This is a genomic window from Rhizobium laguerreae (assembly GCF_019778565.1).
Classification (GTDB): Bacteria; Pseudomonadota; Alphaproteobacteria; order Rhizobiales; family Rhizobiaceae; genus Rhizobium; species Rhizobium laguerreae.
In genome coordinates this window covers 173,015-230,368 of record NZ_JAAXQT010000007.1, presented here as the reverse complement: position 1 = coordinate 230,368, position 57,354 = coordinate 173,015, and the positions used below count along the sequence as shown (strand labels likewise).

Annotated in this window: 52 protein-coding genes (1 of these 52 running past the window's edge); 24 read left to right on the top strand and 28 right to left on the bottom strand. The window is 61.2% G+C overall.

Translation table 11 applies throughout. The features are described from left to right. The first annotated feature begins 86 nt into the window (after positions 1 to 86). Both HFO71_RS22040 and HFO71_RS22035 read left to right on the top strand, forming a co-directional pair. Positions 87 to 992, top strand: coding sequence for an MBL fold metallo-hydrolase (locus HFO71_RS22040; RefSeq protein ID WP_168285882.1), 906 nt, complete (start codon positions 87 to 89; stop codon positions 990 to 992). Beyond that, on the top strand, positions 989 to 1,759 hold the full coding sequence (locus HFO71_RS22035) for a phosphotransferase (RefSeq protein WP_077976893.1): 771 nt from the start codon (positions 989 to 991) through the stop codon (positions 1,757 to 1,759). The genes HFO71_RS22040 and HFO71_RS22035 overlap by 4 nt, the downstream gene beginning before the upstream one ends. Positions 1,760 to 1,816: 57 nt before the next feature. On the opposite strand, the gene corA is transcribed toward HFO71_RS22035, so the two are convergent. The 6 genes from corA to HFO71_RS22005 all read right to left on the bottom strand — a co-directional run bounded on the left by corA (position 1,817) and on the right by HFO71_RS22005 (position 11,314). Further along, positions 1,817 to 2,860, bottom strand: coding sequence for a magnesium/cobalt transporter CorA (gene corA / locus HFO71_RS22030; RefSeq protein ID WP_077976892.1), 1,044 nt, complete (start codon positions 2,858 to 2,860; stop codon positions 1,817 to 1,819). A 280-nt stretch (positions 2,861 to 3,140) separates the two neighbouring features. Beyond that, the gene (locus tag HFO71_RS22025; protein ID WP_131641288.1) at positions 3,141 to 4,592 is read right to left on the bottom strand and encodes an NCS1 family nucleobase:cation symporter-1; all 1,452 of its coding nucleotides are present in this window, start codon (positions 4,590 to 4,592) and stop codon (positions 3,141 to 3,143) included. A 146-nt stretch (positions 4,593 to 4,738) separates the two neighbouring features. Further along, positions 4,739 to 5,824 (bottom strand): alpha/beta hydrolase, encoded by a 1,086-nt coding sequence (locus HFO71_RS22020; RefSeq protein WP_231285738.1) that lies wholly within the window; start codon positions 5,822 to 5,824, stop codon positions 4,739 to 4,741. Between the two features lie 263 nt (positions 5,825 to 6,087). Then, positions 6,088 to 9,162: an efflux RND transporter permease subunit gene (locus tag HFO71_RS22015; protein WP_221988417.1), complete on the bottom strand. Its 3,075-nt coding sequence runs from the start codon at positions 9,160 to 9,162 to the stop codon at positions 6,088 to 6,090. Beyond that, positions 9,159 to 10,244, bottom strand: coding sequence for an efflux RND transporter periplasmic adaptor subunit (locus HFO71_RS22010; RefSeq protein ID WP_168285883.1), 1,086 nt, complete (start codon positions 10,242 to 10,244; stop codon positions 9,159 to 9,161). Before HFO71_RS22010 ends, HFO71_RS22015 begins: the two co-directional genes overlap by 4 nt. Further along, positions 10,241 to 11,314 carry an efflux RND transporter periplasmic adaptor subunit gene (locus HFO71_RS22005; RefSeq protein WP_077976887.1) on the bottom strand — a complete coding sequence of 358 codons (1,074 nt, stop codon included), beginning with the start codon at positions 11,312 to 11,314 and terminating at the stop codon, positions 10,241 to 10,243. Before HFO71_RS22005 ends, HFO71_RS22010 begins: the two co-directional genes overlap by 4 nt. A 109-nt stretch (positions 11,315 to 11,423) precedes the next feature. Between HFO71_RS22005 and HFO71_RS22000 the strand changes: the two genes are divergently transcribed. Both HFO71_RS22000 and HFO71_RS21995 read left to right on the top strand, forming a co-directional pair. After that, complete coding sequence (locus HFO71_RS22000; protein ID WP_077976886.1) at positions 11,424 to 12,056, top strand: TetR/AcrR family transcriptional regulator; 633 nt, start codon at positions 11,424 to 11,426, stop codon at positions 12,054 to 12,056. Between the two features lie 75 nt (positions 12,057 to 12,131). Next, positions 12,132 to 13,208 carry a LacI family DNA-binding transcriptional regulator gene (locus HFO71_RS21995; protein WP_170269047.1) on the top strand — a complete coding sequence of 359 codons (1,077 nt, stop codon included), beginning with the start codon at positions 12,132 to 12,134 and terminating at the stop codon, positions 13,206 to 13,208. A 248-nt stretch (positions 13,209 to 13,456) separates the two neighbouring features. Here HFO71_RS21995 and HFO71_RS21990 read toward each other — a convergent pair whose 3' ends face one another. The 6 genes from HFO71_RS21990 to HFO71_RS21965 are packed head-to-tail and all read right to left on the bottom strand — an operon-like array spanning position 13,457 to position 21,592. Then, on the bottom strand, positions 13,457 to 14,503 hold the full coding sequence (locus tag HFO71_RS21990) for a carbohydrate ABC transporter permease (RefSeq protein WP_077976885.1): 1,047 nt from the start codon (positions 14,501 to 14,503) through the stop codon (positions 13,457 to 13,459). 1 nt (position 14,504) lies between these two features. Further along, complete coding sequence (locus HFO71_RS21985) at positions 14,505 to 15,500, bottom strand: carbohydrate ABC transporter permease (RefSeq protein WP_077976884.1); 996 nt, start codon at positions 15,498 to 15,500, stop codon at positions 14,505 to 14,507. A gap of 2 nt (positions 15,501 to 15,502) precedes the next feature. Further along, the gene (locus tag HFO71_RS21980; protein ID WP_077976883.1) at positions 15,503 to 16,609 is read right to left on the bottom strand and encodes an ABC transporter ATP-binding protein; all 1,107 of its coding nucleotides are present in this window, start codon (positions 16,607 to 16,609) and stop codon (positions 15,503 to 15,505) included. Continuing rightward, positions 16,597 to 17,961, bottom strand: a complete 1,365-nt coding sequence (gene pglB / locus HFO71_RS21975; protein WP_077976882.1) for a polygalacturonase PglB — start codon at positions 17,959 to 17,961, stop codon at positions 16,597 to 16,599. The genes HFO71_RS21980 and pglB overlap by 13 nt, the downstream gene beginning before the upstream one ends. After that, positions 17,958 to 19,052 carry a beta-galactosidase BglB gene (gene bglB / locus HFO71_RS21970; protein WP_077976881.1) on the bottom strand — a complete coding sequence of 365 codons (1,095 nt, stop codon included), beginning with the start codon at positions 19,050 to 19,052 and terminating at the stop codon, positions 17,958 to 17,960. The genes pglB and bglB overlap by 4 nt, the downstream gene beginning before the upstream one ends. 17 nt (positions 19,053 to 19,069) lie before the next feature. Then, complete coding sequence (locus HFO71_RS21965) at positions 19,070 to 21,592, bottom strand: hypothetical protein (protein ID WP_221988415.1); 2,523 nt, start codon at positions 21,590 to 21,592, stop codon at positions 19,070 to 19,072. A gap of 191 nt (positions 21,593 to 21,783) precedes the next feature. Between HFO71_RS21965 and HFO71_RS21960 the strand changes: the two genes are divergently transcribed. Together HFO71_RS21960 and HFO71_RS21955 are read left to right on the top strand one after the other, a co-directional pair. After that, entirely contained in the window at positions 21,784 to 23,070 is a 1,287-nt protein-coding gene (locus HFO71_RS21960; protein ID WP_221988413.1) for an ABC transporter substrate-binding protein, read from the top strand. A gap of 358 nt (positions 23,071 to 23,428) precedes the next feature. Then, on the top strand, positions 23,429 to 24,691 hold the full coding sequence (locus tag HFO71_RS21955; RefSeq protein ID WP_131661115.1) for a DUF3422 domain-containing protein: 1,263 nt from the start codon (positions 23,429 to 23,431) through the stop codon (positions 24,689 to 24,691). A 75-nt stretch (positions 24,692 to 24,766) separates the two neighbouring features. Here the strand turns inward: HFO71_RS21955 and HFO71_RS21950 are convergent, their stop codons facing one another. The 6 genes from HFO71_RS21950 to HFO71_RS21925 form a co-directional block, all read right to left on the bottom strand. Continuing rightward, on the bottom strand, positions 24,767 to 26,911 hold the full coding sequence (locus HFO71_RS21950) for a methyl-accepting chemotaxis protein (protein ID WP_132612051.1): 2,145 nt from the start codon (positions 26,909 to 26,911) through the stop codon (positions 24,767 to 24,769). A gap of 16 nt (positions 26,912 to 26,927) precedes the next feature. After that, entirely contained in the window at positions 26,928 to 27,857 is a 930-nt protein-coding gene (locus HFO71_RS21945) for a substrate-binding domain-containing protein (protein WP_077976877.1), read from the bottom strand. A gap of 198 nt (positions 27,858 to 28,055) precedes the next feature. Beyond that, positions 28,056 to 28,940, bottom strand: coding sequence for a carbohydrate ABC transporter permease (locus HFO71_RS21940; RefSeq protein ID WP_221988412.1), 885 nt, complete (start codon positions 28,938 to 28,940; stop codon positions 28,056 to 28,058). After that, positions 28,930 to 29,904: a carbohydrate ABC transporter permease gene (locus tag HFO71_RS21935; protein ID WP_183594545.1), complete on the bottom strand. Its 975-nt coding sequence runs from the start codon at positions 29,902 to 29,904 to the stop codon at positions 28,930 to 28,932. Before HFO71_RS21935 ends, HFO71_RS21940 begins: the two co-directional genes overlap by 11 nt. Before the next feature lie 81 nt (positions 29,905 to 29,985). Continuing rightward, positions 29,986 to 31,209 carry an ABC transporter substrate-binding protein gene (locus tag HFO71_RS21930; protein ID WP_077976875.1) on the bottom strand — a complete coding sequence of 408 codons (1,224 nt, stop codon included), beginning with the start codon at positions 31,207 to 31,209 and terminating at the stop codon, positions 29,986 to 29,988. A 49-nt stretch (positions 31,210 to 31,258) separates the two neighbouring features. Next, positions 31,259 to 32,581 carry an alpha-L-fucosidase gene (locus HFO71_RS21925; RefSeq protein WP_025397160.1) on the bottom strand — a complete coding sequence of 441 codons (1,323 nt, stop codon included), beginning with the start codon at positions 32,579 to 32,581 and terminating at the stop codon, positions 31,259 to 31,261. 206 nt (positions 32,582 to 32,787) lie between these two features. On the opposite strand from HFO71_RS21925, the gene HFO71_RS21920 reads away from it, so the two are divergent. From HFO71_RS21920 to HFO71_RS21905, 4 genes are all read left to right on the top strand, one after another. Continuing rightward, positions 32,788 to 33,795 (top strand): LacI family DNA-binding transcriptional regulator, encoded by a 1,008-nt coding sequence (locus tag HFO71_RS21920; protein ID WP_077976874.1) that lies wholly within the window; start codon positions 32,788 to 32,790, stop codon positions 33,793 to 33,795. A gap of 196 nt (positions 33,796 to 33,991) precedes the next feature. Further along, positions 33,992 to 34,720, top strand: coding sequence for a FadR/GntR family transcriptional regulator (locus tag HFO71_RS21915; protein WP_077976873.1), 729 nt, complete (start codon positions 33,992 to 33,994; stop codon positions 34,718 to 34,720). Between the two features lie 185 nt (positions 34,721 to 34,905). Then, a complete protein-coding gene (locus HFO71_RS21910; RefSeq protein WP_183594543.1) occupies positions 34,906 to 35,484 on the top strand; it encodes an isochorismatase family protein in 579 nt (192 codons plus the stop codon). Then, positions 35,481 to 36,491, top strand: coding sequence for a GlxA family transcriptional regulator (locus HFO71_RS21905; RefSeq protein WP_077976871.1), 1,011 nt, complete (start codon positions 35,481 to 35,483; stop codon positions 36,489 to 36,491). The genes HFO71_RS21910 and HFO71_RS21905 overlap by 4 nt, the downstream gene beginning before the upstream one ends. Here HFO71_RS21905 and HFO71_RS21900 read toward each other — a convergent pair. Further along, positions 36,486 to 37,313: a carbohydrate-binding protein gene (locus HFO71_RS21900; RefSeq protein ID WP_027664707.1), complete on the bottom strand. Its 828-nt coding sequence runs from the start codon at positions 37,311 to 37,313 to the stop codon at positions 36,486 to 36,488. The two genes, HFO71_RS21905 and HFO71_RS21900, sit on opposite strands and share 6 nt — an antisense overlap. Before the next feature lie 124 nt (positions 37,314 to 37,437). Beyond that, positions 37,438 to 39,231, bottom strand: coding sequence for a heparinase II/III domain-containing protein (locus HFO71_RS21895; protein WP_077976869.1), 1,794 nt, complete (start codon positions 39,229 to 39,231; stop codon positions 37,438 to 37,440). Positions 39,232 to 39,362: 131 nt separating this feature from the next. On the opposite strand from HFO71_RS21895, the gene HFO71_RS21890 reads away from it, so the two are divergent. From HFO71_RS21890 to HFO71_RS21860, 7 genes are all read left to right on the top strand, one after another. Beyond that, positions 39,363 to 40,349, top strand: a complete 987-nt coding sequence (locus HFO71_RS21890; RefSeq protein WP_205930124.1) for a carbohydrate ABC transporter permease — start codon at positions 39,363 to 39,365, stop codon at positions 40,347 to 40,349. Continuing rightward, positions 40,346 to 41,182, top strand: coding sequence for a carbohydrate ABC transporter permease (locus HFO71_RS21885; protein ID WP_077976868.1), 837 nt, complete (start codon positions 40,346 to 40,348; stop codon positions 41,180 to 41,182). Before HFO71_RS21890 ends, HFO71_RS21885 begins: the two co-directional genes overlap by 4 nt. Positions 41,183 to 41,186: 4 nt before the next feature. After that, positions 41,187 to 42,359: a glycoside hydrolase family 88 protein gene (locus tag HFO71_RS21880; protein WP_221980014.1), complete on the top strand. Its 1,173-nt coding sequence runs from the start codon at positions 41,187 to 41,189 to the stop codon at positions 42,357 to 42,359. A gap of 15 nt (positions 42,360 to 42,374) precedes the next feature. Beyond that, positions 42,375 to 43,484: an ABC transporter ATP-binding protein gene (locus HFO71_RS21875; protein ID WP_168285901.1), complete on the top strand. Its 1,110-nt coding sequence runs from the start codon at positions 42,375 to 42,377 to the stop codon at positions 43,482 to 43,484. 20 nt (positions 43,485 to 43,504) lie between these two features. Continuing rightward, positions 43,505 to 44,230 carry a DUF624 domain-containing protein gene (locus HFO71_RS21870; protein WP_131641309.1) on the top strand — a complete coding sequence of 242 codons (726 nt, stop codon included), beginning with the start codon at positions 43,505 to 43,507 and terminating at the stop codon, positions 44,228 to 44,230. 40 nt (positions 44,231 to 44,270) lie between these two features. Further along, positions 44,271 to 45,545, top strand: coding sequence for an ABC transporter substrate-binding protein (locus HFO71_RS21865; protein WP_221988411.1), 1,275 nt, complete (start codon positions 44,271 to 44,273; stop codon positions 45,543 to 45,545). Between the two features lie 77 nt (positions 45,546 to 45,622). Continuing rightward, a complete protein-coding gene (locus tag HFO71_RS21860) occupies positions 45,623 to 47,473 on the top strand; it encodes a DUF2264 domain-containing protein (RefSeq protein WP_221988410.1) in 1,851 nt (616 codons plus the stop codon). A gap of 47 nt (positions 47,474 to 47,520) precedes the next feature. Here the strand turns inward: HFO71_RS21860 and HFO71_RS21855 are convergent, their stop codons facing one another. Further along, positions 47,521 to 48,027, bottom strand: a complete 507-nt coding sequence (locus tag HFO71_RS21855; protein ID WP_168258541.1) for an HIT family protein — start codon at positions 48,025 to 48,027, stop codon at positions 47,521 to 47,523. Between the two features lie 206 nt (positions 48,028 to 48,233). On the opposite strand from HFO71_RS21855, the gene HFO71_RS21850 reads away from it, so the two are divergent. The 4 genes from HFO71_RS21850 to HFO71_RS21835 all read left to right on the top strand — a co-directional run bounded on the left by HFO71_RS21850 (position 48,234) and on the right by HFO71_RS21835 (position 50,511). Continuing rightward, the gene (locus tag HFO71_RS21850) at positions 48,234 to 49,061 is read left to right on the top strand and encodes a hypothetical protein (RefSeq protein ID WP_221980020.1); all 828 of its coding nucleotides are present in this window, start codon (positions 48,234 to 48,236) and stop codon (positions 49,059 to 49,061) included. Beyond that, positions 49,058 to 49,702 carry an RES family NAD+ phosphorylase gene (locus HFO71_RS21845; protein ID WP_221980022.1) on the top strand — a complete coding sequence of 215 codons (645 nt, stop codon included), beginning with the start codon at positions 49,058 to 49,060 and terminating at the stop codon, positions 49,700 to 49,702. Before HFO71_RS21850 ends, HFO71_RS21845 begins: the two co-directional genes overlap by 4 nt. A 231-nt stretch (positions 49,703 to 49,933) precedes the next feature. Continuing rightward, positions 49,934 to 50,197, top strand: coding sequence for a hypothetical protein (locus HFO71_RS21840; protein WP_077976860.1), 264 nt, complete (start codon positions 49,934 to 49,936; stop codon positions 50,195 to 50,197). Positions 50,198 to 50,241: 44 nt separating this feature from the next. Next, positions 50,242 to 50,511 carry a cyclase gene (locus HFO71_RS21835; RefSeq protein WP_077976859.1) on the top strand — a complete coding sequence of 90 codons (270 nt, stop codon included), beginning with the start codon at positions 50,242 to 50,244 and terminating at the stop codon, positions 50,509 to 50,511. A gap of 150 nt (positions 50,512 to 50,661) precedes the next feature. Here HFO71_RS21835 and HFO71_RS21830 read toward each other — a convergent pair whose 3' ends face one another. From HFO71_RS21830 to HFO71_RS21815, 4 genes are all read right to left on the bottom strand, one after another. Beyond that, positions 50,662 to 51,081 carry an HD domain-containing protein gene (locus HFO71_RS21830; protein WP_077977048.1) on the bottom strand — a complete coding sequence of 140 codons (420 nt, stop codon included), beginning with the start codon at positions 51,079 to 51,081 and terminating at the stop codon, positions 50,662 to 50,664. 5 nt (positions 51,082 to 51,086) lie between these two features. Next, entirely contained in the window at positions 51,087 to 51,413 is a 327-nt protein-coding gene (locus HFO71_RS21825) for a DUF2934 domain-containing protein (protein WP_221980026.1), read from the bottom strand. Positions 51,414 to 51,469: 56 nt separating this feature from the next. Next, positions 51,470 to 51,826 (bottom strand): hypothetical protein, encoded by a 357-nt coding sequence (locus HFO71_RS21820; protein WP_077976858.1) that lies wholly within the window; start codon positions 51,824 to 51,826, stop codon positions 51,470 to 51,472. Between the two features lie 109 nt (positions 51,827 to 51,935). Beyond that, positions 51,936 to 52,226, bottom strand: coding sequence for a hypothetical protein (locus HFO71_RS21815; RefSeq protein WP_020047251.1), 291 nt, complete (start codon positions 52,224 to 52,226; stop codon positions 51,936 to 51,938). 322 nt (positions 52,227 to 52,548) lie between these two features. Here HFO71_RS21815 and HFO71_RS21810 point away from each other — a divergent pair, with 322 nt between their 5' ends. From HFO71_RS21810 to HFO71_RS21800, 3 genes are all read left to right on the top strand, one after another. Then, entirely contained in the window at positions 52,549 to 52,863 is a 315-nt protein-coding gene (locus HFO71_RS21810) for a co-chaperone GroES (protein WP_027664694.1), read from the top strand. Between the two features lie 155 nt (positions 52,864 to 53,018). Further along, on the top strand, positions 53,019 to 54,647 hold the full coding sequence (gene groL, locus HFO71_RS21805) for a chaperonin GroEL (RefSeq protein ID WP_131641317.1): 1,629 nt from the start codon (positions 53,019 to 53,021) through the stop codon (positions 54,645 to 54,647). Positions 54,648 to 54,700: 53 nt separating this feature from the next. Beyond that, a complete protein-coding gene (locus HFO71_RS21800; protein WP_077976856.1) occupies positions 54,701 to 54,937 on the top strand; it encodes a hypothetical protein in 237 nt (78 codons plus the stop codon). A gap of 56 nt (positions 54,938 to 54,993) precedes the next feature. On the opposite strand, the gene HFO71_RS21795 is transcribed toward HFO71_RS21800, so the two are convergent. The 3 genes in view from HFO71_RS21795 to HFO71_RS21785 are tightly spaced (at most 53 nt apart) and all read right to left on the bottom strand, a layout consistent with a single transcriptional unit that may run on beyond the window. Continuing rightward, positions 54,994 to 55,272, bottom strand: a complete 279-nt coding sequence (locus HFO71_RS21795; RefSeq protein WP_077976855.1) for a DUF6522 family protein — start codon at positions 55,270 to 55,272, stop codon at positions 54,994 to 54,996. 35 nt (positions 55,273 to 55,307) lie between these two features. After that, positions 55,308 to 56,438: an HPP family protein gene (locus HFO71_RS21790; protein WP_077976854.1), complete on the bottom strand. Its 1,131-nt coding sequence runs from the start codon at positions 56,436 to 56,438 to the stop codon at positions 55,308 to 55,310. A 53-nt stretch (positions 56,439 to 56,491) separates the two neighbouring features. Then, on the bottom strand, positions 56,492 to 57,354 hold the 3' portion of the coding sequence (locus HFO71_RS21785; protein ID WP_131641319.1) for a LysR substrate-binding domain-containing protein. Its footprint extends 43 nt past the window's final position; the window shows 863 of its 906 coding nt (coding positions 44–906); its start codon lies off the right edge, out of view — the gene reads right to left on this strand; it ends in the stop codon at positions 56,492 to 56,494.

Below are 57,354 nucleotides of genomic sequence, written 5' to 3'. Positions count from 1 at the left end.
CCGCACCGTTCTGAAAGATCAGGCGCCCGAACGAGACTTGATGTATCCGAATGAAATCACTGCGATTGCAATAGAGGCGGCCAGACATGAATCCATCGGTGGAATTGTGTTCATATCCCGAACTCGATGATCGAATCGTGATCGTCAGGGCGGGGGACGAGGTTGATGCCGTGTTTGTCCGGACCGAAAGGTTCAATGTGCTGATCGATACGCTCGGCACGCCCGAACTCTGCACGGCGGCGCTGGACCTGCTCGGGGAACAGACGAACACTCGTCCGCTGATCGTCATCAATTCGCACATGGATTGGGATCATTTCTGGGGAAATGCCGCCATTGCTGCGCGCGCTCCGATTATCGCGCATGCCGCCGCGCTCGACCGTTTACGCTACCCTTCCGCACAGGAGGTCCTGAGGGACAAGGCGAGCCGGGAGTCGAGGTTTCGAAACGTCGACCTCATCGGTCCCGATATTACCTTCTCCGGCTCGATGACCCTCAATGGCGGTGATCTGACGCTGGAACTCATTCATACGCCGGGACACACGCCCGACCATATCGCCGTATGGATTCCCGAACTTCGCATCTGCCTGGCCGTCGACGCGGTGGAATATCCCATCCCCGAAGTCTGGAGCAAAAATGCAGGCGACCTGCGCTTGATCCGCTCCTCGCTCGAGCGGATACGTGACCTCAATGCAAGACTGGTCATCCCTGCGCATGGCCGGACGCACTCTCCTTCGGCGGTGGATGGCAACCTCGCCTATTTCCGAGCCCTGGCCGATCGTGTCGGCAGTTTGAGTGAGAGCCAGCTGGCCGATCCGCAACTCGGCAGTTCAAGCGGCCTGCGGCTTGAAGACTTCGTCCCCATCCCCGACGGAATGGCCTCCGACGTCGTGGCGTTCTACCGGAACTGCCATGAGACAAACCTTGGCGCCACGGTTCAGGCCCATATCGAAAAACTGAATTCGCATAAGGAACGTCAGGGGGCCGGAACGTGAAACTGTTGGAGGGCGGACGAACCGGGCAGATCTGGCAGGACGGCGATACCGTCGTACGGCCTTCCGGCGCATGGACGCCGACGGTGCACCGGTTTTTGCGCCATCTCAGGAGCAGAGGCTTTCTAGGAGCGCCGGATCCGATTGAAATAACCGGAAACCAGGAAGTCGTCGGTTATGTCGCCGGGCGCGTCTGCGAAGACCTGAGCGACCAGTTTGTCGGGTCGGAGCGCATGCTGCTTTCCGCAGCCAGGCTCCTGCGCGAATTTCATTCGGCATCTCAAGGGTTTCTCGAATCGGATCGCGAGGTCCAGACATGGATGCTGCCGCCACAGGAGCCGCGCGAGATCATATGCCACGGCGACTATGCGCCCTACAATGTCGCGACGGTAGACCATGAGGCTGTTGGGATCATCGATTTCGATACCGCCCATCCCGCACCGCGCCTATGGGATCTGGCCTATTCGGTCTACCGCTGGGCGCCGCTTTCCGATCCCGCCAATCCGGACGTAGCCTTCGGCCTCGACGAACAGCTGCATCGCGCGGAAATCTTTTGCACGGCATATGGGGCGACGATGGAAGACCGGCTCCAGCTCCCTGAGATGATCTGCAGGCGGCTGCAGGCGCTCGTAGATTTCATGCTGGCAGGTGCGGCCGCCGGAGATGAGACGTTCATGGAGGACGTGGTTGCCGGAGACGCCCGGTTGTATCTCAGCGATATGGACTACGTTCGCAGCAATCGGGACCGGCTGCTGAAGGCCTTGTGCTGACGTACCTTCGCCAAGCCGCGTGTCCGTCTACCGCATACCCGCCCCTGCATCACATATTTAGAGCCACTTCTTCCGACGGAAGAAAGTGAAGAGGCCCAGGCACAAGGTGACGATGACGCCGAGCACGACGAAATAGCCGTACTGGAATTTCAGCTCCGGCATATCGTTGAAATTCATTCCGTAGATACCGGCGATCGCGGTGGGAACCGCGAGGATCGCCGCCCAGGCAGCGAGCTTGCGGGCGATCGCCGTCTGCTCCGTCTGGCCGATCATCACGCTGGCCTCGAAGGCGAAGGCGAGGACCTCGCGCAGTGCATCGATATCTTCCTGAACCCGGCGCACGTGATCGGTCACATCGCGAAACAGCGACTGGAGCGTCGGATCCATCCCGGGAAGATCGATGTGCTCGTATCGCCGGCAGACGTCTACCAGCGGCACCACAGCGTTGCGCAGCCGCAGCAGCTTGCGCCGTAACAGGTAAAGCCGCTCGATGTCGGACTTTTCCAGCTGTTCACGCAGCACCAGATCCTCGAGCTTCTCGACCTCCTCCTGCACGACCTCGATGACAGGCATGTAGTTGTCGACGATGAAATCGAGGATGGAATAGAGAATATAATTCTCGCCATGGGCAAGTGCTGCCGGCGTGGCCTCGCATCGCTGACGCACCGCCAGATAGGAGGACGAGTCGCCGTGGCGGACGGAAACGACATAACCGCGACCGACGAACAGATGCGTTTCGCCGAAGACGATTTCGTCATCCTTCATATGGGCGGTCCGGGCGACGATGAACATCGCGTCGCCGTAAATTTCCAGTTTCGGGCGCTGGTGAGGCTGTGCTGCATCCTCGATCGCCAAGGCATGGAGATTGAACTCGGCCTGGACCTGATGCAGCAGCACTTCATCCGGCTCGTGCAGGCCGATCCAGACGACGGCATTCTCCCGGCTTCGCCATTCGCCGGCCTCCTCTACCCTGATGTCGCGAATGCGTTGCCCCTGCTGATAAACGGCGGCGGCCACGACGCCGGGCCGTTCATACGGCGGTGATGTGGAACCCCCGTCTGCCAGCGCGGAAATACCGTTCAGATCCTTCAGCCGTTCCAAATCCAGCTATCCTCTCCATGGCCGCACGGGATCATATATCCGCGGGGTCAATCCCTTCGCCGGTCAGGCGCTCAGCCGATCATAATGCTATTTCGTAAAACATGCATCACTGCGTCGGTGCCGGGTTTGACCAGCCGCCTTCATCCGGCCAGGCGCCGGGCAGACTCATGTGTCCGTGGAAATATCGTCCATGCGGTTGCCGCTCGCCGCTGAAACGGGCGGAGACAGGAATCCCCGACATAAAAAGGCGCCCGGCGATTGCCGGGCGCTTTTCATTCGGTCAGGACGCGAAGGCCGGATTGCGCCGCGCGCCCATTCTCAACACGAAATAGATCGCTCCGCCGATGGCGACGCCGAAGAACCAGCCGTAAGTGCCCCACCAGTCCGGCAGGATGGTGGTGAAAGTCGGCAGGATCGAGGAAAACAACGCCCCCACCGCAAATGCGATGAAGGCATTGCCGTGCCATCCGTTCTGGAAGCGGAACTCGCCATTCTCATGGTAGAGCGCTTCGACGTTCAGCTGGCTCTTCCTTATGAGATAGTAGTCCACCATCATGATTCCGAAGATCGGCCCCATCGTCGACCCGATGAAATTGACGAAATGCGCGGCACCCGTCTCCCACGGAGCAAACGGGTAAAGCACGAGAGCGATCAGGGCGGCGATATATCCGCCGCGCTTGAAGTTGATCTGCCGCGGGAAGACGTTGGCGAAGTCGAAGGCCGGAGACACGAAGTTCGCCACGACGTTGATGCCGAGCGTTGCGATCGCGAATGTCAGCGCCGCAAGCAGCGCCAGGAACCAGCTGTCGAATTTCGCCGATATCTGTTCCGGATGCAGCAGCACCTCTCCGTAGACGGTGAAGGCGGCGGTGGTCGTCACACCTGCGACGAGGCAGAACGCCAGGAGATTGATCGGCAGTCCCCAGAGGTTGCCTTTCCTCAGCGCCTTTTCATTCGTTGCGTAGCGCGAGAAATCGCAGAAATTCAGGTAGAGCGCTGCGAAATAGGTGATCCAGGTGGCGGCTACGGCAGCAAGGGCTGCGATCGAACCGGGCTCGCCCGGCACGCCGGCATCCTTGGTCTTTTCGATCAGCACGTCGCGCGGGATTTCAGACCCGAAGGAGAAGGTGCCTGACTTGACGACCAGATAGACCGCGAGCACCAGCATCATGATCCAGACGGCGGGTCCGGCCCAATCCTGGAATTTGCGAACCGTTTCCATCCCGCGCTGAATGATCAGCAGCTGCAGCGCCCAGACGACAACGTAGCAGATAAGCTCGAGGGTCGAGTGGCCGAGCATGTGACTGTTTTGATGAAAGGCAAGCAGGCTGTCGTTGCGGATCAGCAAAGCAACGATCGCGCCGGATGCGGCAGCGGTCTGCGCCCCGTACCAGAAGCAGGCAACCACCGCCCGGACCAGTGCTGGAACATTCGCCCCGAACGTGCCGAAGGAGGCGCGCGCCAGAACCGGAAAGGGGACGCCGGTGCGCACGCCCGCATTGCCGACCAGGCTCATCAGGCAGAAGATGACCAGAGATCCGATGCCGATGGCGATGACGAAATTGACGAAGCTGCCGCATAGCAGGAACAGGCTCGCCGCCAGATAATAGCCCCACAGGCTGTGGACGTCTGATGTCCAGACGTTAAAGATGCTGAATGCACCCCATTTGCGCTCCTCGGCAGGTGCGAGATCCTCGTTGTACAACGAGGGAGACGGATTTTTTACGCTCATGAATGCCCTCCCATATCCTCGAGGTCAATTTGACCACGGGGGGAAGTCTGCTCTCCATTTATGCATGTGACAATTTAATAGTCACATTATGCACATGTCTTGGTGATGCCTGAGGATTAGCCATCGCCGCCCTGACCTCCGTCTGGTCATTGCGAGCCGACGACACGCCCGGCTAGACGAAACGGACTTGCGACCGCAGCGCCGGCGGCATCGAAGACATAGGCGCCAACGTCGCCGGCGGTCGAACGCCTGCCGCTTTCGAAGGAGGCAAGCTGCGCTCCGAACTTGGCGAGCGATGCGTAGCGGTCGTGCCCCAGCCCGTCGGATGCCTGGATCGACGTGATGTCGATGACCCGAAGCCTTTCCTTCAAGGCAGCCTCCCTGATGACGGGATCGTCGATATCGAGGCGTCCGACGCGCGCCCGCTCCCCCGCTATGAAGCTCGAGGCCACCAGCGCCCGGTCATCCTTCGAAACGAGAAGACATATGGGAATAGGCATCCGACCGATATCCTTCAGCTGGGATCGGAAAACATCGACGTCGATGTCAGGGGCTGCGAGGATCACCGCCAGTTTGCCGATGACGTCGTCGCGATGCTGTAGTTTGAGCTGGCGCACCGTTTCCATCACCAGGAATCCGCCCATGCTATGTCCGAAAAGGATAATGCGTTTCACCTTTCCGGAAGCCGAGAGCGCGGCGACAAGCGAGTCGAGGTCGCTGCGCGAGGAGAGAGCCGCATCGCGGTCGGCGACATAGCCGGCGACGGCAGCGGCCGAAGGCCACGAAAACAGAACTGGAGAACCCGGAATTTTGGCGTCCGCGGCAATCTGCGCGGTGCGAAACAGCGCCTCCTGATAGCTATAGTTATAGCCATGCACGAAGATGCCGACAGTGCCGTCGGACTGCGTCGAGCGGAGCGCCTCCTCTACGAAGGCGTCCTTTGCAAGCTGCTTGCGCCTGATGACAGCAAATTGGCGTTCGGGATCCGGTCTCGAGGTCGGATATGTGATCGCGGTGTCCTTCCGGCCGGGAGGGACCGAAAACGCATATTGCTCGTAGGTAAGATTGTCAGCCCAGGTGCTGCCGAACCCGCCCCGTATGCTATCGGGGGTTCTGTTGGTCGCTACGAGCACCTTCACGCTGACCGGGGTCTTTTCGGCATGAGTCGGTTGACTCAGATGAACTGGCTTCAATACGTCCGGCGATGGTCTCGTCGCACAGCCTGCGAGCATCGCCAGGCCGATCGCGGCAATGATGGCCGGCCCGGTCTTCAGGAGCTCTCGGTGATCTGCCTTCGAGGGCTCCGGAGAATATCGTTCCGTCATCGATAAATTTCCCCTGGGATCAAGGCTCTCGGGCGCCAATCTCGTCATACGGCATGTCGTTCTCGTTCCCGCGTGGGATGGCATCGCCTGCGCCACCCCACACATTTTATCGCGGCCCGTGTTGCAGCGGCCGCCGCGGCGGCCGTGGGCGATGGCCGTCGAAGACTGCGTCACACCTCTGCCGCCGCGGCTTCGGCCCGAACGCCTTCGTCCCTCGGAATCCTGAACCACGCGACGTAGAGCGCAGGCAGGAACAGCAGGGTGAGTGCGGTTCCGACGACGATGCCGCCCATCATGGCGTAGGCCATCGGCCCCCAGAAGATCTCGCGCGAGATCGGGATCAGCGCCAGCGTGGCTGCCGCGGCCGTCAGCATGATCGGCCGCATGCGGTGTTCGGTGGCCTCGATGACCGCTTGCCAGGCCGCCATTCCTTCGCTGCGCAAATGCTCGATCTGGACAACCAGGATGACAGAGTTGCGGATCAGAATGCCGATGAGCGCGAGCACGCCCAGGATCGCGACGAAGCCCATGGGGGCGTTGCTGAGGAGCAGGGCCGCGACGACGCCGATCAGGGCCGTCGGCGCGACGGCGAACACCAGGAACAGGCGGCTGAAGCTTTGCAGCTGGATCATCAGGATCGTCGCCATCGCAAACAGCATCAGCGGAGCCACAGCCACGATCGGCCCCTGTGAGTCGGCGCTGGATTCGACCGCGCCACCCACTTCCACCTTGTATCCCACTGGAAGGCCTTTCTGGAATTCTTCGACCTTCGGCTTGAGCTGTTCGACGACCGTGGCCGGTTGCGTCGGACCGACGACGGCCGCCTTGATCGTTATGGTGGGTTGCCTGTCGCGACGCCAGATGGTCGGCTGCTCGAGCTCGTAGCGGAAATTCGCCACGGCGGAGAGCGGCACGACCTTGCCATTGGAGGTGGAGAGCTGCAGGTTCTGCAGCGTCTGGATGGAGTCGCGCTCGGAAGCCCTGGCGCGGCCGATGACATTGACCAGGTAGATATCGTCTCGAACCTGGGTGGCCGTCGAGCCTTCGACGATGCCGTTGAGGGCGGTGGCGATGTCTTCGGAGGATACGCCGAGCTGGCGCGCCTTGTCCTGCAGGACATCGACCTTCACCACGCGGGACGGCTCGTTCCAGTCCAGGACCATGTTCGCCAGAAGCGGATGCGATCCGATGACGCCGGCAAATTTCTGGGAGAGATCGCGGACCTTTTGAATATCAGGGCCGCTGACCCGGTACTGGACCGGCTTGCCGACCGGCGGACCGATGTCGAGAAGCTTCACGAAGGCGTCGGTGCCCGGGAAGGTTTTCGTCAGATAGTCCTGCAGCTCTGTTCGCACCTTGTCGCGCACGTCGAGCCCCTTGGTGACGATGATCGTCTGTCCAAACGACACGTTGGGCGTCTGCACGTCGAAGGATAGGATGAAGCGCGGGGCGCCCTGGCCGACATAGGTCGTCCAATGATCGATATCCTTGTTGTCGGCCAGCATCTCCTTTTCGAACCTGGCCATCTGCCTATTGGTTTCGGCGATCGAACTGTTGTGGGGGAGGTTCCAGTCGATAATGAGCTCAGTCCTGTCCGAGCTGGGAAAGAACTGCTGCTGCACCAGCCCCATGCCGCCAATCGAAAGCCCGAAAACGCCGACCGTCAGAATGATGGTGACCCAGCGCCAGCGCATCGCCAGGCCCAGGAGCCAGGAGAAGACCGAGGCGAAGCGGCCCTTCTTCTCGTGATGCGATTTCATCGTCTTCGGCAGGATCGTGACGCCGAGAAGCGGCGTGAACAGCACCGCCACCACCCAGGAGACGATCAGCGAAACCGCGATGACGACGAAAAGCGTGAAGGTGAATTCACCGGCAGCGCTGTTGTTGAGACCAACCGGAATGAAGCCCGCTACGGTCACGAGCGTTCCCGTCAGCATCGGAAAGGCGGTCGACGTATAAACGTGGGTGGCGGCCTTCCTGAGATCGTCGCCCGCCTCCAGGCGGGCCACCATCATCTCGACAGCGATCATGGCGTCGTCGACAAGCAGCCCGAGTGCGATGATCAAAGCTCCGAGCGAGATGCGCTGAAGCGAAATGCCGGAATACTCCATCACCACGAAGGTGATGGCGAGCACGAGCGGTATGGAGATCGCCACCACCATGCCGGCGCGAAGACCAAGGCTGATGAAGCTGATGATCAGCACGATGACGATCGCTTCGAAGAGCGCGCGGGTAAATCCGGACACCGCTTCGTCGACAACGGCCGGCTGATCGGAAACGCGGTGGACATCCACGCCGATCGGGAGGTCGGCGACGACACGCTTCATCTGCGCGTCGAGCCCCTCGCCGAACTCCAGAAGATTGGCGCCCTGCTTCATGCCGATTGCAAGCCCGATGGCAGGCTGGCCGTTGAATCGGAACAGCGCCGACGGCGGATCCACGTAGCCGCGTTTGATCGTGGCGACGTCGGTCAGCGGAAAAAAGCGGTCGTTGATCCGAAGATTGATCGATCTCAGACTTTCCTCGGAGGTGAATTGTCCACTCACCCGCAAGGCGAATCGCTCTGGCCCGGCATCGACGAAGCCGGATTGCGTGACGGCATTCTGCGCCTGCAGGGTCTGGATGACCGACTGCTGGTCGATCCCGAGTGCTGCGATCTGGCGCGTGGAGAATTCCAGATAGATCGCCTCGTCCTGGGCGCCGACCACATCGACCTTGCCGACATTGGGCACGGTCAGGACCTCGGAGCGGGCGTTTTCCACAAGATCGCGAAGCTGCCGCTGAGTAAGGCCGTCGCTGGTGAAGGCGTAGATGTTTCCGAAAACGTCGCCGAAGCGATCGTTGAAGAAAGGACCGACGACGCCGGTCGGGAAATCACCCTTGATGTCGGCGATCATGTTGCGGATGCGCAGCCAGGTCGGCGCCACGTCCCTTGCCTTGGTCGTCGGCAGCAGCTCGACGAAGACGGTCGTCTGGCCGGCAACGGTCTCGCTCTTGGTATAGTCCAGCGATTCCAGTTCCTGGAGCTTCTTCTCGATCCTGTCGGTCACCTGCCGCGTCACTTCTTCGGCGGAGGCGCCGGGCCACTGGGCGGTGATTACCATCGTCTTGATCGTGAAGTTCGGGTCTTCCTCGCGGCCGAGCTTCACGTAGGAGAAGGCGCCTGCGAGAATGAAGACGATCATGAAGTACCAGACGAGCGAACGGTGTTCGAGCGCCCAGTCGGAAAGATTGAAGGACTTCACTGGCTGATCTCCTGGTCGATCCTGATGGCCTGGCCATCTTCAAGTTTATGCACGCCTGCCACGACGACCCTTTCTCCGGGGGCGAGCCCCTCGGTGACGCGGACGCTGCCGCCGTCTTCGACGTCGCCGTCGATCTTCACGCGGCGAAGCGATACCTTTCCGGCAGGTGCATCGACGATCCAGACACTCGGGCCGTCGCTGCTCGCAAGGATTGCCGAGGAAGGCAGGACGATCTGCGGATCGGCGGCAATGGTTGCCGCGGCTGTGATGACCGAGCCGAGCCTGAAGGCTTCGGGCGGATTGGTGAGCGCGATCTTGGTCCTGCTCGTGCGGGTAGAGGTCTCCGCCTCCGGTGCTATTTCGCGCACGATCCCGGACGTGCGGATGGTCGGATCGAGCTGCAACGTCACTTCGAAGGGCGCGCCGATCTTCAGTTTCTGGGCGGCCGCCTGCGGGACATCGACAACGGCGTCGCGTTTGTCCGGCCGGGCAATGGTCACGACTGTCTGGCCGGCCGACACCACCTGCCCGACCTCGGCCGAGGTCGCCGTCACCACCCCGTCGAACTCCGCCCGAAGCTGCGCATAACCGAGCTGCTCCTTGGCCTTGTCGAGATTGGCCTGCGCCTTGGCGACGGCGGCTGCGGCGGTTCGCCTTGCCTGCTCGGCCTCTTCGAGCGAGGCTTCGGTGCCGGAGCGCGACGTCAGCAGCGCGCGCTGGCGCTGCTCCGTGGTCACCGCGTTTCTGAGCTGGGCGTCGCTGTTCTCGACGTCCGACTGAGCGTTGCGTACGGCAAGCTCCAGCGCCAGCGGATCGATGGCGGCAACGACGTCATCCTTCTTGACGAGATCGCCGACATTGACGTTGCGGGCGATCATCCGCCCGAGAATCCGGAACCCGAGTTCGGTCTTGATCGTAGGTTCGATCGTGCCGGTGAGGCTCAAGCTCGAGGCCGATGTCGGCTTGACTGTCATCGACAGCACGGGACGGGGCGTTTCCCCCTTCTCCTCATCCTGCGGCGCGCAGGAGGAGATCAGGGTCGTACCCATCATCAGAGCGACTATGTTGAGACGAATTCTCACTTGGAAACTTCCTTGACATAAGACACGATTTCACCCGGCCTGAGGAACTTGGTTCCGTCTGCCACCACGACCTCACCTTGCGATACGCCCGACTTGACGATGAAGCTGCCGGTCTCATAGCCGGAGATATCCACCGCCCGAACCGAAACCGCAGACGATGCGGGATCGACGATCCAGACGGCCGGCTTGCCGTCCTTGGATGTCATGGCGGACCAGGGAAGCTGGATGACGTCCTGCGAGACGTAATTGAATCTTCCGACGACGGGAGCGCCGAGAGGCATCGGAGCGTCGCTCGATATCGCGACCTTGACCTTGATGGTTCCGGTGGAGGAATCGATCGTCGGCGAAATCTCGCGAACCTTCGCCGCGATCTTCTGCGTCGGGTCAGATAGCAGGGCCACTGTGCCATCGCCGTCGATCGGGCGCAGGAACGCACTTTCGACCACTTCGAAGACGGCATCGCGGTCACCGTCATGGGCAAGAGTGAAGACGACCTGGGCGGCCTGCGCCACCTGCCCGACCTCGGCATTGCGGGCAGTGATCATCCCGTCGGCGTCCGCCTTCAGCTCTGTGTAAGACAAGGTATCCTGAGCGGTTTCCAACAGCGCCTGCGCCGACTTCGTCGATGCCTGCGCGGTCAGAAGCGCTTCCTGCGCCTGGTCGAGTGCCGCACGCGTCGTCACCTGCGTTCGAAACAGGCTCTGCTGGCGGTCGTATGCGAGCTGTGCCTGGGTCTGCTGCGCCTCAGCCGACTGAAGATTGGCTGCCGCCACCTCCAGCTCGGCCTTCTGCTCTTCCGGATCGATCCGCGCGAGGAGCTGCCCCGCCTTCACGGACTGTCCGACTTCCACCAGCCGCTCGATGATCTTGCCGCTGACGCGGAAGGACAGATCGGTCTGAACACGCGCCCGCACTTCTCCTGTGACCGCGCCGCCCTGAGCCAGCGGCTCAGGCTTGGCGACGACGACGGAGATCTGCCGCGGGGTGGGCTCGGTCGGCCCGCTTGCATCGCTGCATGATCCGAGACCGATGGCGCATACGATCGCTGTGGCGACCAGAATGGTTCTCATAGTTGACCTCTTGCTCTCAACGGCAGCTCCTATATAATTGACTGACGGATTAGTCAATGAAACTTTGTGCCGCGGGATCAGGGCGAGCGCAACAAGGGAGGCGAGGCAAATGGCAGCTCAGAAGAAGATCACACGCGCGGAACAGAAAGCGCTGCGGCCAATCCAGATCCTGGATGCCGCCTTCGAGGAATTCGTGAGAAGCGGTTTCACCGGCACGCGCGTCGAAGACATCGCCGACAGGGTCGGCGTCACCAAGGGTACGGTGTATGTCTACTTCGAGACGAAGGAGAAACTTTTCGAAGCTATGATCAACCATTTCTCGGTGCCGTTTCAAGAACTGCTGGGGATCACCGAGAACCTCAGCGGCAGCGCCACCGACCGGCTGATTTCCATTCTCGGCCTGCTCTATGAACAAATCGCCGAGGATCGTACGACCCGCGAACTGACACGGCTGGTCATCGCCGAAGGACACCGGTTCCCCGACCTGATCGACCGCCACCACGATCAGTTCATTGAGCCAATCATCACCAAGGTCGACGCTCTCATTCTGGAGGGTGTGACGTCGGGGGAGTTTCGCGAAGTTCCGGTGGAATTCTCCGACATCGTGGTCGCGCCCATCCTGACGACGACAGTTCTGCGGCTGATATTCGACGACCGCCGCGTGCCCACACCCAACAAGGAGGCCTTCCTGCGGACTTATTTCGACCTGCTGCTCAATGGCCTGCTTGCCAAACCTCACTGATCGCCAAATGACAAAAAATACCGCACCAGGCACGTAGCTTTTCTCAAGTTTTTATGTGAAAACATCGAGTTAGCTATGCCTTCGAAGGCACGACCTCAATTCGTGACGGAAAAAGTGGAACGCAAAGTCAATCTCAAGGATGTCGCGCGCGATGCGGACGTGTCGCTGAGCACGGCCTCGCACGCGCTCAACGGAACCGCACCGCTAACGATCGAGGTACGCGAAAGGGTTCTGGATTCGGCCAAACGCTTAGGCTACCTCGACCGCCGGAGGAAGAAGGCAACGATCGCGACCTTGCGCGTCCTGCTTCTCGCCATTCCCGACGATGCCGCGCCCGAGAGCGACCTCAATCTGGTGAGCTGGACGATCCTCAACGGTCTCCGTAGGGAGTGCGAACGCCGCGGCATCAGGATCGTACCCTTCGTCAGCACCGGCCGGCGTATCGACGGCGCTCAAGTCAGGCAGATCGCGCTCTCGGAACGCGCCGACGGCATCGTGGTCCTGAACGACGATCAGCCGGAACTGATCCGAAGCCTCGCCTCCCCTGATATGCCTGTCGTCATCGTCAACGGCGAAGACCCCGCCATGCTGGTCGATACGGTCACCCCCGAAAACCGCTTCGGAGCGCGGCTCGGCATCGAGCACCTGCTGGCGCTCGGGCATCGCCGTATCCTGCACCTGACCTGGAAGGGACGCACGACGATCCAGCGCCGATATGACGGCTTTTCCGATGCCTATTTCGCCGCCCAGCTTCCGGTGCCGGACGATATGATCGTCGAGGCCGAGGGGTATGAGCCCAAGCACGGCGAGGCTGCGATCAACGCGCTGCTCGACCGCGATGCCACGATGAAAGGCGCGACCGCCGTCTTTTGCGCCGCCGACAATCTGGCGCTCGGCTGTCTGAAGGCATTGGCCGATCGGGACATCCGCGTGCCGGAAGCGATATCAGTGCTGGGGTTCGACGACATCGTTCCCGGCGAGTTCAGCCGCCCGCCGTTGTCGACGGTCAGCGTTCCCACAGACAGGCTCGGCGCCGCCGCCTTGGCGCTGATCGAACAGCGCCTGATCGCCAACGATCCGCAGCGGCCGGCCCATCGCCTGGAACTTGGATGCCACCTCGTCCTGCGCGGCAGCATCGGGCCGCCGCGTTAGATGTCGCGGCCTGATGCTTTATTCCGGCATTGGAGATGAATTGGAGAGATCCAGGCGATCAATTGGGGTACCTCGGTGCCAGTCAAGGATGCATGTCACAACGTGGCCGACGAATGAGGGCTTTGGGCAAAGACAAAAACCGAAACGCGCCGCATGAACCAGGTTCAATGCGACGCGCCTCAGCCGGGAGGAAGACGTGGTATGGTCGTTCGGCGATTGCGGGGAGGTCTATCTCCACGCCTCGCCGTTCACTTCATGCCTGTTCCGGCGATGCCAGTGGTGATGTACTTCTGCAGGAACAGGAAGACGACGGTGACAGGCAGCAGGCTGAGGAACGTCATCGCCAGGATATAGTGCCACTGCACCGAGAACTCTCCCTGGAATGCATTCAGGCCGACCTGCAGGGTGAAATTCTCGCGGCTGTTGAGGACGATGAGCGGCCAGAGGAAATCGTTCCATCGCCAGAGCACGGAAAAGATCGCCAGCACCGCGAGCGCCGGCGCCGTCAGCGGCAGGATGATGCGCCAGAAGATGCAGAATTCGCTCGCCGCATCGACGCGCGCCGCCTCTATCAGCTCGTCGGGTATGGTGAGCATATATTGCCGCAGCAGGAAGACGGCGGTCGGAGAGGCAACCGTCGGCAGGATGACGCCCCAGAGGTTGTCGGCAAGCCCTACCCCGACAATGACGAGATAGGCTGGCACCATGACGACGGCGAGCGGGATCATCAGCGTCGAAATGATGATGACGAAGACAGTCGTATCACCTGCAAATTTGTATTTCGACAGGGCGAAGGCCGCCATGGCGTTGACGATGAGCGTCAGAAGCGTTGCGACGAAGGTGACGAACACTGAATTCTTGAGGAATGTCAGGAAGTTGAAACGCGTCAGCGGATCGGTGTAATTCTGCGTGGCAACCGTCAGCTTCTGCACCGGCGTCATCCCCTTGACGTCGACGCTGACGGGTGGTCCCGGATTTGCGGGATCGATCATCTGGGCCTTGAGGCCGATGCGGCGGACCATGGCCATTTCACGCATCTGGCCATCGACATTGACCTGCCAGAGGCTAAGCGGCTTGTCGAAGCCGGGCACGGTCTGTTCGACGGCGGCCCGGGGAAGCAGTGTCGGCGGAAACCGGGTGATTTCAGCCGCCGGCTTCAGCGAGGAGAGGCCTGCCCAGAGGACCGGAAGCAACACCACGAAGGTTCCGCCGATCAGCCAGACCCATGACAATATGTCGGTTATATCGATGCGTCCGGCCCGGCGTGTGCGCGTGAAAAAGCTGATCGGGTTCATCTCAGGACTCCATTCGCTTGCCGATGCGCAGCTGTATGAGGGTGAGAACCAGAAGCACCAGCCCCATGAGAACCGAGGCAGCGGAGGCCAGTCCGAAGAGGCGAAGATCGCTGCCGAATGCCATCTGGTAGATATATTGGACGATGAAGCTGTTGGCCGTGCCGGGGCCGCCGCCATTGGTCAGAACCCAGGCCTCGTCGAAGATCTGGACGGACTTGATCATCAAAAGAATGAACACGACTAAGAGGTTCGGGGCCAGCAGGGGAAGCGTGATCCTGAACAGCGTGCGGCGCGGCGAGGCGGCATCGATGGAGGCAGCCTCGTAGAGCTCCTTCGGGATGGCTTGGAGGCCAGCGAGGAGGATCAGGGTATAAAACCCCATGTGAAACCAGACCGACACCGCGACGACGAAGAAGCGCGACCAGCCGACGTCGAGCAGGAAGATTTCAGGGGGAACGCCGATCATCTGGAAGAAGGCGTTCAACAGCCCGTTGCGATCGAGGAACCATTTCCAGATGAGACCGATGACGACGGGTGACAGCAGGACGGGATAGAAGAACATCGCCCTGAAGAAGCCGCGCGCGACGATCGCCCGATTGAGGATCAGCGCCGTGATCAGCGCCACGAGCAATGTGGCGACGACATTGAAGGCCACGAACCAGAGCGTGTTCCACACAGCCGTCCAGAACAGCGATTCCTGGCAGGTTCCCGGCTGCAGATAATTGCCGCAGGAAAGCAGCGTGCGGAAATTGTCCAGGCCGACGAAGGGGCGCTCCGACACGAAAAGATTGGTTCCGCCGGTAAAGGCGTAACCGATCGCGATCGCGATCGGAAGGAACGTGAAGATAGCGAACAGAACGAGGTTCGGCGCCAGGAACAGCCATGGCATACGCTTGCGGCCGAACACGCGCTCGATCAGATTTATCGGGGTTTCGACCACTCTCATCGCCGTTTCCCCTGCCTGGGACAGCAATGCACCTGCCTTGAGCGCCGCCATGTTCAGCGCCTCCCCTGTCCGGGCCGCCGGGCAAAAGCCAGGCCGCTTTCGGGATCGAACAGATGAACCCGCCCCGGGGCGGCATCGATCACGATGTGATCACCAGGCGCCGGCGCGAAATGGCCGGCCTCATGAATGATGATCTGCTCATCCCGACCTGCAAGGTTGCCATAGACATAGGTCTCGGTGCCGAGGCCCTCGTGATACTGGACGATGAACGGCAGGCCCTGCTCGCTGGAGCGTGAAAAATGCGCGGGCCGGATACCGGCGAGAACGGCCTGGCCGACCGCAATGCCGGCGAGATCGACATCGCTGACGATGCTGCCGCCGTTGCCGACATCGATGGTGACGCCGCTTTCGCTGACGCCTGATACCTTGCCCTTGATGATGTTCATGCGCGGCGAGCCGAGGAAGCCCGCGACGAAGAGATTGCGCGGGCTGTCGAACAGGTCCAGCGGTGCTCCGACCTGCTCGACCCGCCCGGCGCGCAGCACGACGATCTTGTCGGCCATCGTCATCGCCTCGACCTGGTCATGCGTGACATAGATCATCGTCGTCTTGATGTCGCGGTGGAGCTTGGTGATCTCGGCCCGGGTCTGGACGCGTAGCGCAGCGTCGAGATTGGACAGCGGCTCGTCGAAAAGGAAAATATCAGGTTCGCGCACGATGGCCCGGCCGATCGCCACGCGCTGGCGCTGGCCGCCCGAAAGCTGCTTCGGACGCCGATCCAGATAGGGTTCGATCGCCAGCATCCTGGCAGCTTCGGCAATCCGCGCCTCGATCTCGGCACGCTTGAACTTCAGGTTCTCCAGCCCGAAAGCAAGGTTCTTGCGAACGCTCATATGCGGATAGAGCGCATAGGACTGGAAGACCATCGCGATCTTGCGCTCGGCCGGCGAGAGTGCGCTGACGTCGCGCGCCCCGATCGCGATTGCGCCTGACGTCACCTCTTCGAGGCCGGCGATGACGCGCAGCAGGGTCGACTTGCCGCATCCCGACGGACCGACGAAGACGACGAACTCGCCGTCCTTGATATCGAGTTCGACGTCATGCAGGACTTTGACCGAGCCATACGACTTGTTGACGTTGGAAAGTTTCAGTTCTGCCATGTCCCACTCCCATCAGGTGCCGCCGTTTCGAAGACGGCGTCGTTTTTGTTCCAGCCTTGCGGCAGCGGTGTCGGCCTCGTGATCCGCACCTCGTTCATCAGGATCCCGGTGACATCAGCCACGTAGACGGCCGGCATTCCTCCCGGATAGTGCTCAAGACCAATCACCCGGCCGTCCGACCCGAGGGTCCAGGCATTCGCACGGCCGCCGCCATCGGCTTTTGGGGAAAGGTCCGCGTTCGTCGGACGCAGGTCGTAGGATCGCGCCGTGCCGAGCTGCCCAGGCTGCTGATCGATGGCGATACGCGCCAGCGATGCGTTCCGGATGCCGGCCGACGACGTCGAAATAACGGTGATCGCCCCCTCCATCCGGCCGGTGATGTCCTCGACGATGAGATTTTCGATGGCGCCTGCCGTGCGTTCCGTAACACGGTCGACGACATTGACGGTCAGCGCCTCCCCCGAGCCCCAGAAGCCATCGGGGGTCTCGCGGCACTCTACCGCAATTCTCGAAAACCTTACGTTCGATATCCGGCCGCCGTCGCGCGAAAAGACGCCCAGCGCCCTGTTGGAGGATGAGGCGGTGCAGTCCTCGAACACGACATTGGTGACGTCGCCATGCGTTTCCGTGCCGATCTTCAGCGCGCAGCTGAGGCTCTGAACGGCGCAGCGGCGGACGAGAATGTTTTCGCATCGCCCGATGGCGACGCGATCAGGACCGATGCTCGTCTTCAGGCATATGCCGTCGTCGGCCGTCGATATCCGGCAGTCCTCGATGACGGCGCCGCGGCAGGCATCCAGCACGATGCCGTCGGTATTGGGAAGACGGCGGTCGTTATCGATGGTCACGTTCCTGACCGCGACATCGGTGCAGTTGACGAAGTGCAGCGTCCACATCGGCGAGCGGCTGATATGGATGGAGCTGATCTCGACCTCGGCGCAGCCCTCGAAGACGACGACGCGGGGCCGAAATTCGGCCGGAATGAAGGTTCCCACAATCTCGTCGTCTCCCACGATAAAGCTGTCGCAGCCGGCTTCGATGCGGCCGGCCCCCGTCAGGCTGATCCGCCGCGCATCCTTGGCGACGATCATGGCGCGGTCCGATTTTTCGGCGATCACCGAAACACTCGTATGCGCATAGGCGGCATAGTCCGGAACGGGACGCAGGATCGCGCCGGCGGCCAGATGCAGTTCGACGCCGGATCTGAGCTGGAGCCCCCGGCAGACATGGATGCCGGCCATGAGCTCCATGCGTCCGCCGCCCGAAGCCGACAGGCCGTCGATGGCCGCCTGCAGGCGGACCGTATCGTCGCCCTCCGCCGGTTCGATCGCGACAATAGACACGGGGCTCATTGGCGATGGCCGTTCTCGAGGAGGACTTCCGTCAGGAGCAGCATGGTCAGCGCCTGGCCGTAAGGCGTCGGCACATTGGGGATGCGCCGGTAGAAATCGAGGTCATGACCCATCGGCGTGCCGTCGGAGACGCCGTGGACGACACCTTCCTCGTCGATCTGCGCCAGCACCGCCGCAAGCGCGCGCTCCGCATAGGCCCTGTCGTCCTTGTCGAGAATGCCGGCATCGACGGCGCGCAATATGCCATAGGCGATGCCTGCCGTGGCCGAGGTTTCCAGCGGCGAGGACGGATCGTCCAGAAGCGTCGTGAACATCCCGTCCGGCCGCTGGTATGCCTTGAGCGAACGCACCTGGCTGACGAGGACATTCGAAAGGAACCGCCGGTCCTTCTCGCCGAGCGTCGGAACAAGATCGAAGAGTTCGGGGATGGCGACCGTGATCCAGGCATTGCCGCGCGCCCAGAAGGCATTGGCAAAATTGTGCCGTCCGTTGAAGGTCCAGCCGTGATACCAGAGCCCGCTGACCGGATCGGAGAGGTAGCGGGTGTGGATCACGAATTGATAGACGGCTTCGTCGATCCATTCGCTGCGTTCGCAGAGCACGCCGGCCCGGGCGAGAAACAGGCAGGCCATGAACAGCGTATCGTCCCACAATTCGCCGTCATTGAGACGCTCCTTGACGACGTGCTGAAAGCCGCCGTCTTCGGTCTTCGGCAGTTCCTTGACGAGCCATTCGGCCCAGTCCTCGACGAGAGCACGAAAATCGGGACGGTCGACATGCTGGACGAGGATCGCCAGCGGCAGCATCGGCGCCGTGCTGTTGATCTGGCGCGGCGGTAGGCCGCGTTCGATCTGGCCGGCATACCAGGCGACGAGCTCCTGCAGCGCTTTCTGATCATTGGTGGAAATGGCGCGCCGCAGGAAGCCGTAAAGGCCGACGCCGACTTCCCAGTCCCATTCGTCAAACTGGATTCCGGAGGCGGAATTTCCCGTCACGAGACCTTCCTTGATGCCTCTGAGCCGGCTGAAAGCCGTTGCCACGCGATCGATCGTCGTCAGGAGGGCGGCGTTATCGACAGATGTTGTGTTCATGCTGGAGACCTATGTTTTTAGGAGTAGAACGGCCCGTCAGTGCCGGTGCCGGAGGCTGCACTGTCGTAGGTGAGGATCGGGTGCGGCTGATCATGCGTGAAGGGCCTCGCCTCGCCGCCGATCGTAAGACCGTCGGCATAGGAGAGGTCGATCGCCGGGCCGCCCGGCGGCGTCAGGGAGAGACGCCGAAGCTCGGGATCGAAGGAAACCGTCGTCTGGCCCAGGCGTTCGACGAACGTCTTGAAGGCATCGTCGTTGCCGCATCCGACGATACCAGCCCAGCCGCAAAGCGGCCCGTAGGAGCGCGCCTCGCGGCCGGCGGTCGGGCCATCGGTGATCAGCTCCAGGCCGTTCGACGCCCAGAGGGCGGAAAATCCCCCACCCGATCGCGCGATGAGCCACTTTTCTTCGATGATGAGTTCGTCCAGCCCGTCGCGGCCGATATAGGCGTGCGTCCATGCGTGGCGTGCGTCGCTTGTATCCTCGATCAGCAGAGCGACGTCGCGATGCTGGGCAACGCGCGGCAGGATGCCGTTGCCGGCCCAATAGGACGGCCTTTGATTGCCCCAGGGGTCGTCCTCGCCGGGATGGTTGACCCACAGCCTCGCCATCGGATGGCCGGCCAGCCGGATGTCGAGGACATGCTGCTGGTGGCCCTTCTGGCCGGTCTTGTGATCGACGACCGTCGAAAGCTGCGCCGCCTCGTTCTTGAACAGCGCGAGTTTTGCGCTCTCAAGCCCCTGGCTGTAACGCGCCTCGACGCTTCTTGCCCGGGTGAGCGCCGCAAGCTCAGCCAGATCGGCGGGCGGCTCGTAGCCGCCGGCGCAGAACATGGTCAATGCCGCGACACCATTGTTCAGCCAGCCGGTTCCGAATGCGACCTGGGCAAAAGGCGCAAGCTCGGTCAGCGGGCCGGCACGCAGTTCCTTGTCGTATGCACGGCCCTGCGATCCGGCCGGAACGCCTGCGAGCGTATGAAGGGCGATCATCCGGAAGATGAGATCGATCTGGGCGCGGGCGCGCGCCGATATCTTTGTCTCGGCCCAGCGCTCCAGCGCCAGCAGGCCGATAAAGTCGATCGGGTAATAGGCCGCCGAGTTCCACTCCGCCAAGCCATGGGCTTCGACGCTGTCGAACCAGCGCCCGAGCCGCTCGCGGCCAAGTTCCGCCTGCTGACGCCCCGTCCTGCCCGAGGCCGAAAACACCTCGTCGGGCAGGAGAAGTCCCGCCAGCAGCTGGCTCGCATGGAAGCAGAGCACGTGGTTCTCGCTCCAGAACCACATCGCGTCGTTGCCCGGCTCGTCGACCCAGTAACGATAGGAGCGGACGGAATGCCGGATGCGAGCGACCACGGCATCGGGCATCCGGTCGGCATAGGCGCCGAGCAGCCACAACAGCGGCACCATGATGAAATCCGAGCAATCCTCCCGCGCATCGATGGAGGCGAGCGTCGCGTCGATGATGCGGTCGAAGCTTTCCTGGTCGTGATGGCCGGTTTCCATCATGGCGATCAGGCGCCCGACGCGGTTGGCGCCGAAGCGGGCGCTGTATTCCAGCGCCTGCCGCTTGCGGGCGGCAAGCGACGCCTCTGATGGCAACGGAGAAATGCTGCTCATGAAGGCGGCATCGATGACCCGCGTAACCGAACCCGTGCCGCTGCCGATCGTCATATGCACGCCGTGATAACCGTCCGGAATGCCGCAGACATCGTCGGCCGTGAGACTGCTCTGATGGGCCTTGAGCGTCAATCGGGAGTGCGCGAGAACGGGCCGCTCGTGGCCATGGCCGACGACCTTGATCTCGACAGGCAAGTCGCGTTCGGGCGCGGTGCCGAAGATGATCTCCAGCGGCTGATTGACGAAGACGTCGCGGGCCGGACGCACGCCGGGCGCAAGGGCTTCCAGCTCGCGGACCTCATCCTGATCAAGCGATACAGGCAGCAGCACGCTAAGCGGCTCGCCGTCCAGCATCTCGAGCTCGAAGAACCACGTCGTGTCGCGCTCGGCCAGGTCTTCGGTGTGGACGAGAATCTGGTTGTCGCCGGCGTCCAGCGCCAGCTTTATGTCGGTTGTGCTCTCGGTGTTGCGCTTGAAGGGTTCGAAGCGCACCGCCTCCTGTCCGTTGACCCATATGCGGACGCCGCCGCAGGTCTTCAGTCTGAGATTGAGCGTTCGCGCAGTCTCCGTCCTGAACGTGCCCTTCAGCCATCGCCTGAGATGCGTCGGCACGTGCCAGAAGCCGGTGAACTCGACACGGCGGTTCGAGCCGGGAAGATTGAGGCTTTCGGTCGGCCAAGCTGTGTCGGGTAGTAGCGGCCGCCCCACCATGCTCGACCAGAAGGCCTTGCGGCAGGGCAGGTCGCCGACATCGACGCAGCCGTTGATGAAACGATAGTTCACGCGGTCTTCGGCCGGCGCCGGCTCGCCGGGAAAATAGCTGGCGATGAGGCCGGAAACGGCCCATGCCGTGATCGTCTGCCCCTCGGCCACGCTGTATGCTGGCGCCATCCCATCCGGCTGCTTGATGTATTCCGTTTTCACAGACCGCCTCCTCCGCAATCTTATGAAAATATTTTCATTAGATTATTTGTGCGCGCTAATTTTGCAAATTGCTCAAAAACATCGCTATTGCCGCAGAAAATAGCTTGACGGAACGAATGTCAAGTATATGAAATTGATTTATCGATGGCTGATGCCGCGATTGATGAAAATGTTTTCATGGGAGGATGAAAATGAAAACCTATCTCTCAGGGGCCGTCGCACTGGCGTTGGCAACCGTTTCTTTCGCATGGGCCGGCGCGGCCATGGCAGAAACCAAGACAATCACCTTTCTGTTCACCGACGACGACCAGGCTTACGTCGAGCGGATGGAAGCGCTCAGCAAGGAATTCGAGGCGGCGCATCCCGACGTCAAGGTCAACTTCGTCTCTTCGGGCTATGATGCGGTCGCCAAACAGCTGCCGGTACAGCTTGCCGTCGGCGAAGGCCCTGACATCGCCAAGATCACCGACTGGCAGCTTGCGCCCTATTACCTCGACATGCGTCCCTACATGAAGGACCCGGACGGTTTCGCCAAGCTGCACGGCGACAGCCTGAACACGCTTCGCTTCCCCGGCGTCAACGATCCGCAGTCGATCAACGGCTATATCGCGTCGCAAACCTTCAACCTGCCCTTCGTCAACAAGACGCTGTTCGAACAGGCCGGCGAACCGCTTCCGAAGCCCACCGCCACGCTGAAGGATATCGTCGAAGCCTCGGCGCGCGTCGCCAAGGCGACCGGCGCTCAGATCCCCTTCACGATGGATCGCTCGGGCCATCGCTTCTCCGGCGCGGCATTCTCCTACGGTTCGAACTACGTCAAGGACGGCAAGTTCTTCTTCCCCGACGATGCCGCCAAGCGCTATGTCACGGATCTCTACGGCTGGACGAAGGACGGCTCCTTCACCAAGGAAATGTGGGGTGCTGCCGGCGGAACCCAGTATAAGAACATGGGCGATGAATTCGTCAACGGCAACGTCGTGACCTATCTCGCGGGCAACTGGATGGTCAATCCGTTCCAGAAGAAGATCGGCGACGCCTTCGACTGGACGGCGATCAGCGCCCCCTGCGGCGATGCCGGTTGCTACGCGATGCCGGGTGGCACCGCGATCGTCGGCTTCAAGCGCACCAAGTCTCCGGAGGCCGTGGCCGCCTTCATCGAGTTCCTCGGCTCTGAAAAGGTCCAGCGTGAAATCGCTGAGAACTACGTCGTCCTGACGGGCGCCGACATCAAGGACCCGCAATACAAGCTCGAGAGCAAGAATGCCAAGGAGGCGATGGCCGTCTTCCTTGCAAGCCGCAATAGCGTGCCGCAGGCAGCTCGAGACCTGGAACGCCTCAAGGGATCCTCGGCCATCTATCAGCTCATCGTCCAGAGGATGAGCCAGCTGATCGTCGGCGAGCTTTCCCTCGACGAGACCTTCAAGGTGATGAGCGCGGACGTCGACAAGGTCAACGTGGCGCTCGCCGCCAACAAGTAACCGGCCGCGCCTGTCTCCCACAGATTGCGCGCTGCATCAGCCACGGCCTCGCAACGGGCCGTGGCTGATCGTTTTTTGCTTCTGCCTGGCGTCCTCTCCGAAACTTTGATCGGTTTCCAATTGTCGACGATCTGAACCACGCTACAACTGCCGCAAGGAAAGGTAGCGTCGCCAGTTCCGCGACGCGATGCTGGGAACGGCGGCGACTGGCGAAGGTATGGTGACACGCGGTTCGAGAGAGGTTATAGGCGTTGTCAGCCTTCGCCGGCTCGCAGGCACCATGGTCAACTCACACATGCCGGCAACCCGGTTACATCCGGCGACCCAGCGACTGTCTACCTTATAGAGGTGCATTTCCATGCCGATGGGCTCCGAGCATCCGCTGCGAAGGGAACTTCACAACGAGCTCCACGCGCGGCCGTCGCTTTACTTCGACGGCGACACGGATGTGTGGCACGTCGCCATCGTCGGCGAGAATGCCCCTCCTCAGATACCCAATTCCCTGCCGGGACTGGAGGATGTCTCCACGACTCGCGAGGGCAACCACGGTATCGGCCGCATCGGCGACGGTCGGCTGAAGTGGGAGGCGCATACCGAGTTCCTGACCCTTACTTTCGTCGTTCCCGCATCGGCCGAACCTGGCAGCAATCCCCCCGAAGCGTTTCAGGCCTGCTGCCGTCAGATCGACGGCAAGGTCATCGCGGCGGTCCGGGTACTGGTGCGGGACGAAAAGGACGGGCAGCGCCCGGAAAAACCGAAGCTCGACTATGTCGCCTCGCAGGTCGGCGGCGGCGATGCGGAAGTGCATTCGAACTTCCGGCTGACCGACAGCGGCTTCGTCGAATTCCTGTTCTTCAACCGCAACCTCAACGCCTATCGCACCGGCCGCATGGTCAGGCGTTTCCTGGAGATCGAGACGTACCGGATGATGGCGCTGCTGGCCTTGCCGATGGCACGCGAGACGGTGTCGAAGCTTTCCGTCTTCGACCGGCGCCTCGACCTGCTGATCTCGCATATGCAGAGTGCGGTCAAGGTCGACAAAGCCCTGCTTTCCGAGGTCACCAAGCTCTCGTCGGATGTGCTCAATTTCTCCGCTCTCGCCCGTCACCGCTTCGGTGCGACGAAAGCCTATGCCGAGATTGTCGCAAGCAGATCGTCGGAGCTGCGCGAGGAGCGCGTCGAGCAGCGCCAGCGGATCGGCACCTTCATCGACCGGCGCTTTCAGCCGGCCGTCCGCGCGGTTCACGCCGCCGAACGTCGCCTTGATGAACTGGCCGAACGTGTGAGCCTAGCCGGAGACCTGCTCAGAACCACCGTGCAGGTTCAACTCGAAGATCAGAACGCGTCGCTGCTGACATCAATGGAAGAGCGGGCGCGCATCCAGGTGCATATCCAGCAGGCGGTCGAAGGCTTCTCCGTCATCGCCATCACCTATTACACCGTTGGCCTCGCAAAGATCTGCCTGGAAAGCATCTCCGAATTGGGGGTCGATCCGCACGTGACGAAGCTCGCCGTTCTCGGCGCCATCCCGCTCGTGCTCTTCGCCGTTTGGGCGGCAGTTCGTCACGTTCGCAAGAGCATTGCCGGCCACTCTCACGCTCCCGCATCGGAGAGCCACTAAGGTGACGCCGGCCGATGATCGCTCACCGCCGCCCTTTCGAGGCGGCGGCGTTTTCCTGGCTGCATCGACAGGACGTCAGGATGCCATTGCGTAGTGGCGATGTTCCGATGCCCGGCCGCTGCCCGTTCTGAACCGCCGCAGCAATTCGGCAAGGCTTTCGGTTTCATGTGTCAGGCTCTGGGCGGCCGCCGTGGTCTCTTCGACCATCGCGGCGTTCTGCTGCGTCACCTTGTCCATCTGGTCGCCGGCAGCCGAGACCTCGCGCAGGCTTGTCGCCTGCTCGCGGGCGGCAACGGCGATCTCGGCCACGGTCGCATTCATGGCGGTGACCTGCTCGACGATCTGTTCGAGCGAAAGGCCGGATTCGCCCACCAGCTGGACACCGGTCTTGACCTGCGCCGAGGAGGTGGAGATCAGCTGCTTGATCTCCCTTGCCGCGTTGGCGGAGCGCTGGGCGAGCTCGCGGACTTCCTGGGCGACGACGGCAAAACCCTTGCCCGCCTCGCCGGCGCGGGCCGCTTCCACGCCGGCATTCAGCGCCAGCAGGTTGGTCTGGAAGGCGATCTCGTCGATGACGCTGATGATGTTGCCGATCTTGGACGACGAATTTTGAATTTCCGTCATCGCATCGATGGCGCGGGCAACGATCTCGCCGCCCTTTTCCGCATTGGTACGCGCGGTTGCCACGACACCCTGGGCACGGCTTGCGCCCTCCGCCGTTCCATTGACGCCGCGGGTCACTTCACCCAGCGCCGCGACGGTCTCCTCCAGCGAGGCTGCCTGCTGCTCGGTGCGGCGGGCGAGATCGTTGGAGGCGGTGGAGATCTCCGCAAGGCCGGAGCGGATGGTGGCGACCGCGCGAATGACGGAGTCGACCGCCTCTTCGAGGCTCGCGACAGAATTGTTGAAATGATCCCGGATCCTAACATAGCGGTGGTCGACTTCGCCGACGCGAACGGTGAGATCGCCCTTCGAGAGTGCGTCCAGCCCGACTGAGATCTGGCGGAACGCGTGCTCCATCACCTGCGCATCGCTGAGCCGCTCGGCTTCCTGCCGGAGCCGCTCTTCTTCGGCCGCCAGGCGGGCGCGTTCGGCATTGGCTTCGGCGATCAACTTGGCGCGCCCCGTTTCCTGGAAAACCTTCAGCGAACGCGCCATGGCCCCCAGTTCGTGGCGGTGCTCGACGCCGGTTATCGCTATCCCTTCCTCACCACGGGCAAGCTGCTCCATGGACTGGGCCATGTTGCGCACCGCCGAGGAAATCAATCGGCCGACGAAATAGGAAAGGACGAGGCCGATGACGATCAGCAGGCCGCTGATGACGAGCGTCGCGCTGGTCGCGGAGGCAACCGTTGCATCCACCGAACCGTCCAGGGTCTTCTGCGCACCGGTAACAGTTGCCTGCAGATCCTTGAAGCCGCCTGAGATTTTCGGTGCAAGCACGCTGAGCTGCGTCTGGCGGATATTGCCCGAGGCCTGCAGCACGTCCTTCATGTCGACGAGACGAGCGGTGTAGTTCTGCATGAGCTGGCCGGCGCCCATCAGGCGCTTCTTCTGCAGCTCGTTCTTTGCGGCCTTGGCGGCGGCTTCGTTGAGCGCGACCGCTTCGGCGAGTGCCGCCTGCGCCGTGTCATAGGCCGCAAAATCATCGGAATGCACGAAGCGTTCGGAGAAATAGAGGCTGCGGTTCAGGGCCTCCAGTGTCGCCGCCGTCATCTGCAGCAGGGCCACATCGTTCTGGCGCCAGGCGCTGCGCACGACGTCGTTGAGCGCGATACTGGTCCAGGGGCCGAATTCGGTGACCTTGGAGATCAAGGCATCACGCCTGGCCTGCAGCGCAACGATTTCTTCGAAAGCCTTGCCATAGGTGGCGATGTCCTGGCGGATCGCAGCAAGGCCGGACTGCAGGTCCTTGTTGCCGGCAAAACGCGGGTCGTCGGCGTCGAACGCTTTCACGCCGGCGCGGAAGCGATCGACGACATCCTGCGTCGGCGTGGAGCGAAAGGCTTCCGCCGACATCTGAATCTCGTTCAGCTGGTCGCTGTAGTCCGAGATGGCGAGACTTTGGCCGGCCGTGGCGCGATAGGACGAGAAGATCGAGGCGAGCCCGTTCATGCCCGAGATCGCGCTGACCGTGAGCAGGCTCATCAACAGGATCAATGGCACGAAGCCGGAGGTGATCTGTGCGCGAATGCCGAATTTATTCCAGAAATGCAACATCATAGTCCTCTTATGCTCACTGGCTCTTCGGCAGATAGGTGGCAATGTTCTCAGGTGTGACGAGTTCGAAGGGAACGTTGTTTTCGCGCGGCACCTTCTCTTTCCGGATCAGCTTGACGGCAGCGTCGACAGCGGCAGCACCCTGTCCGACGGCGCTCTGGAGAATGGTCACGTCGAGATCGCCGGCCACCATCGCGGCGAGCGCGTCATCGGTCGCGTCGACGCCGGCGACGACGACGTCCTTCATCGGGATATTGTTCTTCTTCATGGCCCGGATCGCGCCGAGCGCCATCTCGTCATTATTGGCGATGACCGCGTCGAACTTGACGCCGGCCGACAGCCATTCCTGCATCTGCTGATCGGCATAATCGCTCGACCAATAGGCCGCCTGCCGCTCGACGATCTGAAGACCCTTGCAATCCGGGGTGGCGATGACGTCGGAGATGTCCTGGGTGCGGGCGCGGGCGGCCGCGTGGAAGGGTTCGCCCATCAGCACGACGACACGGCCTTTGCCTTTGAGGAGCGCGCAGACCTGCTTGGTCTCCAACGTTCCGGATTCCTTCTCGTTGGAGGCGACCACTACCTGATTATCCGGCAGGTCCAGTAGGTTGGAAGGAACATTGTTGATGTAGACCAGCGGAATACCGGCATCTGCCGCCATCTTGGTCATTTGCGGCCCGAGATCGCCATCGGAAACTGCAAGGATGATGGCGTCGACCTTGTCGGCAATGAGCTTCTGCACCTGCTGCTTCTGGAGCTCGTTGTCGCCCTTGGCGCTTTCGGTGACGAGCTTGAGGCCCGATATCGTCTGTCCATGCGAGACGACGCCGTTCAGAAGTGCCGTTCTGAATTTGTCGAGATCGGACATCGAAACACCGATCGTCTGGGCATGGGCAGCAGAGATCGATATCGCCAAGGCGATGGATGCAAGCGTAGCCGTTTTCATGAATTCCCCTGCGCAATTCGAATATGAAGGGGTTATTTCAAATTTTGGTTAAATTTTACTTTTCGGCCAGGAGCAAAAGTTAACCGCGGGGATATGGTTGCGGCGGCACGAGAACCTTCTTCGGCGGCGATAGACCGGACTTGAAGCGCATCACAGCAAACTTGATGCGATGCGCTTAAATCTTTGTTCTTATGAAGATTAGCGCCCACCAAAGCCGGAGCTGACGGTGATGCCCTTGTAGATCACCCTCTGCAACACGATGGCCAGGATGACGCCGGGCACCATGGAGATCGTCGCACCGGCCATGATGTAATTCCACGCGGTGCCCTGCTGTGTCTGGAACAGGGTGAGCCCGAGCGGCAGCGTGGCCATTTCGACGCCGCTGGTGGCGATCAGCGGCCAGAGGAAACTCTTCCACTGCGCGATGAAGGTGAACAGCGCCAGCAGGCCGATGGCCGGCATGGCAAGTGGAACGATGACCGTGACCAGGATGCGCAGGCGCGAAGCCCCGTCCATCATCGCCGCCTCGTCGAGATCCTTGGGAATGCCGAGGATGAACTGCCGCAGCAGAAAGGTGCCGAAGGAGCTGAAGGCGACCGGCAGGATCATGCCGTGATAGGTGTTGATCCAGCCGAGCTTGCTGACGACGAGGAAGAGCGGGATGACCAACATCACCTGCGGGATCATCAGCGTGCTGAGATAGGTAAGCAGAAGCCCCTCCCGTCCGGGAAATCTCAGCCGGGCGAAGGCGTAGGCAGACAGGCAGGAGACTGCAATCACGATCGCCGTAACGCCACAGGCGACCACGAAGGAATTCAACAGGAAGGTTCCAAATGGCAGGGAAACCAGGGCTTCGACGAATGTTCCCCAATGATACTCCTCGGGCAAGATGCGGACCGGCACAGCCATCACCTCGGCATTGGAGCGCACCGCGTTCGACACCATCCAGAAGAAGGGGAAGAGGAAAAGCAGCGCGATCAGCGAAAGTGCCGTGTAGCTGACGAAGGTGCCGACGCGCCGCAATATGCGGTGACGACGCTGGGACACGGAATGCGGATGCCGCGAGGTCTGATCAATCGTCATAGTGCACCCATTTGCGCTGCATGTGGAATTGCAGGATGGTGAGCGCCATGATCATGACGAACATCACCCAGGCCAATGCGGAGGCATAGCCCATCTGGAAGTTGGAGAAGCCTTTCTGGTAGATGGCGAAACCGAGCGTGGCCGTCGCCGAGCCCGGGCCGCCGCGCGTCATGGCAAATATCTCGTCGAAGACCTGCAGCGAGGTAATCGCCGTCATAACAGTGCCAAAGAAGATGGTCGGCGAGATGAGCGGCAGGCGGATGCGCCAGAAGCGCTGCCAGGCGTTGGCGCCGTCGATCGTCGCCGCCTCGAGATAGTGCTTCGGCACCAGGTCGAGGGCGGCGTTGAACATCACGACATTATAGCCGACATTTGCCCACAAGGTGACAAGCACGACCGCCTGCATGGCCCAAGTCGAGCTCAGCAGGAAATTCGGCAGGCCGAGGCCGAGCGCGCGGATAATGGTGTCGGCCAGGCCGTCCGGCGTGAAGATCAGCAACCACACCACCGACGCCGCGATGGTCGGTGTAAAGGTCGGCAGGAAGAAGATCACCCGGAAGATCGCCTTGCCGCGCTTCAGGCTCGATATCCAGACCGCGAGCGTCAGCGAGACGATGATATTCAGCGCCAGATACTCGACGGCAAAGAACAGCGTGTTGCTCAATACGGTGTAGAAGGCCGGATCGACAGTGAAGAGCCTGATGTAATTCTGAAAGCCGACGAAGGATGGCGTCGAGATCAGCTGCCAGTTGGTAAAGCTGAGCGCCAGCGACGCCACAATCGGCAAGGCCATGAAGACCATGAAGCCGAGGAAGCTCGGCAGCAGGAACAGCATGGCTGTCTGCGTCTCCGGCTTCAGGAAGCGCCGTGGTTGACCGGGTTGCAAGGGAACTTCGGCAACAGCGCTTTGCGACATGTCTTCCTCCATGCGCGGCTGGTCCTGCCGCAGCGAGAGCTGGCGCATGACCCGAAGATCGGAATGGATTTTCCGAAAGGATCAGACGCAGATTTCAAAGCAAGGCGCGTCCTGCCGGACGCGCTGGCTCTATTGCTGCGCGAGGCTCTGGATGGACTCCATCGTCTGCTTGGCGTCGACGCTACCGGCGAAAGCCGGCGGGAAATACTGGTTGAAGAGATTTTCCACCGCTGCCCAGTTGTTGGTGATCACGTAAGGCACGGAGTGCGCCAGGGAATAGTCGATGGCCTCGCCGCCGTTGGTGATGTCCTTGGCCGCCACCTTGTACCAGGCGGATTGCGACGCAGTGCGCGCCGGCAAGGCACGGCCCTGTTCCGCGAGATAGGACAAGGCTTCCGGGCTGGTCAGCACCTGGATCGCCTTCCAGGCCGCGTCCTTGTTCTTGCTCGTCGTGGAAATACCGAAGCCGGAGCCTGCGGTCACGGCCGAAAGTTCGCCCTCTTCGCGCGGCAGGGTGGTGAGGCCGATTTTGAACTTCGCCTGGCCCTTCATGCCGATGATCGACCAGGGGCCGTCGATATACATGGCGACGTTACCCGAATTGAACCGGCCCTGGACGACATCACCGGGATTCGCGCCACCTGATGGAACCAGCGGCGCGATCTTATCCTTGGCTGCAAAGCCGATCAGCCTGTCGGCGGCAGCAACTGCGCTCGCACTGGTCAAGTCAAGCTCGCCGGCGTCGTTGACGTATTTATCGCCCCAGGCCGCGGCCAGGACCGAATAGTTCGTCGGGGTGATGCCGAAGCCATACTTGCCGTCCTTCGTCAGCTTCTTGGCGGCATCGGTGAACTCGGCAAGCGTCCAGCCCGGCTTCGGCAGCGGAACGCCGGCGGCTTCGAGCGCGTCCTGGTTATAATAGATGACCCACGGACCAACGTCGTAAGGCAGACCGTAGAGCTGCTTGTCGACGGACATGCCTCCGATGATCGAGGGGGTGAAGGCACCGACGTCGAACTTATCGGCCTCGATCCGGTCATTCAGCGGCTCGAGCAGCGAATAGAAGTTCGGCATGCGCAGCGACTGCATGGAAACGATGTCGGCGAGCTGTCCCGATGCCGCCAGCACCGGCAGCCGCGTCCAATAGTCGACCCAGCCCGTCGTCGTCAGCGTCACCTTGATGTCGGGATACTTGGCGGTCACCATCTCTGCCAGGTGCTGCCAACTCTTGGTGTCGGTTTCGGAGCCGGTCCACATCTGCCAGGTCAGATTGACCTGCTCGGCCGATGCGGCTGTGGCAAAAAGACTGCTGCCGATAGCGGCAAGCAAAAGCGTTTTCTTCAGAACCTTCATGGGTTTCTCCTCCCTCCATGAACGCAAAGGACACGCGGTGCGATCGAGCTCACGCCTTGAGGACGATCTCGATCACCGGGACGGTAACGTCAGGTTGCCGGACCGGCAGTTCGAGCGTGATCATGCCTTCCGGCACCATCACGCCGATGTTGGAATCCACTTCCTTCGTCTGGCTGAGCCAGCGCACTTCGCTGGCGTCATGCAGGAACTGCGCATAGGCGATCCTGTCGGCGAGACCTTCGATGTGGATGTGGCGATAAGGCCAATTGTAGACGTGCAGATAAAGACGGTTGCCGCGCTGGGTATAGCGGCAGCCGGCCGGCACCGGATAGTCGGACGGCCCCGCCCCATAGATGGAGCGCCCGTTGACGGCCATCCAGTTCTGGTAGACCTCCAGCGCAGCGATGGCGCGCGCATCGAGCGTGCCCCGGCCGGTCGGGCCAACATTCATCAGGAGGTTACCGCCGAGCGAGACGGAATCGATGAGCAGCTGGATGATCTGTTCCGGGCTCTTCCAGGTATCCTCGTCACGGTGATATCCCCAGGAACCGCTGAAGGTGTGGCAGGCTTCCCAGAGCACCCCCTGGCTGGCGATGGCGGGGGCGACCCGCGGCGTATATTGCTCCGGTGTCGTTACGTCGGGCAGGGTGCCGGGCGGCAGATCGAGGCGGTTGTTGACGATGATGCCGGGCTGCAGCTCGCGCACCAGATCGACCAGCCGCTCGCTCTCCCAGTCGCCGCGCCCCTTGCCGGGCAGGCCATGATATTCGCGCCCCGGATAGCTGAAATCGAACCAGATGATGTCGACGCGGCCGAAGCCGGTCAGAAGTTCGCGCACCTGTTCGCGCATATAGGCAGCGTAGTTGGCGATGTTACGGCCGGCATTCAGTGCCTTGGCGTCCGGATGATTGCGCAAGGGATGGTGAACGTCGATCGGGAAATCGGGATGGTGCCAGTCAAGCAGCGAATAGTAGAAGCCGATCTTCAGCCCTTCGGCACGGAAGGCGTCGACCAGCGGCGTGAGCAGATCCTTGCCACAGGGCGTGTTCGGCGCCTTGTAGTCCGTCACCTTGCTGTCCCAGAGGCAGAAACCCTCGTGATGCTTGGTCGTCACCACGACATATTTCATGCCGGCGAGACGTGCCCGGCGAGCCCATTCCTTGGGATCGTAGAGATCAGGATCGAAATTGTCGAAATAGCGCTGGTAATGCTCGTCGGTCAGCTCTTCCCGGTTCTTCAACCACTCGTGCCGGGCGCCCAGCGCATAGAGGCCCCAATGAATGAACATGCCCAGGCGATCGTGGCTGAACCAGGCGTGTTTGCCCGCCCCTCCCGACGCCGGATTTTCCGGCTGGCGTTCCGAACTCATCACAGGTTTCTCCTCCCTGTTTTCCGGTCCAACATCATATCGAACCGGTTCGGTACGTGATAATCCGACCTGATCCGACGCCTGTCAAGCTGAAATTTTCGATCGCAAGATCAGGAAGACAAGCCTTGCAACCAGCCAGTTTGGAGCATGCAGGTTGCGTCCACCGACAAAATCGGACATAACAAAGCATTAGAACCGGTTCGACAAACATGACCACGATACGAGACGTAGCGCGCCTTGCGGGGGTTTCCATCTCGACCGTCTCGCTCGCGCTCAACAGCCCGAAGCGGGTCGGCGTCGAAACGCTCGACCGCATTCAGCAGGCGATAAAATCGACCGGTTACCGCATCGACCCGGTGGCCCAGACGCTGGCGCGCGGACGCAGCTCGCTGATCGGTTTCGTTTCGGCCAATCTCGGCAACATGTTCTTCGGCGACATCCGTCGAGAGATCGAGCACCAGGCGCTCGACCACGGCTATTTCGTCCTGATCGCCGACTCCTCCGGCAGGGCCGATCTCGAACGGGCGCTGCTGGAGCGGCTGGAGGCGCAGAAGATCGCCGGCATTGCGCTGGCGGCAAACGGGCGCGGCGAGGAGTACGCCACCTTCCTGCGCGACTTCAAGACTCCGATCGTGATGTTCGACCAGAAGCTGGAAGGCGCCGAACGCGATTTTGTCGGCTCCGATAACCCGCTAACCACCACCATCCTGACGGAACATCTGCTGCAGCTCGGTCACAGGCGCATCGGCTTCATCTCCGGACCGAGTGGCCTGCACACCGCCGACGAGCGCCTGAAGGGCTTCATCAACACAATGGCCGGCGCCGGCGTGGACATCGACCCTTCGCTGGTAGTCGAAGGCGGCTACACCAGGACCGGCGGTCATGCGCAGGCGATGCGCCTCTTGACCCGTCGCGACCGGCCGACCGCCATCATCGGAGCCAACAACATGACCGGCCTCGCAGCACTGCAGGTGATGCAGGAGATGGGCTTCCGCTGCCCTGACGACGTGTCGCTGGCGATGGTCGACGACGTGCCCTGGAGCAATGTCATCACCCCTCGCATCACCATGGTCGTGCAGGATGCGCAGAAGCTCGGGGAATTGGCGGCCCAGCGCCTCCTGGCAAGAATAGCAAGCCCGGAGGCTGCCGCAGCACCCCCGCAGGATTTTATCCTGACGCCGAAGTTCGTGCGCGGGGAGTCGACCAAGCGGTTGTGAGTGCTTCTCCAGATCCGCACACCTATGCCAAAGCCGCGTCGAAAGACGCCAGCGCGGTGCCGGATTCCGCTGGTTGGCCCTTGTCCATTGAAAGGCGGGCAAATTTGTCATACATGTGTGATGAATCGTGAATTCGCAGTGCCGCGCATTTGAGCGGCATTCGGATCAAGAGCCGATGCGGGGGTCAGGCGTGGCTATGCAGATGAAGGATCGCAGCAAAGGCTCCGGCTCGCTGGTCTCACAGGTTGGCGAAAGTCTCCGGCAAGCCATATTGAGCGGCCAGTATTCTGCTGGCGACAAGCTTCCGAGCGAGCACGAACTGACCGAAACCCACAGCGTCAGCCGCACCGTCGTGCGCGAGGCAGTGGCAGCACTTCGCTCCGACGGGCTTGTCGAGGTGCGCCAAGGGGCCGGGATTTTCGTACTCGGCGCCGATCCCTCGCTCTCCGCGCGGAAAGTCGACAAGGCCCGCGTCGCCTCCGATCTTGAGGTCCTCGAGATCAGAACACCTGTCGAAATCGAGGCCGCCGGTCTTGCGGCCTTGCGCCGCTCGCCCGCACAGGAGGAGGCGATTTTCGAATGCCACCGGAAAATCCTCCAATGTATTGAGAGCGATCAATCCATTCGCGAGGCTGATCTCGAGCTCCATGCCGCAATCGCCGAAGCCACGAACAATCCGCTGTTCAGGCAGTTCCTGGAATCGCAGGGCTCGGCGATCATCCCGCAGTCGAGGCTCGTTCCGGAAACGAGGACCGCCGAACAGACCGCCTATCGAAAGCTGATCCACAAGGAGCACGAGGCAATTGTCGTCGCCATCTCTGACAGAGATGATCGGGCCGCCCGCAACGCGATGCGCGACCATCTGGTCGGCAGCCAAGCCAGGTACCGCAACCTGCTAAGAGATCTGCGCAGCTTTACAAGCTGAGACCTGATCCGGAATTGCGTGGCCGTTTATGTACGCCCGACCGGCAGGTGCTGGATGTGGCCCGAGGCCCTTGGGGCAAGGTCGCCCCCGAGTGTGGATATTGGCGCGAATTGTCCGCTATTTGTCCGACGCGCGCATTTTCCCCTGTCTTCAAATCGCCGAATATGACTTCATGATCAACCTGCATGGAGCAAAAAATGTCCGGCCATGATACTGTCCTTTTCGTTATCGACGCCCAGGAGTCCTTCAGACACCGGGATTACTGGGATGAAACCCTCGCTTCCGCCTATATCGATCGTCAGCAGGCTCTGATCGACGGCGCGGAAGCCGATGGAATACCCATCATCCAGATCTTCCATGTCGATGAAAACGGGCCGTTTTCGGAAGCATCCGGGTTCGTCAGCACACTCGCCCCGCTCAGGATCGCTCTCAAGGCGACGTTTAGGAAGAGGCGCCATAGCGCTCTGGTCGGTTCGGGTCTCGACGTGTGGCTGACCGAGAACGGCGTTCGTCGAATCCTCGTCTCCGGCATCCGCACCGAACAGTGCTGCGAAACCACGACCCGCCATGCCTCGGATCTCGGCTATCAAGTCGACTATGTCGGCGAGGCGACCCTGACCTTCCCGATGACCGACGGCGCAGGACGCACCTGGAGCGCCAAGGAAATCCGGGATCGAACCGAGCTGGTCCTGTCGGGCCGCTTCGCTCGCATCACAACCGTCGAACAGGCTTTGGCGGGGAGCGGAAAGTCTCTCGCCGCATGACCGACGCCGCGCAGCCCTTCGATATTCCGGTATTCGTCGTCGTGCCGCCGCGCGTGCTGCTGCTCGACGTCGCCGGCCCGATCGAAGTGCTGCGCAAGGCGAACCTCGAACAGCGCACGGTGCGTTTTACCGTCACCTATATCGGCCCATCGGCGACGGTCGGCAGTTCAATCGGTCTTGCCGTTACGGGCGTCGCCGCGTTACCCGAGCGCTTGCCCGATAACGCGCTCGTCGTCGTTGCCGGCAGCGCCGACGCCCCGATGGAAACCAACCGCCCGTGGGACGAACAGGAGCGCGCCGACCAGGCCGCCATCGTCGCATGGCTGAAGCGCGCCATTCTTCCGGGAATTCGTCTGATCTCGATCTGCTCGGGCGCATTGCTCGCTGCCGAGGCAGGCATGCTCGACGGCCGCGATTGCACCACCCATCATGCCTGCATAGAGGACCTGGCGAGGCTCGCGCCCACCGCGCGCGTCCGGGATAACCGGCTCTATGTCGAGGATGGAGACCGCCTCACGAGCGCCGGCATCACCGCCGGCATAGACCTTATGCTGCATATCGTTGCCGAAGCGGCGGGACATGCCTGCGCGCTTGCGGTGGCGCGATATCTTGTCGTCTATCTCAGGCGCGGCGGCTCGGATCCGCAGCTTTCGCCGTGGCTCGAAGGTCGCAACCATATCCACCCGGTCATTCACCGTGCACAGGATGCCGTCGCCGCCAACCCGTCTGAGGACTGGTCGGTGGCGTCGCTCGCCCGCCTCAGCGGCGCCAGCCCGCGCAACCTTTCACGGCTGTTCAACGAGCAGACGGGCATGAGCGTGACGGATTTCGTCAACCTTATGCGCGTGGCCCTTGCCCGCGAGATGCTCGCCGGTTCAAGGCTGGACATGGAGGCCGTCGCGATGCGCGCCGGCTTCGGCTCGGCGCGGCAGCTCCGCCGCGCCTGGAACCGTCTGAACGACGGCCCGCCGAGCGCGGCACGGGCAAGGCTGTCTACAGGCTCATAGCGCGATAGGAAGGGCGGACCGGCTGAGCCCGGTCTCCGGCACTTCCGTTCCCCAGATCTCGATCTGGGTCAGCGCCGGATAGGGCGAGGCGTCCCCGGCCTTGATCAGGCCGTGCAGTTCCACCCATTCGATGATGCAGGGCTCTATCGGAAAGGCCTGGGCGGCGCCCGATTTCACCAGCGGAAAGCAGGAGGTCCTGCCGTTCGAGAAGGTGACGCTAGCCTCCTCCCACCAGGAATCATGCGGGAAGTCAGCCCGAAGATAGAAAACGATCTCGTCGATCCTGACCGGCCTGCCGAATTCCACCGTCAGTGCTGCTTGCGGATCGCGATTGATTCCCCAGCTCGTATAGGGCCAGAAGCCGTGATCGTCATTGGCCTTTTCGCCGTCGATCGCGTTGCGCGCGGCGAAGACCGCTTCGCCGCGGGTCTCGACATTGGCGCGCGCATGCGGAAACAGAGCTCGATTGGCGTGATCGTCCCAGGGGTTGAGGGCGAGATTGCGCCGATGGACAATCTCGTCAGGGCGTATGCTTCGCGCTGAAAGCCGGTGGATATCGCCCCTGAAGGCATTCGGCGAATAGGGCTTGCGCTTATCGCCGAAGGGTACGGCGAGTGAATAGGCGCATTCCTTCATATAGACCAGGCCGGGTTGGATCGCGCCATCAAGGGAGAGGAAGACATGTCCGGGCTCGGAGACCTCCACGACCACGCGATCGCCTTCGCAATAGCTCTGGCGATAGACCAGGAACGTCTCGTCCCGGCCTGTGGAACGCGCCAGCACCGCCCCATCGGCATCCACGATCTTCAGTGTCAATTCCATGCTCGCCCTCCCCGGAGCATGATGCCGAAAAGTGTGAGCGGTTTTCGGACGACATCATGCTCTAACTATTTAATTTAGAACAGGATTCAGATTTTAGGCCGACCCGGCCTGAAATCATCCTGTTCTAGACGATTCGCAATCTCAGCAGCCTGCCGGCAAAGCTCACGCGCAGCCGATAGATTTTTTCGGGCCAGGCCGATCTCAGCCGGGCGTCCTCCACGACGATCTCGTCGATTTCGATCTCGCCGGCGCTGTCGACGAAAATGCTGCCGAGATCTGCCAGATCGATCCGGTCCGGGCTGACGGTCGGCGCCAGGCATGTCATCAGCGACAGGACCGCCGGCTTGCCCCCGTCATAGGTGTCGACGATCTCGACATGGCGGCCGCGCAGCAGGGAAACGACGCGCCGATAGCTGTGCAACTGCGCTTCGGGGGGATAGGCGTCTGAAATATCGAGCGATATGCGCGCGCTCCCTTCGTCGAACCCGACCTCGACATCGCGCGCGCCAAAAGCTTCGCCGGCGGACTGCATGACGCCTGCGAATGTCGGCAGGTTGTGGAACGCCGACTGCATCGTCCATATCTCGTAGCGCCGCGCCGAAAAGGTCTTTGCGGCATAGGTCTCGACGCCGACATCGATCAGGAACGGATGTCCGTTCTTGTAGAGCGTCACGCTCCCCACATCGTTGTGATTGTGGCCCTCGCCATTGTTGCCGCCCTTGACGGCAAGCGAAAACTGCTCGTCGCGGCCGATGAACAGGCCGATGCCGGGATAGAAGATATCGCGTCGGGATGCGGGATGCGGCCCGGCGGCAGCGGGAAGCGTCGGGCCGACCAGCAGTTCCTGCACGCGATACCAGAGGTTCCATTCCCCCGGCAGGTGCGGATTGCCGGAAGCGGCCCTGTCGGCCGCTGCGAACTTAGCCAGCATCTCAGAGCCGACCGCCTGTCCGAACAGATATTCCCGCACACTGCAGGGTTCGACCACCGCGGAAGAATCCGCGAAATTGAAATAATAGCGGCCGGCCACATGCATGTGAGCGATATATTCAGCCATGTTGCGGATCTTCGGCTGTTGCCAAAATCGGCCGAACAGGCCCGGCGCCACCCTATCCAGAATGGTCAAAGCACCATGCAGGCAGAGCGCGGCGTGGCGGTAATAGAGCACGCCCTCCTCGCAGGCGCCGTCTTCGGCATAGTTTGTCAGGAAGGCGTCGAGGCTGCCGAGCGCCTTTTTGACGACGGCGTGACGCGTGGGTTGATCTGTTTTCAGGGAGAAGGCCGTCAATAGGATGTTCTGGCTTATCCATGTCGTCCAGTTGTTCATCCGCTCTTCGCCGCGGCCCATCCACCAGAAATGCCGGGCGAGATAGGGCGAGAGGATGCGGATCTCGATCTCGCGCTCGACGCGTGCCGTAATCTCGGGGCTGATGTCGTCGAGCTCGTCGCCCAGCAATGCGACGATGGTGGCAAGCAGCGCCGCCGTTTCGGCCGCGAAGAGATCGACGACCGGCTGCGAATTGTCGGGAAGCGGCAGCCGCGCACCGCTTCGTTCATAGGCGTTATGCGCCGGAAGCTGCCAGCCGCTCTCCTCCGCGATCAGGAAGATGCCATCGACGATCTTCGGCAGGAATCGCCCTCCGCCTTCGATGAGTTCGCCGAGCACCAGATTGTTGAGCATCCGGCGCCGCGTGAAATATAGCTCCTCGAAGTGCGCGCGATTGCCTGTCGCGGTGAACTCCCGGTAATCCGACGCCGTGATCAGCGGAAAGGTGCGCGCAAGCGTCTCTTCGGCCTCGCCAATGACCAGCTCCCGTACCGCCTGCGGCACAGCGCTCCATCTGGCGCGATCGGAGCAGACCGCCCCAGGCGTGAAATCGCCCAGCACATCCGGCAGCTCTGAAATCTCGCTGAACATGTCCCTCCCCGCATTGGAAAAGCATCGATGAGCGCTTGGTCTTCATGCTCACCTATCATATGTGTTCTACGCTTTCCATGAAATTCGTATGACCTATTCAGAACTTGTTTGACCAATACCGGATATGTGCTATGTGGTTGCGGGAGGAAGAGGAGGCATCGGTGTCCATATCGAATTCGGTCATCGCGACGGATGGCGCTCCGGCAATCTCAAGCCGAAAAGTCGCGGTCTTGTCCAAGCGCCAGCGCAGGATGCGCAGCGCGCTCGTCGCCTATTCCTTCATTGCCCCGAATTTCATCGGCTTTGCCGTCTTCACGCTCGGCCCGATCCTGTTCGCCTTCGCGCTCGCCTTCATGCATTGGGACGGCTCGAATGCGATCACATTCGCCGGGCTGGACAATTTCTGGCGGCTCTTCGAGGACAAGGCCTTCATCGCGGCGTTCTGGAACACGGTCATCTACACGGTCGCCTCCGTGCCGGCGACGCTCATCTGCGCGCTCGGCCTCGCCGTTCTCCTCAACCAGAAGATCGCCGGGCGCGACTTCTTCCGCACGGCAATGTTCTTTCCCTATGTCGCTTCGCTGGTGGCCGTCGCGGTCGTCTGGAACATGATCTTCAATCCCGAGATGGGACCGGTGAACATGATCCTCTACACACTCGGCCTCGACCCGAAGAATATGCCGGGATGGGCGGCCGATCGCCACTGGGCGATGGTGACGGTGATCCTCTTCGGCATCTGGAAGAACATGGGCTATTACATGGTCATCTATCTGGCCGGCCTGCAGGGCATCAATTCGGAGCTCTATGAGGCCGCCGATCTCGATGGGGCCAATGCCTGGCAGAAGTTCATCCATGTCACCGTGCCGCAGCTCGGGCCGACGACCTTCTTCGTCACCGTGATGCTGACGATCCAGTCCTTCAAGGTGTTCGACCAGATCTACATGATCACCCAGGGCGGGCCTGGCACCTCGACGCTCGTCCTCGTCTACCACATCTACAACGAGGCCTTCATTTCCTGGGATCTCGGCTATTCCAGCATGGTTTCGCTCGTGCTGTTCTTCCTCGTGCTCGCCGTCACCGTCTTCCAGTTCCGGCGCCAGAGGGAGGACGAGGCATGAGGATCGCAGGACGCAAGGTGACCGTCAGATCGATCGCGATCTACGCCATCGTCATCGCCGTCACGCTCGTCATGCTGATGCCCTTTGCCTGGATGCTTTCGGCATCCCTGAAGCTCAGCCGCGACGTATTCGCTTTCCCAATCGAGTGGATACCGTCTGAGCCGCAATGGCAGAACTATGTGGATATCTGGACGAAGATCCCGCTTGCGCTGTTCATTTACAACACGTCGAAGCTGACGATCATCGTCACGCTGCTGCAGCTTTTGACCTCCAGCTTTGCGGCCTACGCCTTCGCGAAACTAAATTTCCCCTACAAGAACACCCTGTTCCTCGGCTACATCGCCACCATCGCCATGCCCTGGCAGGTCTATATGGTGCCGCAATTCCTGCTGATGCGTGAATTTGGCCTCAACAACACGCATCTGGCGCTGATCTGCCTGCAGGCCTTCACCGCCTTCGGCGTCTTCCTGATGCGGCAGTTCTACATGTCGATCCCGACCGAGCTCTGCGAGGCGGCCCGCATCGACGGCATGAACGAATATCAGATCTGGGCGCGCATTATGCTGCCCCTGTCGAAGCCCGCGCTCTCGACGCTGACGATCTTCACCTTCGTCACCACCTGGAACGATTTTCTCGGGCCGATGATCTACTTGACCAAGACCGAGCTGAAGACCGTCCAGATCGGCCTGCGCATGTTCATCTCGCAATATTCGGCCGAATACGGGCTCATCATGGCGGCTTCCGTCGTCGCCCTCATTCCGGTTCTCGTCGTCTTCCTCTCTCTCCAGCGTTTCTTCGTCGAGGGCATCGCCTCGACGGGACTGAAGGGTTAAATCCATGAACGCCGTCTCGTCCGTCGCCCCGCAGCCGATCACCGATCCGGAGGTCAAAGCTGCGCTCGATCTTGCCGTCGAGCAGATCAGGCGCAACCTGCCCAAGTTCACCCATGCCTCGCAGAACCATTCGAGCGTCGGAAATTTCTATCCCGCGGTGGCGAACGACCAATGGACCGCAGGTTTCTGGCCCGGTGAGCTATGGCTCGCTTTCGAGCATAGCGGCGACGCGGTTTTCCAGGATGCTGCGCAGATCCAGGTCCAGTCGTTCATGCATCGGATCGTGAACCGCATCGAGACGGATCATCACGACATGGGCTTTCTCTATTCGCCCTCCTGCATCGCCGCCTGGAAGCTCGTCGGAGACGAGGATGGCCGCAAGGCCGCCATCCTGGCCGCCGACCAGCTGATCGAGCGCTTCCAGCCCATCGGCCAGTTCATCCAGGCCTGGGGCCGCAAGGGGGTGGCGGAGGAATACCGCTACATCATCGACTGCCTGCTGAACCTGCCGCTTCTCTACTGGGCAAGCCGCGAGACCGGCGACCCGAAATATCGCGAGATCGCGCTCATTCACGCCCGCACCACACTCGCCAACTCGGTTCGGCCTGATGATTCCACCTATCACACCTTCTATATGGACCCGGTCACCGGAGCGCCGGTGCGCGGCGCCACCAAGCAGGGTTACAAAGACGACAGCGCCTGGGCGCGCGGACAGGCCTGGGCAATCGCTGGCATGGCGCTGTCCTATCGTTATGAGCGGCTCGAGGAATATGGCCAAACCTTCGACCGGCTGCTCGCCTTCTATCTCAACCGGCTGCCGGCCGACATGGTGCCCTATTGGGATCTCGTCTTTTCAGACGGCGACGGCGAGCCGCGCGACAGTTCGTCGGCATCGATCACCGCCTGCGGCCTTCTGGAGATGGCCGATCTCGTCGAGCCGGAACCGGCAGCACGCTATCGCACGCTGGCGCGGCGCATGATGAAGAGCCTTGCGGATCACTATGCGGTCAAGGATCCCAGCGTCTCGAATGGCCTGGTGCTGCACGCCACCTATTCGAAGAAATCGCCGTTCAACACCTGCCGCGGCGAGGGTGTCGATGAATGCGTCTCCTGGGGAGATTATTATTACATGGAAGCTTTGACGCGCCTTTCGCGCAGATGGTCTTCCTATTGGTGAATTCAGGAGAACCCGATGGCCAGCATTTCGCTTAAAGAGCTGAACAAGAGCTACGGTGCGCTCACCGTCGTCCATGACATCGACCTCGAGATCGCAGACAAGGAATTCATCATTCTGGTCGGCCCCTCGGGCTGCGGCAAATCGACGACGCTGCGGATGATCGCCGGCCTCGAGGAAATATCGGGCGGAGAGCTCAGGATCGGCGGCGACGTCATGAACGACGTTCCCTCCAAGGATCGGGATATCGCCATGGTCTTCCAGAATTATGCGCTCTATCCGCATATGACCGTCTACAAGAACATGGCTTTCGGCCTGCAGCTCAGGAAGGTGTCGCGCGACTTCATCGATGCCCAGGTGCAGGACGCCGCCAAGATCCTCGACATCTCTCATCTCCTGAACCGCAAGCCGAAGGCGCTTTCGGGCGGCCAGCGCCAGCGCGTCGCGCTTGGCCGCGCCATGGTGCGCAATCCGGCGGTCTTCCTTCTCGACGAGCCGCTTTCCAACCTCGACGCCAAGCTGCGCGGCACGATGCGCTCCGAAATCACCAAGCTGCACAAGCGCCTCAACGCCACCTTCATCTACGTCACCCACGACCAGGTGGAAGCGATGACCATGGCGGACCGGATCGTCGTGATGAAAGACGGGCATATCCAGCAGGTCGATACGCCGCAGAACCTCTATGACCGCCCCGTCAACATGTTCGTTGCCGGCTTCATCGGCGCGCCGCAGATGAACATGCTGCCCTCGACCATTCTGCGCCGGGGCGACGGCTACATCGCCGTCTTCGACGGCCGGGAGCTGCCGCTGCCCGCCCATTTCGACAAGGGCAGGATCGCCCCCTACGACGGCCGCGAATTGGTGCTCGGCATCCGTCCGGAGAATTTTCACGAGCTGCCGCCGGCCGACATCGCACCGGAGAACCTGGCGCCCCTCAAGGCGGTCGTGGAACTTGCCGAGCCCATGGGCTCGGAAGTGCATCTGAACATGGTGGCAGGCGGGCGCAATCTGATCGCTCGTGTCTCGCCGCGCTACCGGCCCGATATCGGCGAGGAAGCGACGCTGGTCGCCGATATGACCAATGCGCAGCTGTTCGACAAGGAAACGGAACGCTCGATTCTATACTGAGGCGCCTGCGGGAGACGGCTATGCAGTGGTTGCGGGACATGTGGACGAGGGAGGGGCCGGGCATTCCGAAGGATGCGCCGAAGAAGAACGGCCTTGCCCTGTTCGCCGAGATCCTCGTTCGCGAATGGTGGGAGATGGTTAAGCTGAACATCCTCTTCATCCTGGCCGGCCTCTTCGTCGTGACGCTGCCGGCAGCGCTCGCCGCCATGGCCCGGGTCTCGGTGGCCCTCGTGGAAGACCGCAATACCTATCTGCTGCGGGACTTCACGGAAGCCTTTCTGCGCTACTTCTGGCGCGCCACCGCCTGGGGCCTGGCGCTGGCGGGCGCTCTCGCCGTCTGCCTCTACGCGATCGCAACCTATGGCGCCGGCGCGCGGGACAATCTGTTGCTGAGCGCACCACTGACGATCGCGCTCGTCGCCACCGCCTTCGTCGCGGTCCTCGCCTGCCATCTCGTCATTCTGATGGTGATGCGCGATCTGCCGGCTCTGAGATTGCTGCGCCTCGCCGCGCTCGCCTCGGTCATCCGTCCGCTCCCGGCGCTTGCCGCGCTCGCCTTCGCCGCCAGTCTCTGGCTGGCGCATATCCTCTTCTATCCGGTTTCGGTGTTCATGCCGGCAACCGTCAATTTTTCACTCGGAATGTTCGCCGTCGCATTCGGCGTCCATCGGGCGGCGGTGATGGTTCTAGACCTGCCAAACGCAACGCAGCCGCACCGCGAACCGCATGCACGAGACGCTTTATAAAACAACTGATCCAGAGATGATCCAGGGAAGGAGAACGGGAATGTATTTGGATAAATTCGGGGGGACGGTGAAACTTGCCGTGGCGGGGTTCACCTTGGCGGCGATGACGGCCGGGGCTGCGCTTGCCCAGGACGCCGTGACGCTCAAATGGGCTTTGTGGGACTGGGACAAGACCGCCTATTACAAGCCGCTGATCGAGGCCTATCAGGCTAAGCACCCCAACGTGAAGTTCGAGCCGATGGACCTCGGCTCGCAGGACTATCAGCAGATGATCTCGACGCAGCTGACCGGCGGCTCCAAGGATATCGACATCGTCACCGTCAAGGACGTGCCGGGCTACACCAATCTGGTGCGCGCCGGCAACATTGCCGATCTCAGCGGCTTCGTGAAGGATCAGAAGATCGACCCGGCCCCCTATGGCGGCCTGATCGAGGAGCTGACCATCGATGGCAAGATCTACTCCCTGCCGTTCCGTTCCGATTTCTGGGTCGTCTATTACAACAAGGATATATTCGACAAGGCAGGCGTCCCCTACCCCACCAATGACATGACCTGGGCGCAGTTCGACGAGACCGCCGAGAAGCTTTCGGGCGGCATGGGCACCAACAAGACCTACGGCGCGCTTCTGCACACCTGGCGGTCGACCGTTCAGCTGCCCGGCATCCTCGATGGAAAACACACGCTGGTCGACGGCGACTACGGCTTCCTGAAGCCCTGGTACGAGCGGGCGCTGACCCTGCAGAAGGATGGCGCGATTCCCTCCTATGCTTTCCTGAAGACGTCGAACACGCATTATTCGGCGCTCTTCTTTAATGGCACGATCGGCATGTTGCCGATGGGAACCTGGTTCGTCGGCACCCAGATCACCAAGGTGAAATCGGGTGAATCGAAGAGCAAGAACTGGGGCATCGTGAAGTTCCCGCATCCCGACGGTGTGGCAATCGGCACGACCGCTGCGCAGATCTCGGGCCTGGCGGTCAACGCCAACTCCATTCACAAGGATGCCGCTCTCGATTTCATCAAGTTCGTCACCGGCCCTGAGGGCGCAGCAGTCATCGCGTCGACGGGCACTTTCCCTGCGCTCAAGACGGATGATGTCAGCGCCAAGATCGCGGCAACACCCGGTTTTCCTGAGGATGCGGCCAGCAAGGAGGCGCTGAAGCCGTCGAAAACCTACCTGGAGATGGCGGTCAACCCCAACGCCGCCAAGATCGAGGTCGTGCTCAATCGCGCGCATGACGCGATCATGACCGACAGCACCTCCGTCGATGACGGGCTGAAGGAAATGACCGAAGGCGTGAAGGCCATCAAGTAAGCGTCCAGAAATATCGACGGCCGCGGGCAATGTCTGCCCGCGGCCGATCCTGTTTTTCATGAATTTCGAGCCTGACAATGATATATGATCCCGCCCGGGCCAATCCGCTTTTCGGCAACCCCCTGAAGACACGCGACGACCTCGCCAGGGCCGTCATCGATCTCTTCGAGCCGCTGCTGCCGTATTTTTCCGAAGGCGGCGCCCGTGTGCGCCTCGGCGCGGCCGCCGCGATCTTCGATCGGGCGGCAGCGGATCTGGAGGGATTTGCGCGGCCGCTCTGGGGGATCGTTCCGCTCGTTGCGGGCGGCGGCGTGTTTCCGCATTGGGATCTCTATCGCGGCGGGCTGGCAAACGGCACCAATCCCGCTCATCCCGAATATTGGGGCGATCTTGCCGACCGCAATCAGCGGCTGGTCGAACTCGCCGCCGTCGGCTTCGCCCTGGCGCTCGTGCCCGAGCACATCTGGGAACCGCTTGACGACAGCGAGAAGAAGACGGTCGCCGCCTATCTTCTCAGAGCACGCGAGCTGGAATTCATCGACAACAACTGGAAATTCTTCCGTGTGCTCATCGATCTAGGGCTGGAACGCGTGAGCGTGGCGTTCGATCACCGGAAAACCCTCGCCTATCTCGACGAGGTGGAGGCCTTCGACCTCGGGGAAGGCTGGTATCGCGACGGGCCGGTTCGGCGGGTCGATCATTACATTCCCTTCGCCATGCATTTCTACGGCCTGATCTATGCGGTGCTGGCCAAGGGCGACGAGGCGCGCAAGGATCGCTTCCGCGATCGTGCCGAGATCTTCGCCAGGGACGTCCGCCACTGGTTCGGCCCCGATGGTGCAGCCCTTGCCTTCGGCCGCAGCCAGACCTACCGCTTCGCGGCGGGAGGTTTCTGGGGCGCGCTTGCCTTTGCCGGCGTCGAAGCCCTGCCCTGGGCGGAGATCAAGGGCTATTACATGCGCCATATCCGCTGGTGGTCGGCGATGCCGATTGCCGATCGCGACGGCGTTCTTTCGGTCGGCTACGGCTATCCGAACCTCTTCATGAGCGAGAGCTACAACTCTCCCGGCTCGCCCTATTGGGCGCTGAAATTCTTCCTGCCGCTCGCCCTTCCGGGGGATCATCCGTTCTGGGCGGCCGAGGAGGTACCGCAGCCGGAATTTCCGGAGCCGGTTGCGTTGAAGCCGGCGGGAATGGTCGCCATGCACACGCCGGGAAACGTGGTCGTACTCTCCTCAGGGCAGCAGCACGACAAGATGCTCGGCGTAAACGAGAAATATTCGAAATTCGTCTACTCCACGCGCTACGCCTTCAACATCGAAGCCGACGACCGGAATTTCTCCGCCGCGAGCTTCGACGGCATGCTCGGCCTCTCCGATGACGGCGTCCATTTCCGGATGCGGGAATCTCTCGAAGAGGCGTTGATCGCTGGCGACCTGCTCTATTCGCGCTGGCGCCCCTGGAGCGATGTCACCATCGAATCCTGGCTGCTTCCCGAAAACCCGTGGCACATTCGCATCCACCGCATCGCCACGCCGCGCACCCTTGGCACCATCGAGGGCGGCTTTGCGATCGAACGCGCGGATTTCAATGCCGATCGCTCCGATGTAAGCGATGGTCGGTCCGTCTGGTACGGACAGACTGATATCAGCGCGATCGTCGATCTATCGCCAAATCGAAGGGCCGGCCATGCGATGAGCCCGATACCAAACACAAATCTCATCCACGCCAAGACCCTGCTGCCGCAGCTGCGCGGCGAAAGCGGCCCCGGAACCACCGTGCTGGTGACCGCCGCGATGGCCCTGCCCCGCCGTGAAAACTGGGCAAAGGCGCTCGACAACCCGCCGGCCTGTCCTCGCCTCGACGAGGTGGAGCGGTTCTTTCGCGAAAAAGGCGTACGCGTGCCGGCATTCGCCCTCGGGACGTAGCTTGGAGGCACTGGCTTCCGGGTTTCGACCGCCGGCCAGACGGTTGATTATCGTGCGGTCAACTCTGAACGGTATGCTTCACCAATGCGCTGCGCCAGCTGTGCCATTTGATCGTCGGGTATCTGTAAAACCCCGTACTCCGCCATCAGTGCATGGTATTGCTGCTTTTCGAGCGGCACACCTGAGGGCAAGGGAACGACATGAAAATGTAGGTGGCTGTTGGCTTGTTGGCTGCCGAGCGAAAGCACATAAATTCGCTCGGCGTCCAACAGGCTTTTGAGGGCGCGCGACAAGACATGCACCTTCTCCTGTAGTCGAAGATATTCATCTGTCGACATGTCCCGCGCCAGATCCTCCCGGTGCTCCTTCGGACAGACGAGGCAATAGCCCGGTAGAGTGGGGTATTTGCTCAGGAAAATGATCGTCTCGTCGTCTTCAAAAACGCGATGATGAAAGAAGTCAGGGTCATTCCTGACCAAGCCACAGATAAAGCATGGCCTTGTTCCGATGTCGTGCACATAGGCCTTGAGATCAAATGGTTGGCGTTCGATCATTCTAAACCTCTGTCGTCTCACGCGCCGAGGCGTATCCGATCGTCAAATTGGTGCGACAACCGATATTGGGAAGTCAAATCGATCCTGCCATCAAATCTGTCCACTGGCGCATATGCGAGGTGATGGTCCTGACACTCCCCATTGCAATCGACTTTGCATGATTTAGGTGATATTGGGATGCTTATCACCAATCTCACGTGGCCGAAATGACCGAAGCTCTCTTTTCCGAATTTCTCATGATTGATCGGTCGTCCGCCAACGACGGACGAACCGTGCCATTGGCTCGCCGCCGGCGCAAAGGCGTTGTTCCAGAACGGGCCTCGGATGAAAACGCTCTGCGTGATGCGTTCGCGGATGCCTTCCTGCAGACCCTGACGAAGTTCGCCGTCGATCGATCTGCTTTTCCTGGGAACGCGGACCCCGAACTCGCGAAGCTCGCCAGGGCGATGGCAAATGTTGCGGTCGGGGATTCCGTGGTAATCCGCTTAAAACCCGATCTTCCGGAAGGACATCGCAGATCCGTCAAGACCTTCTTCCAGACGATGGTCCGCGTCAGCGGCTCGCTGGAAGAAAGCCGGCTGGAAGACGCGATCAACAAGCTCGCGGATGTTATACTGCCTGATGAGCTTGGCGAGGCGCGCGGCGTGCTCGCAGCGGACAATCTGGAGCTCAGGGATCGCTTCATCGCTGAGGTGCCGCAGCTCACCAGCGCGGAGATCGGAAACCGCGCCGGCTCAAGCGCGAGAAACCTCTACGCGACTGCGGCGCGCTGGAAGAAAGCCGGCGACATTTTCTCAGTACATCATCGCGGCACCGAATATTTTCCGGCGTTTCAGCTCCGGGACGGACGGCCGCATCCTGCGATCAAGAAGGCGCTTGTGGCGCTTCCGGAAAACCTGTCTCCATGGCAGCGTGCATTCTGGTTCGTTTCAACGAACGGCTGGCTGGACGACAAGGCGCCCATGGATGCGCTTGACGATATCGACGCGGTGGCTGCTGCCGCGGCCCGTGAACGGCAAGAGGTCATTGGGTGAGCCACCCTCCTCTGCCATGCCCGCCATCTCCTTTTGCAACGATCAACATCCGGACGATCAAGGCGGGTACGGCGCTTCATCGGACCCATCTGTCTTCGTTCCGGGCAGGGCAATTCAATCCCTGCAAGGGACAGCCGACGCGCTTTGCACCGTTCAACGACGCGCACGGCAATTGTGTCGCGACGCTCTATGCGGCAACGAGCAGAGAGGCGGCCGCCTTCGAGTCGATCGTTCACGACATCGAACCGGCCGCCGCTTTCAAGACCGTCCGGCTTGCCGTCGTCGAAGCGCGGACGGTGAGCGTCATCGCGCCAAAGCGTGATCTACGGTTGGCAAGCCTTTTCGCACCCGATTTGAAAGCCTGGAAACTCAATCGAACGGATCTCATCGAAACGCCGAAGACGACATATGGCGAGACCGTCCTGTGGGCCGAAGCCATTCATCGGACGCGCGCCGACGTCGACGGGTTGATCTGGACGTCCCGCCAGTGCGACCCCGAGCAATGCATCATCCTGTTCGAGGATCGCCTGGCAGAGGACCGGCTCGACGTCGTTCAATCCATTGACGCCGGTGCGGACGCCGATCTCCTTCTCGAACTGCGGGACTATGGGCGCCGTGCGGGCATCACGATCATATCTTAGCACCAATGACGCTCGCTGACTTCGGAACCGTCACCAAAGCTATTCTCGAAAAGCCAATGCGCGCCCAACGCCGCCGCCGCATAATATTTTCGAATTACTCGATAATTATATTTACACCCTCAACTAATGAATAAGAAAAACCCACTCTTCGCAACATTGCTGTAATGAAATCCGGCAAAGCGCAGCAGCATACTCAGCTTTCAGTTTCCGAGATCTTGAGAGGAGGACGCAATGCCTACCATAATGATCTACCACGACGTCAAAGACACGAAACACTGGCTCGCCTCACCGATCCGCAAGCAGGTATTGGAACCCGTTGGCGTCACGAACATTCGCACGTTTACAGACCCTCAAAACTCCAACCGCGTCGGCTTGGTCATGGACGTTGCAGACATGGAAAAGTTGATGGCCTTCATGCAGACCAAGGCAGCGGCCGATGCGATGGCGAGTGACGGCGTCTTGCCCGAGACCATGACGTTCCTCGTTCAATCGTAACACACATCTCGACGAGACTTGGAAATGCAACGCGGGAGGATGATATGACGACATTATTCGTTAGGCACGAGGTCTCCGATTATGCCGCCTGGCGCAAGATATATGATGGCTTTTCGCCGGTGCAGAAGGTCAATGGGGTAACGGCGCAAGCCGTTTATCGCGCCAACGACAATCCGAACGATATTACCGTCACCCACGAGTTTGCCACGCTTGAAGCGGCGCAGGCATTTAGCAAGCTGGACGAGCTGAAGACGGCGATGCGCACGGGAGGCGTGCTCGGCGCGCCGACGGTGTGGTTTGCCAACAAAGCATGAAATGCCGCCAAACGGCCTCCGCCGCTGCAAGCGGGGGCCAGGTTGCGGTCGCGCTCTGCACGTGACATGGAAGCCGAGGAGTGCGCCCTTGCGCCGATTGCCGACCTTTGGTGGCAGTTGCAGGCGAACTGCGCAAATTCGTCCGCGGTCCTATTGTCCGTTCCTGATGTCGCGCAAGAGATCCAGGCCCCGCTGGTATTTTTCCGTTTTCTTGCCAGCTTGTTCGGCCTGTCGGAGATTATCTTCGAGATCGGCCCGTTTGACGGGCAAGGCCAGCGCGTTTGATGCCGCACGTCTGACGAAATCGTCATCCGGCTCGTCCGGCCGCCGTGTCAGAGCATTCACCGCGGAGATGATCGCCGGCGGAAACCCTTCTTCCCGCAGCCTGTCGAGCGTCCAGCCGCTGCCCTTCTCGACGACGTCATGAAGGTAGGCGACCGTTCGCGTCTCCTCACCGGAAACGAGAAGCGCTACTCGCTGGCAGTGCTCGAAGAACGGCCGGCCGGTCTTGTCCGCCTGGCCTTCGTGGGCCGTAAGAGCGATCTGGATGGCATGGTCGAGATGCTGCATGGCGATCACGGCCCTTCGGTCTTCCTGATCTTCCGCCAGGAAGGCTTTTCGCTCGTCGTCATCTCGATGTCAGGCACGGGAGCCTTGGCGGCCTCAACAGGCCACGTTCTTGGAAGATCGAAATCGCCGCTCTCGCCCGCCCCTTGAAGCAATGCCGCATCATCCCTGTCGTCTTCATCGAGCAGGTTCTGCAGCGTCTCATGCTCATCCTCGCCGGCAAGTTCGTCGCAGGCTTGAAGCCAATGGCGCTGGTCAGCGCCATCCGGGCGGCCCTCGGCCTCCCAGATTTCGTAGGCACGGCGACGGATTTGCTCGTGCTTGTCTATAGCCATGATCGCCTCCAAGCGCATTGGAACGAGCCGCCCGAAGAGCGGCTCGGCCGCCCTTTTCAGGGCGTGTTGATGGTTGGAAGAAAATCCTCCACCTGCTTGCGTTGATCCTTTGGAAGCGTCTCCACCCGTTCCTTCCAGAACCGTTCGGCCTCCGGCGGATCCTTGTCCCAGTGGCGAACATCGGTGATATTGTCATCGATCATCGACCGGCGGTGGCCGCCGAGACTGAGATATTTTTTCGCAAGCTTCAGGCTTGGGGTTTCGGTGCCGCTATCGCGACTTAATACCGAACTCACATTGCGCCGGGCGGTCTCCAATGCCCTTTTGCGATCGGTTTCGGCCCGTTCGGTATCGGCGGACCGCGCATCGTCGGTGCCGCTCTCTGGCGGCACGTTGGATCTGGAAGTCATCATGGATCACCTTTCGATGTTGTGATCCAATAACCTTCGCAAGCAGTGAGAGTTCCGCGTGGGTGGCGATTGATTTGAGCGGGGGATCGAGGCGGAGCCACGCATCCGGCGATCAATGGACGGCCATGCTCACCATCCGATAGGGGTGCACGGCTTCGAATTGCGAGATCATCGCCGTTGCCTGCTGCAATACGAGCTCGGCATTTTCCGGATCATCACGGGCGAGCTCATCGGCGTTGACGCGGATCGCTTCAGCCATGTTGTTGGAGATTGCCGCAAATTGCGTATTGCCTTCGACAAAGGCCTCACGCGCCGTGTCCTCCAGCGTACGAGCGATATCGACGAGGATTTCCTCGCGTTCCTCGATACTGAGGTCTTTGATTAGTTTGGTGTTCTCTTCCATGTCACTCACTCCTAAAGACGTGGGACGGTGACCGAGCTCATCAAGCCTCGGCCACCAAAGAACTAGGAATGCCGAAATACGGATTCAAGCCTCAATGCCGTTCGCCCTTTTATTCGAACGCAGGAGCCGATTGTCTGTTCCCTGTTGGGCGTTAGCAGTCTCCGGCGGAGAGTGCTAATTTTTCTTTCGTCGCCTCTTGAAATTGCTAAACCCTCGAACCAGATCATTCGCGCAAGGCGCGCGCGAACCTGCACCCGCCCGGATTGGTTATCCGATCCGGCCACGGGAACAACGTCATCATTGTTCATCGATGGAGGAAGACATGTCGTTTCGACCGCTTCATGACCGTATTCTCGTCCGCCGGGTCGATTCAGAGGAAAAGACCAAGGGCGGCATCATCATTCCCGACACCGCCAAGGAGAAGCCGCAGGAAGGCGAGGTTATCGCCGTCGGCCCCGGCGCACGCAACGACGCCGGACAGATTCAGGCTCTCGACGTCAAGCCCGGCGATCGCATCCTGTTCGGCAAATGGTCCGGCACCGAGATCAAGATCAATGGCGAAGATCTGCTGATCATGAAGGAAAGCGACGTGATGGGGATTATCGAAACCCGGGGCGAAAAGAAGCAGGCCGCCTGAGATTCCTGCGGGGCATCCGTCGATGCAGGAGCGCATCGGCTTTTCATGGAAACGCAGAACCGCTCCAACCTTTTATTTCTGACGCAATTCCAAACGGAAAACCACGTCGCACTTTTCCAGGAATTGCTCTGGCTGCCTATGAAGGAGTGAGGACAATGGCTGCTAAAGAAATCAAATTCAGCACCGAAGCCCGTGAGAAGATGCTGCGTGGCGTCGACATCCTGGCCAACGCCGTGAAGGCGACCCTCGGCCCGAAAGGCCGCAACGTCGTGATCGAAAGGTCTTTCGGCGCACCGCGCATGACCAAGGACGGCGTTTCGGTCGCCAAGGAAATCGAACTCGAAGACAAGTTCGAAAACATGGGCGCACAGATGGTCCGCGAAGTCGCCTCGAAGACCAGCGACATCGCCGGCGACGGCACCACGACTGCAACGGTGCTGGCCCAGGCAATCGTCAAGGAGGGCGCCAAGGCCGTTACTTCGGGCATGAACCCGATGGACCTGAAACGCGGCATCGATCTTGCGGTCGGCGCCATCGTCGCGGAACTGAAGGCCAACGCCCGCAAGATCTCCAACAATTCCGAAATCGCCCAGGTCGGTACGATCTCTGCCAATGGCGATGCCGAAATCGGACGCTTTTTGGCGGAAGCCATGGAAAGGGTCGGCAATGATGGCGTCATCACGGTCGAAGAGGCCAAGACCGCCGAAACCGAACTCGAAGTCGTCGAAGGCATGCAGTTCGACCGCGGCTATCTCAGCCCCTACTTCGTGACCAATGCCGACAAGATGCGGGTCGAGTTCGAAGACCCCTATATCCTCATCCACGAGAAGAAGCTCTCCAACCTGCAGTCGATGCTGCCGGTTCTCGAAGCCGTCGTCCAATCCAGCAAGCCGTTGCTCATCATCGCTGAAGACGTCGAAGGCGAGGCGCTTGCGACGCTCGTCGTCAACAAGCTGCGCGGCGGCCTGAAGATCGCCGCCGTCAAGGCGCCTGGCTTCGGCGACCGCCGCAAGGCCATGCTGGAAGACATCGCCATCCTGACCGCCGGCACCGTGATCTCCGAAGATCTCGGCATCAAGCTCGAATCCGTCACGCTCGACATGCTCGGCCGTGCCAAGAAGGTGTCGATCGAGAAGGAAAACACCACGATCGTCGATGGGGCAGGCGCCAAGTCCGACATCGAAGGCCGTATTGCCCAGATCCGCGCCCAGATCGAGGAAACCACGTCCGACTACGACCGCGAGAAGCTGCAGGAACGCCTTGCAAAGCTCGCCGGCGGCGTTGCCGTTATCCGCGTCGGCGGCTCGACGGAAGTCGAAGTGAAGGAGAAGAAGGACCGCGTCGACGACGCGCTTCATGCAACCCGCGCGGCGGTGGAGGAAGGCATCCTGCCTGGCGGCGGCGTGGCGCTGCTGCGCGCCGTCAAGGCGCTCGACAATCTCAACACGGCCAACCAGGACCAGCGCGTCGGTGTGGAGATCGTCCGCCGCGCGGTCGAGGCCCCGGCTCGCCAGATCGCCGAAAATGCCGGAGCGGAAGGCTCGATCATCGTCGGCAAGCTGCGCGAGAAGACCGAGTTCTCCTACGGCTGGAACGCTCAGACGGGCGAATATGGCGACCTCTATGCCCAGGGCGTTATCGATCCGGCCAAGGTGGTGCGCACCGCGCTGCAGGATGCGTCCTCCATCGCCGGTCTTCTCGTCACGACGGAGGCCATGATTGCCGAGAAACCCAAGAAGGACGCGCCGCCGCCATTGCCCGCCGGCCACGGCATGGACTTCTAAGACCGCTACCGGCCCGCCGGCTTGGCCGGCGGGCCCTTTCGGAGGGAATAGAGATGGTTCAAACGATCAAAACTCGATCGCAGGCACCGCTGGACTCCCGCGATCTCGAAATCTGCCAGCAGGTCTTCGACAAGATCAGATCCGATTACCAGGTGGCAAAGGACAGCGACGAAGCCGAACGAATGGCGAGCATCGTCATCGAACTCTACCGGCAGGGTGTGCGCGACGCCAATCACCTGCAGTCGATGGTCGAGGCGGCCCGCGGCCTCTTCGAAACGAGCGAGCGGTAGGGAATGCCGCGCCTGCGCGTCATAAGTACCGCGCGGGACCACACATAATGATGGTGTCAGCGTGGGCGCCGTCCGGAGGATTTACCCCGAAGAACGGTCATCTGCTCCTGCTGCACTTCATTTTCATCGTTCAAAACGGCTTGCCAAAGCCTGTTGCCGAGCCGAAGCGACACCCGTTTCGTCCCCTCGTGTTCAGCTGTCCCGATTTCCACGGAACTGACGACGGAACCATGGCGCATGTGGCGGCGAAGATCGGCAAGCGACAGCCCGAACCGCTCCGCCAATTCCGATGATTCCAGGATGAAATCGCCATTTGCATCGCGCTCGATCAGCACCGACTTTTTCTCCAGCTACGTTCCACGCCGACCACTCAGGCCACCGCCGGGATCTCATTGTCTTCCTTTGGCAGTAGCTGCGCCACTGCGCTCAGCAGATCCGTCTGCGATATCAGGCCGAGGATCCGGTAATCGTCATCGACAATGATGACGGCATGCGTGCGCCCGTCCGTCAGAACCGGCAATAACGACAGAGCGGGGTCCGAGGGCCTCGCTACCGCCGGTCTCGCGATCGCATGCGCGATTGTCTCGGTGCTCATGGACAATTCCCGCAAGCCGACGGTGCCGACGAGGCGGCCCTCTGGGTCCTTCACCGGCAAGGTGCGGATATTATGCTTCAAGAGAAGATGCCGTGCGGCATCCGGCTCCGAAGCTTCGCCAATGGCGATCACGTCGCGCGACATGATATCGGCACAGTTGATCTTGCCGTTTGAGCGGATGGCCGCTTGCAGCTCGACCTGCTGCAACAGCCGGCTAAGGTCTGCCCGGTCGATATCGAAGGTTTCGTCAAGCGCTTCGAGGGCCGCATCGACATCCTCCTCGCGAAAACCCACCCGCACCATGGATGGCAGGTCGATCGTCTGATGGGTGTTCTCTGCCGCTTTCGGAACGACATGCGGATAATTCCGCTTGGACACCTTGTGGAACAGCAGGCCAAGGCCGACGAGAATGCAGGAGTTCAAAGCGACGGGCACGAAGGGAAAGAGGAGCCCCCAGCCGGCAACGACAGGGCCGCCGAGCACAGCGGTCAGTGCGGCGGCTCCGCCGGGTGGATGAAGGCAGCGCGTGAAGGACATCGCGCCGATGGCAAGCGAAACGCCGACGCCGGTCGCGATGATCGGATCGCGAATGAAATAGGCGGCAATGATTCCCATCAGAGCGGAAATGGTATTGCCGCCGATGATCGACCATGGCTGCGCCAGCGGGCTTGCCGGCACCGCAAAAAGAAGCACCGCGGACGCTCCCATCGGCGCGACGATCAGAGGAAGATGTGGCCCCTGGCCAAACAGATAGCCGCTGATGACGCCGGTGAAACCAATGGCCAGCAAAGCGCCGAGACATGCAATCAATCGCTCTCGTAAGGTCGCACCGGCCAGAATAGGTGAAAACAAACGGAAGCGGCGGAAGCGGCTCGGTCCCACCTTCGGGGAAACGGGATACTGCATGACAAGACCAATTAAGCGAGGATTAGGTGGAGGGCGAACGGGAAATGTGAGAGCTAGTTTGTCGCCAGCCTGACATCTCTGCCCTTTGTCGCGCTGAGGACTTCGTGGAATGCGTTGAACGCGCTGGGACGATCATTCCTGCGGTAGACGAGCAGCGTCTCGACAGGGCCTAGCTGATGGGTCTGGACAGGCGTCGGCCAGTGCATGAGATCAAGGACGGATCGCGGCATGACACCCGCCGTGTTGCCGGTCGCAACGCTCGCCAGGATCGCGTGGTAGGAGCCGAGCTCGCTCGTCGGCAGGGCGCTCGATTTGCGCGCCCAGTTTTCGGCGATCCTGCGATAGGTGCAGCCGGGCTCGAGAGCGGCGAGCGATCCGACACGCAGGTCTGCGGCGGATTTGATGGAGGGATGCCCGGATGGCAACACGATCAACAGGTCCTCGACGAAGACCGGCTCCATTTCCAGTGCCTTGAGTTCGGCATCGAAGCTCGAGTCTTCCTCCCGCATCGTCTTCGGCGGGCGGGCAATCAGCGCACAATCCAGGACATCGGAGAGAACGTCGCGGGTCAGATCGCGGGACGCTCCCATCGTCAGATGAAGCGACACATCAGGCCACATCTGATTGAATTGCGTTAGCGCCGCCGGCAGCCTGCTTGCCGCCGTGCTCTCCATGGTGCCGACCCGCAACGTCCCCGATGGGGCGAGAGGCCGCACGGCCTGGCGCGCTTCGAGCGCAAGCGTCATAAGCCGGTTGGCATAGCCGAGAAACGTCTCACCCTCCCGCGTCAACGTCATCTTCTTGCCGTCACGGCTGAAGAGGGAAACGCCGAGGTCCTCCTCCAATTGCTGGATACGCGTCGTCACATTCGACGGAACTCGCCCTACGGCCTTGGCAGCCTTCGTCACGCTGCGGT

Excerpts from the sequence above, each read along its gene's own strand:
- HFO71_RS21980 (WP_077976883.1), bottom strand. The coding sequence starts at position 16,609 with ATGGCAGAACTGAAACTTTCCAACGTCAACAAGTCGTATGGCTCGGTC.
- bglB (WP_077976881.1), bottom strand. The coding sequence starts at position 19,052 with ATGAACACAACATCTGTCGATAACGCCGCCCTCCTGACGACGATCGAT.
- groL (WP_131641317.1), top strand. The coding sequence starts at position 53,019 with ATGGCTGCTAAAGAAATCAAATTCAGCACCGAAGCCCGTGAGAAGATG.
- HFO71_RS21790 (WP_077976854.1), bottom strand. The coding sequence starts at position 56,438 with ATGCAGTATCCCGTTTCCCCGAAGGTGGGACCGAGCCGCTTCCGCCGC.
- HFO71_RS21855 (WP_168258541.1), bottom strand. The coding sequence starts at position 48,027 with ATGATCGAACGCCAACCATTTGATCTCAAGGCCTATGTGCACGACATC.
- HFO71_RS21915 (WP_077976873.1), top strand. The coding sequence starts at position 33,992 with ATGCAGATGAAGGATCGCAGCAAAGGCTCCGGCTCGCTGGTCTCACAG.
- HFO71_RS21825 (WP_221980026.1), bottom strand. The coding sequence starts at position 51,413 with ATGGCTATAGACAAGCACGAGCAAATCCGTCGCCGTGCCTACGAAATC.
- HFO71_RS21985 (WP_077976884.1), bottom strand. The coding sequence starts at position 15,500 with ATGGCGGCGCTCAAGGCAGGTGCATTGCTGTCCCAGGCAGGGGAAACG.
- HFO71_RS21955 (WP_131661115.1), top strand. The coding sequence starts at position 23,429 with ATGCCGATGGGCTCCGAGCATCCGCTGCGAAGGGAACTTCACAACGAG.
- HFO71_RS21995 (WP_170269047.1), top strand. The coding sequence starts at position 12,132 with ATGCCTTCGAAGGCACGACCTCAATTCGTGACGGAAAAAGTGGAACGC.
- HFO71_RS21890 (WP_205930124.1), top strand. The coding sequence starts at position 39,363 with ATGTGGTTGCGGGAGGAAGAGGAGGCATCGGTGTCCATATCGAATTCG.
- HFO71_RS21900 (WP_027664707.1), bottom strand. The coding sequence starts at position 37,313 with ATGGAATTGACACTGAAGATCGTGGATGCCGATGGGGCGGTGCTGGCG.
- HFO71_RS21880 (WP_221980014.1), top strand. The coding sequence starts at position 41,187 with ATGAACGCCGTCTCGTCCGTCGCCCCGCAGCCGATCACCGATCCGGAG.
- HFO71_RS21850 (WP_221980020.1), top strand. The coding sequence starts at position 48,234 with ATGACCGAAGCTCTCTTTTCCGAATTTCTCATGATTGATCGGTCGTCC.
- HFO71_RS21935 (WP_183594545.1), bottom strand. The coding sequence starts at position 29,904 with ATGCGCCAGCTCTCGCTGCGGCAGGACCAGCCGCGCATGGAGGAAGAC.
- HFO71_RS21930 (WP_077976875.1), bottom strand. The coding sequence starts at position 31,209 with ATGAAGGTTCTGAAGAAAACGCTTTTGCTTGCCGCTATCGGCAGCAGT.
- HFO71_RS21870 (WP_131641309.1), top strand. The coding sequence starts at position 43,505 with ATGCAGTGGTTGCGGGACATGTGGACGAGGGAGGGGCCGGGCATTCCG.
- HFO71_RS21960 (WP_221988413.1), top strand. The coding sequence starts at position 21,784 with ATGAAAACCTATCTCTCAGGGGCCGTCGCACTGGCGTTGGCAACCGTT.
- HFO71_RS21885 (WP_077976868.1), top strand. The coding sequence starts at position 40,346 with ATGAGGATCGCAGGACGCAAGGTGACCGTCAGATCGATCGCGATCTAC.
- HFO71_RS22040 (WP_168285882.1), top strand. The coding sequence starts at position 87 with ATGAATCCATCGGTGGAATTGTGTTCATATCCCGAACTCGATGATCGA.
- HFO71_RS21840 (WP_077976860.1), top strand. The coding sequence starts at position 49,934 with ATGCCTACCATAATGATCTACCACGACGTCAAAGACACGAAACACTGG.
- HFO71_RS21905 (WP_077976871.1), top strand. The coding sequence starts at position 35,481 with ATGACCGACGCCGCGCAGCCCTTCGATATTCCGGTATTCGTCGTCGTG.
- HFO71_RS21865 (WP_221988411.1), top strand. The coding sequence starts at position 44,271 with ATGTATTTGGATAAATTCGGGGGGACGGTGAAACTTGCCGTGGCGGGG.
- HFO71_RS21830 (WP_077977048.1), bottom strand. The coding sequence starts at position 51,081 with ATGCAGCATCTCGACCATGCCATCCAGATCGCTCTTACGGCCCACGAA.
- HFO71_RS22020 (WP_231285738.1), bottom strand. The coding sequence starts at position 5,824 with ATGCTCGCAGGCTGTGCGACGAGACCATCGCCGGACGTATTGAAGCCA.
- HFO71_RS21895 (WP_077976869.1), bottom strand. The coding sequence starts at position 39,231 with ATGTTCAGCGAGATTTCAGAGCTGCCGGATGTGCTGGGCGATTTCACG.
- HFO71_RS21910 (WP_183594543.1), top strand. The coding sequence starts at position 34,906 with ATGGAGCAAAAAATGTCCGGCCATGATACTGTCCTTTTCGTTATCGAC.
- HFO71_RS21820 (WP_077976858.1), bottom strand. The coding sequence starts at position 51,826 with ATGATGACTTCCAGATCCAACGTGCCGCCAGAGAGCGGCACCGACGAT.
- HFO71_RS21990 (WP_077976885.1), bottom strand. The coding sequence starts at position 14,503 with ATGAACCCGATCAGCTTTTTCACGCGCACACGCCGGGCCGGACGCATC.
- HFO71_RS21950 (WP_132612051.1), bottom strand. The coding sequence starts at position 26,911 with ATGTTGCATTTCTGGAATAAATTCGGCATTCGCGCACAGATCACCTCC.
- HFO71_RS21800 (WP_077976856.1), top strand. The coding sequence starts at position 54,701 with ATGGTTCAAACGATCAAAACTCGATCGCAGGCACCGCTGGACTCCCGC.
- HFO71_RS21945 (WP_077976877.1), bottom strand. The coding sequence starts at position 27,857 with ATGAAAACGGCTACGCTTGCATCCATCGCCTTGGCGATATCGATCTCT.
- HFO71_RS21835 (WP_077976859.1), top strand. The coding sequence starts at position 50,242 with ATGACGACATTATTCGTTAGGCACGAGGTCTCCGATTATGCCGCCTGG.
- HFO71_RS21815 (WP_020047251.1), bottom strand. The coding sequence starts at position 52,226 with ATGGAAGAGAACACCAAACTAATCAAAGACCTCAGTATCGAGGAACGC.
- HFO71_RS21940 (WP_221988412.1), bottom strand. The coding sequence starts at position 28,940 with ATGACGATTGATCAGACCTCGCGGCATCCGCATTCCGTGTCCCAGCGT.
- pglB (WP_077976882.1), bottom strand. The coding sequence starts at position 17,961 with ATGAGCCCCGTGTCTATTGTCGCGATCGAACCGGCGGAGGGCGACGAT.
- HFO71_RS22000 (WP_077976886.1), top strand. The coding sequence starts at position 11,424 with ATGGCAGCTCAGAAGAAGATCACACGCGCGGAACAGAAAGCGCTGCGG.
- HFO71_RS21920 (WP_077976874.1), top strand. The coding sequence starts at position 32,788 with ATGACCACGATACGAGACGTAGCGCGCCTTGCGGGGGTTTCCATCTCG.
- HFO71_RS21810 (WP_027664694.1), top strand. The coding sequence starts at position 52,549 with ATGTCGTTTCGACCGCTTCATGACCGTATTCTCGTCCGCCGGGTCGAT.
- HFO71_RS22005 (WP_077976887.1), bottom strand. The coding sequence starts at position 11,314 with ATGAGAACCATTCTGGTCGCCACAGCGATCGTATGCGCCATCGGTCTC.
- HFO71_RS21860 (WP_221988410.1), top strand. The coding sequence starts at position 45,623 with ATGATATATGATCCCGCCCGGGCCAATCCGCTTTTCGGCAACCCCCTG.
- HFO71_RS22025 (WP_131641288.1), bottom strand. The coding sequence starts at position 4,592 with ATGAGCGTAAAAAATCCGTCTCCCTCGTTGTACAACGAGGATCTCGCA.
- HFO71_RS21875 (WP_168285901.1), top strand. The coding sequence starts at position 42,375 with ATGGCCAGCATTTCGCTTAAAGAGCTGAACAAGAGCTACGGTGCGCTC.